Raw genomic sequence first — 57,653 nt, 5'->3', positions numbered from 1 at the left:
GTAGTTAGCGATGATGATCGGCTGGGCCTGCGCCCTGCGCAGACCGGCCATGAACGCGTCGAAGTCGGTATTCGGCGACACGTAGCCGCCGGGGGCCGTATGGTCCTTCCAGTGGTAGATGTAGGAGTAGGAGCGGCCGGGGTAGCGCATCATCCGCACCCCGGCGTCGCCGAGCAGGTCGTTCACCGCGTTGGTGCCGAGCTGGCTGTCCCAGATCGCGTGGTTGACGCCGATCGCGGTGTCCGGCACCGTCGCGAGCCCCGCTCGGGCGTTGATCACGACGGTGGCGTCCGGTGCGCCGGACGCGGTGATCGACACCGCGGGCAGGCAGGCCGCGACGAGCGCGGTCACCACGAGAAGTCTTCGGCTCGCCATGCGCATCACGTCCTAGTCAGGAGTCTGGGAGCGCTCCCAGAATCCTGACTGGCTCACCGGTGGTCAATGGACAACTGGTCCGGGCCCGATTTCGAGAGTCGAATCGAATCGAACGCGAGTCGTCACTTGGCGGCCTTCTGCGCCCCCTGCACGGCGGTCCGCCAAGCCTCGTCGGGGTTCTTGCCCTGTTCGACGGACTGCAGCGCCGGGGCGAACACGTTCTCCTGGAGCTGTCCGTCGGCCGGCCCCTTGTACTGCGCGGCCTTGACCTTCTGCGCCTGTGCGGCGAACAGCGCCCCCGCCTTGACGTCCCCGAAGTAGGTGTTGACCTGCTCCAGCAGCGCCCGGTTCTCCAGCGCGTCGACCTGGCTCGGGAACGTGCCCCTGGCCTGGAACGCCTTGATCTGCTGCGCCGGCGCGGTCAGCCAGGCCGCGAGCGCGGCGGCCTTGTCGGCGTTGCGGCTCTGCTTCGGCACAGTCAGGTAGGAGCCGCCCCAGTTGCCGCCGCCGTTCGGGAACGCGTCGGTCACGGCCCACTTGCCCGCGTTCTCCGGCCCCGCCTGGGTCTCGATGACGCCGAGCATCCACGACGGGCACGTCTTGGTGGCGAACCTGCCGAGCTTGAAGCCGGTGTTCCACTCGTTGCTGAACGCGACCAGCTTCGCCGACTGTCCCTTCGCCACGGCGTTCGTCACGGCGGTCCAGTCGCTCCTGATGTCCTGATTGGACTCGACGACGAGCTGGTCGGACCGGTCGAAGTAGCCGAGGTCGTGCTGGTTGTGCATGGCGTTGAAGATCTGTGCCGCGCCGTCGAACCACGCGACGCCGGAAACCTTGGCGACGAACTGGTCGCCGGCCGCGAAGTAGCTGTCCCACGTGGCGAACAGTCGCTTGACCTCCTCGGGGTCGGACGGCAGCCCGGCGCTCGCGAACAGGTCCTTGCGGTAGCACATGGCCAGCGGCCCGATGTCCGTGCCGTAGCCGATGAGTCTTCGGTCCTTGGTGGTCGCGGCGTCGGCCTTCCAGGTCAGCCAGCGGTCGGGCGTGACGTCCTTCGGACCGATCTCCTTGAGATCGTTGAACTGGCCGGACTTGGCCATGACCTGGCTCAGGTAACCCTCTTCGACCGCCTCGACGTCGGCGAGTCCCGATCCGGCGCCCAGCTTGGTGAAGAGGTTCTGGTGGTGCGGCGCGCCCTGGCCCGTCTTGCGTTGGGTGATCTTGACGTCCGGGTGGGCGGCTTCATATTCCTTGATCAACTCGTCATAGCCGAACTCGTTGAACGTGGCGATGGTCAGTTCGGTCCTGCCATCGGCTGCTTTGCCTGCACCGCAGGCGGTCACGGCGATCGTGGAGGCGACGGCGCAGACCAGCGCGGTGATCTGGCGGCGACGGAAACGCACCTGAGAACTCCTCTGGTCTCGGTGGAAGATTCTGGGAGCGCTCCCAGAAAATGGCGAGTCTGGAGTCGTGATCTAGAGGTGTCAAGCGGTTAGACCGTGGGTGACCAACCGACCACGGAGAGGTAGAGACGCCGGGGTGGTCGGCGGTGGTCAAGGAAAAACTTGGCCGACATGTGCCACACCGACAATCTTGACCGGCCGAAAAACGGCTCGTTAGTTTGATTGTCCTCAAGTCGAATTCCCTGATGGCACAACGGTTGCCGGGGCCTCGGAGGACTCAATGGTGATGACGGCGCCGGCTGCGGCACTGCTGTCGGTCCAGGGGTTGGTGAAGCGTTTTCCCGGCGTGACGGCCCTGCAGGGGGTGGACTTCGAGGTCCGTGCGGGCGAGGTGCACTGCCTGCTCGGGCAGAACGGCGCGGGCAAGTCGACGCTGATCAAGGTGCTGTCCGGCGCGCACCGTCCCGACGAGGGTGAGATCCGCTGGCGGGGCGAGGTCGTGTCGTTCGGCAACCCGACCGCTGCGATGCGCAGCGGGGTGGCCGCCATCTACCAGGAGCTGGATCTGGTGGCGGGTTTGTCGGTGGCCGACAACGTGTTCCTCGGTCACGAACTGTCCACAATGGGCTTCAGCAAACGGGCGGAGGCACGCCGCAGGACCCGCGCGCTGCTCGACCGGCTGGGGCACCGGGACATCTCGCCCGACCGCGACGTCGGCCGGTTGTCCGTGGCCCACCAGCAGGTCGTCAGCATGGCGCGGGCGCTGTCGCTGGACGGCCAGCTGCTGATCATGGACGAGCCGTCGGCCGTGCTGGACCCGGACGAGGTGCGGGTCCTGTTCGGGATCATCAGGGAGCTCACCGCCCAGGGGGTGGCGGTGATCTACATCTCGCATCGGCTGGCGGAGATCAGGGAGATCGGCGACCGGGTGACCGTCCTCAAGGACGGGCGCACCGTCGCGACGGGCCTGCCCGCACGTGAGGTGAAGACCTCGGAGCTGATCGGGTTGATGACCGGGCGCGTGCTGGACAACGTGTTCCCGCAACGGAATCCGGTCGACCCCGCCGCCGCGGAGGTGCTGGTGGTGCGCGGACTGGCCGACGGCGACCGCTTCGCCGGCGTGGACCTCACCGTCCGCGCCGGTGAGGTGGTCGGGCTCGCGGGCCTCGTCGGATCGGGCCGCTCGGAGATCCTGGAAACCGTCTACGGCGCCCGGAAATCGGCAGAGGGCACCGTCGAGGTCGACGGCAGGAGGCTGCGGCGGGGAAGCGTCGGCGCGGCCGTGCGCGCGGGGATGGGGTTGTGCCCGGAGGAGCGCAAGAGCCAGGGACTGCTGCTGGACCAGGCCGTGTACCGCAACATCACCGTCTCGTCGATGTCGTCGTTCGCCCGGTTCGGGTTCCTGGACGACCGCGCCGAACGCGCCCGCTCGACGAAGCTCACCGAGGCGCTGGACGTCCGGCCGGCCGGCGTCGACCGCGTGGTGCGCGGCCTGTCCGGCGGCAACCAGCAGAAGGTCGTGCTCGCGCGGTGGCTGCTGCGGGAGTGCCGGGTGCTGCTGCTGGACGAACCCACCCGCGGCGTGGACGTGGGCGCCCGCAGCGAGATCTACGAGCTCATCCGCGAACTGGCGGACTCCGGTGTCGCCGTGGTCGTCGTGTCCAGCGACGTCGAGGAGGTCCTGGGCCTGGCCGACCGGGTCCTGGTGGTGCGCGAGGGCCGCGTGGTCCACGACGGTCCGGCCGACGAGATCGACGAGTCCCGGGTTCTCGACCTGGTCATGGAAGGACACGCAGCATGAGCGAGGACACCGCCGCCGTGGCCGCGCAACCGAGAACTCCGGTCGTGCGGCAGTCCGGCGTCTCCGGCCTGCTCGGCTCCGCGGCCGGGCGCAACACCGGTCTCGTCGTCGCGCTGATCCTGTTGTGCGTCGGCGGTGTGGTCACCGCGGGCGACCGGTTCGCCGACGTCGACAACCTCCTCACCATCCTGCGGCTCGCGGCGGTGATCGGCGTCGTGAGCGTCGGCATGACGTTCGTGATCACCGGCGGCGGGATCGACCTGTCGGTGGGCGCGATCGTCGCGCTGTCCTCGGTGTGGGCCACCACCCTCGCCACCCAGGGGATCGCCAACGACACGCACTGGATCGTCATCGTGTTCACCGCGCTGGTGGTGGGCGGGGCGTGCGGGCTGATCAACGGAATGCTGATCGCCTACGGACGGGTCGTGGCGTTCATCGCGACCCTGGCGAGCCTCGCCGCCGCCCGCGGTCTCGCCGAGATCATCTCCAACCGCAAGACGCAGATCGTGAACGTGCCGGGCTTCGCCGCGTTCTTCGACGCATCGGTGCTGGGGGTACCGGTGCTCGTGGTGATCTTCGCGGTGGTCGCCGCCGCCGGGTGGGTGCTGCTCAACCGCACCACGTTCGGGCGCCGGACGTTCGCCGTCGGCGGCAACCCGGAGGCGGCGCGGCTGGCCGGCATCGACGTGCGGCGGCACACCGTCATGCTCTACACGCTGCTCGGCCTGTGCTGCGGGCTGGCCGCCGTCATGCTGATCGCCCGCACCACGACCGGCAGCGCCACCCACGGCGGCCTGTACGAGCTCGACGCGATCGCCGCGGTCGTGATCGGCGGCACGCTGCTGTCCGGCGGCCGCGGCACGATCGCGGGCACCGTCTTCGGCGTCCTGATCTTCACCACGCTGTCGAACGTCTTCACGCTCAACAACCTCTCCATCTCCGCCCAGGCCGTGGCGAAGGGCGCGATCATCGTGGTCGCCGTCCTCCTTCAGCAGCGGCTGGCCAGACGCAGCGGCGCCTGACGCCGCCATTCACGACCGCTGCCACCCGAGGAGAACCCATGCCGCTCAAGAGAATCGCCGTCTTCGCCGCCTTAACGCTCGCGCTCACCGCGTGCACGGGCAACACGCCGCAGAACCAGGGCGGCGGCAACCAGGGCGGCGGTGTGAAGGTCGCCAACGACGAACCGGGCAAGAAGGTCGTCATCGGCTTCTCCGCACCGGCCGCGGACCACGGCTGGATGGCCGCGATCACCAACGCCGCCAAGGCGGAGGCTGGCAAGTACTCCGACGTGGAGTTGCGCGTCGTCGAGGGCACCAACGACGTCAACCTGCAGATCAGCCAGGTCGAGACCTTCATCAACGACAAGGTGGACGCGATCGTCCTGCTGCCGTTCGACGGCGCGGCGCTCACCCCGGTCGCGCTCAAGGCGATGAAGGCCGGCATCACCGTGATCAACGTGGACCGCCAGTTCGACAGCCCGTTCGCCGCGCGGTCCACCGTGCTGGGCGACAACCACGGCATGGGCGTCTCCGCCGGCAACTACGTCTGCGAGCGGTTGAAGGGCAAGACGGGCGCCGTGGTCGCGGAGATCGCCGGCATCGACTCGCTGCCGCTGACCCAGGACCGCAGCAGGGGCTTCGCGCAGGCACTGCAGAGCTGCGGGCTGAAGGTCGGCAACCGCGTGGCGGCCGAGTTCACCGTGGAGAGCGGCGAGAGGGCCGCCGCGAACCTGCTGCAGGCCGCACCCAAGATCGACGCCATCTGGAACCACGACGACGACCAGGGCGTCGGTGTCGCCGCCGCCATCAAGAACTCCGGCCGCAGCGAGTTCTTCATGGTCGGTGGCGCGGGATCGGCCAACGTGATGCGGGAGATCAAGGCGGACAACGGTCCGCACAAGGCGACCGTCATCTACCCGTCCACCCAGGGCGCCGACGGCATCCGGCTCGCGCGGCTCGCGGTGCAGAACAAGAGCCTCGGCGACCTCGTCGAGGTGGAGGTCCCGCGTCAGGTCCAGCTCTACGCGCCGGTCGTGACGAAGGACAACGTCGACCGCTACCTGCCGACCGCCTTCGAGTCCTAGGAGAACTGGCCATGAACGGCGCTTTTGTGGACCTGAGGTCCACAAAAGCGCCGTTCATGGCCAGCGATAGCCGGGACAGGACTTCTGGTCAGCTGCTTAGGAGAACGCAACGTGACTGAACTTGGCATCGCGATGATCGGCCACGCCTTCATGGGAGCCGCGCACTCCCAGGCGTGGCGGGTCGCGCCGCACTTCTTCGACCTGCCGGTGCGGCCGGTGATGTCCGTGCTGGCCGGCCGGGACGCCGACCGCACCGCGGCCGCGGCCGAACGGCTGGGCTGGGTCGAGGCTGTGACCGACTGGAAGTCCGTGCTGGACCGTGACGACGTGCACGTGGTGGACATCTGCACGCCGGGTGACACGCACGCCGAGATCGCGGTCGCCGCCCTGGACGCGGGCAAGCACGTGCTGTGCGAGAAGCCGATGGCCAACAGTGTCGCCGAAGCGGTCGTCATGGCGGAGGCCGCCGAACGCGCCGCCCGGCGTGGTGTGCGCGCGATGGTGGGGTTCAGCTACCGGCGAGTGCCTGCCCTGGGCCTGGCCCGGGATCTGGTCGCCCAGGGCAGGCTGGGACGGATCCACCACGTGCGGGCCCAGTACCTCCAGGACTGGATCGTCGACCCGGCCGCGCCGCTGTCCTGGCGGCTGGACAAGGAGAAGGCGGGCTCGGGCGCACTGGGTGACATCGGCGCGCACATCGTCGACGCCACCCAGTTCATCCTCGGCGAGACGATCAGCGAGGTGATGGGGACGCTGGTGACGTTCGTGCCGGAGCGTCCGATGGCCTCCGCGCACTCCGGTCTGTCCGGTACCGCCGCCGCCGGACAGACCGGTCCTGTCACCGTCGACGACGCCGCGTTGTTCCTGGCGCGCTTCGACGGCGGCGCGCTCGGGTCGTTCGAGGCCACGCGGTTCGCCAACGGCCGCAAGAACGCGCTGCGCATCGAGATCAACGGCTCGGCGGGCAGCCTGGCCTTCGACTTCGAGGACATGAACGTGCTGCACTTCTTCGACGGCACCGAGGACTCCTCCGTCGCGGGGTTCCGCCGGATCGTGGTGACCGAGCCGGCACATCCGTACGTGGCCGCCTGGTGGCCCGCCGGGCACGGTCTGGGCTACGAGCACGCGTTCACCCACCAGGCCGTCGACTTCGTGCGGGCCGTGGCCGCGGGCACCGACCCGGCGCCGTCGTTCGCCGACGGGCTCCAGGTGCAGCGCGTCCTCGCCGCCGTCGAAGCGAGCGCGGCTTCCCGTACGTGGCACCAGGTTTAGGGAGGAGACCGAGATGGCACGCCCGATCACGTTGTTCACCGGCCAGTGGGCCGACCTGCCGTTCGAGGAGGTCGCCCGGCTGGCCTCCGGCTGGGGCTACGACGGCCTGGAGATCGCCTGCTGGGGCGACCACCTCGACCCGTGGCGGGCCGCGGAGGACGACGACTACGTCGCGGACCGGCTCGCGATCCTCGCCAAGCACGACCTGAAGGTGTGGGCGATCTCCAACCACCTCACCGGTCAGGCCGTCTGCGACGACCCGATCGACGAGCGGCACCAGGGGATTCTCTCGGCCCGCAACTGGGGTGACGGGGACCCCGAGGGCGTGCGGCGGAGGGCGGCGGAGGAGATGAAGGCGACCGCGCGGGCCGCGGCCAGGCTCGGCGTCGGCACCGTCGTGGGGTTCACCGGCTCGTCGATCTGGAAGACCGTCGCGATGTTCCCGCCGGCACCTCAGTCGATGATCGACGCGGGCTACCAGGACTTCGCCGACCGCTGGAACCCGATCCTGGACGTGTTCGACGAGGTCGGCGTCCGGTTCGCGCACGAGGTTCACCCGTCCGAGATCGCCTACGACTACTGGACGACCGTGCGCGCGCTGGAGGCGATCGGGCACCGGCCGGCGTTCGGCCTCAACTGGGACCCGTCGCACTTCGTCTGGCAGGACCTCGACCCGGTCGGGTTCATGTGGGACTTCCGCGACCGGATCTACCACGTCGACTGCAAGGACGCCCGGCGTCAGGTCGGCAACGGCCGCAACGGGCGGCTCGGCTCGCACCTGCCGTGGGCGGACCCGCGGCGCGGCTGGGACTTCGTCTCCACCGGACGCGGTGACGTGCCGTGGGAGCAGTCGTTCCGGATGCTCAACACCATCGGCTACGCCGGGCCGATCAGCGTCGAGTGGGAGGACGCCGGGATGGACCGGCTCGTCGGCGCGCCCGAGGCGCTGGAGTTCATCCGCCGCAACGCCTTCGACCCGCCGTCGGCCTCGTTCGACGCCGCGTTCAGCTCTGGCGGGTGACACGCCGTCTTTTCGTGCCGATGGGACAATCGTTCGATGGAGAGCACCTTGGGTGTCGAGGCTGGATCGCCGGCCGCAGTGCTGCACATGCTCATGGACGGCAGCCCCCGCACCCGAGCGGAGATCGTGGCCGCGACCGGTCTCGCCCGGTCCACCGTGCGGGCGAGACTGGACCTGCTCGTGGCCGCCGGGCTGGTGACGGGCAGCGGCACGGGGGAGTCCACCGGCGGCCGCCCGGCCGGCCGGTTCGGGTTCAACCCCGGCGCCCAGCACGTGCTGGCGGCCGAGGTGGGCGCCACCCACGCCACCGTCGCCGTGTCCGACCTGGGCTGCCGGTTGCTCGCCGTCGAACAGGTCGACCTCGACGTGGCGGACGGGCCGGCGGTGATCCTGCCGCTGCTGGTCACGACCTGGCGTTCGTTGCTCTCCGGCGTGGCCGCCGCCGAGATCGCCGGTGTGGGCATCGGCCTGCCGGGCCCGGTCGAGCACTCCACCGGCCGGCCGAACAACCCGCCGATCATGCCGGGCTGGGACGGGTTCGACGTGCCCGCGGCGATCGCGGCGGAGTTCGACGTGCCGGTGCTGGTCGACAACGAGGTCAACCTGGAGGCATTGGGCGAGCACACCGCCTCGCACCCGGACGTGCGGCACATGATCGTGGTGAAGGCGGCGACCGGCATCGGCGCCGGGCTGATCAGCAACGGCGTGCTGCACCGCGGCGCGGCGGGCGCGGCGGGGGACCTGGGGCACATCAGGGTGCCCGAGGGTGGCGGGGCGCTGTGCCGGTGCGGCAACACCGACTGCCTGGAGGCGGTCGCGGCCGGTCCCGCGCTGGCGGCGAAGCTGCGGGAGCTGGGACATCCCGCCGCGTCGACGGCGGACGTGGTGAACCTCGTCCGGGCCGGCAACCTCGAGGCCGGCCGGGTCGTGCGGCAGGCCGGTAGGGAGATCGGTGAGGTGCTCGCCGGGTGCGTGAGCATGTTCAACCCGTCGCTCGTGGTCATCGGCGGGCTGCTGGCGGAGGCGGGCGAGATGCTGCTGGCGGGTGTGCGCGAGTCGATCTACCGGCGCTCGCTGCCGCTGGCCACGGAGAACCTGCGGATCGTCGCGTCGGGTGCCGGTGAGACCGCCGGGGCGCTGGGCGCGGCGGCGATGGTGGTGCGGCACGTGCTGTCGCAGGAGGTGCTGGACGCACGGCTGGGCGAGGTCGCCGCCGGTGGTGAGGTGCTGGTGGGCGCTGAGTAATGGCGGCGTTCAGCCCTAAGACGCGTGTGTTTTGACAACAACACTGCGGACTTTTGATTGACAGCCGCCAATAGTCACGCCTACCGTCGTCGTATGGCTGTGACCCGCGTAACACCGGGGGTGGTCGCACACCCCGCTGGGCGGCTGAGTGCGATCACGGTGCCGCGCCCGAGAACCGTGCCCGTGGGCAAGGAGCCCACGGTGGCGACCCGGCGCCTGCTGCGGCTCATGCGCACCGGCGCGACCGACCGGGCGATCGCTCGCGAACTGGATGTCAGCCTGCGCACCCTGAACCGGCGCATCGCGCGCCTGCAGTCGTTGCTCGGCGTGCAGTCGCGGTTCCAGCTCGGCGTGCTCGCCGCCGAGCTGGAGTGGCTCGCGGTGGGCGAGTGACCGTCACCGTTCGGCCGGAGAAGAACCGGTCAGAAGATGATCTCGCAGTTGGACAGCGACTCGAACCGTGAGTCGCAGCGGTCGGCCGGACCGGCACCGCCGTCTCCGACGTCCAGACCGGACGGGTCGGTGAGCGTGTCGTTGCCCGCGTCACCGTTGACGATGTCGTTGCCGGCGCCGCCGTCGAGGTCGTCGACCCCCGCGCCGCCGTTGAGACGGTCGTTGCCGTTGCCGCCGCTGATCCGATCGGCGCCGTTCTGGCCGTTGAGCGTGTCGGCGCCTTCACCACCGCTGACGGAGTCGGCACCCGCGCCCGCGTTCACGGTGTCGTCGCCGGCGCCGGCCTCGATCGTGTCGGCGGCCGCGCCACCGCTGAGGGTGTCGTTGCCGGCCGCGCCGTCGAGACGGTCCGGCCCCTCGCCGCCGAGCAACGTGTCGTTGCCCGCTTCGCCGTTGAGGGTGTCGGCACCCGCTTCCCCGGCGGCCCAGTCGTTTCCGTTGCCACCGAAGAACTCGTCGGCGCCTGCGCCGAGGCAGGCCGTGTCGTTTCCGTTGAGACCGAACACGACGTCGTCGCCGCCGAGGGCGACGAACACATCCGGTCCGTTCGTGCCGAACAGCACGTCGTCGCCGTTCGTCCCGACCTGCGTCGCGGCCAGCCCGTTGCATGTTTGCGGTGGCTGCGCGGAGGCGGTACCGATCGGCCAGAGCACCAAACCCGCCGTCGCGAGGAGGGCGGACACCACTGATCTTCGACAGTTGCTCATGCCAGCAGTCTCTTGCCGCGCGGCATGGTTGCCCAAGTGGCCAAATCTCAGCGCGTGCGCCGAATCCACGTGCTGCCGAGGCTGGTGGCGAGCAGCACCGCACCCGCCACGAGCAGCAACAGGCCCCCGCCCACGGCGCCGTCGGTGAGGTCCCACACCATTTCCGGCACGACGATCGTCGTGGCCACCACGCCCGCCACGAGCAGAACCGTCGAGCGCACGGCGAAGTAGGTGGCGAAGCAGGCGAGCGCGAGGCAGGCGGTGAGCGCGTAGGCGACAGGTTCGTTCCCGGCCAACGGTTGCTGCGCACCGAAAAGGGCAGTCGCGGCACCGACGGCGAGCGCGAGCTGTGCGGGCTTCAGAACGTCCACAAGGGACAGGACCATGCCGGCGACGCCGAGTGCGAACAACGCGGCGCCGCCGGGCAGCGCGCTGTCCGGCATGAGCTCGCCGATCCAGGCGATCACCGCGACGATCGCCGCTGCCGCCAGGGTCAGGTAGCCCAGTGCCGTGGTGACCAGGACGTACGCGGCGACCGCCACGAGCAGGCCTGCCGTCGCACCCACCACGAACTCATGCGAGCCGGTGGCGGTGCCCGCGGTGAACGCGGAGGTGACGGCGGCGAGCGAGAAGAGCGTGCTCACCACCCGCCGGCGGCGGTGCGAGACGGTCCGCACGGCGAAAAATCCGCCCGCCACAACGAAGGCGGCGACGAGAAGCGCGACGGTGGCCCCACCGAGCACGCCGACCTTCGCCACCCTGCTCAGGGCCTCCCAGGACACCCCCAGCACCAGCGCGGCACCTCCGAGCACCAACCCGCCGCCGAGGTAGGCGGCGACTTCGGCGATGCGGTCGGGGACGCGGGGAGGAGCTCCGGTGTCCTCGAGCGCCGCGATCACGGCGCCTTCCTGCTCGGCCGACAGCACTCCGCGCGTCGTCAGCTCGTGCAGAGTCTCCTTTTGCCGTGCGGTCAGCGCCATGGCCACCACCCCTCGCCACGAATGTTCCCGCACAGGGCACGAACGTGCCAAGGAACACCGGATCCTGACGGCAGGAACGGCCCCTTACCTCGTGACGACGGCATGCCAGAGGGTGGCTGACATGACGAGGACACCGATCTTCGATGCGCTCGCCGAGGAATTCGACGTCACCGTGCGAAGTTCCGGCGAGATACCCGCACAGACCGGCCGGTCCGGCACCGACGAGGAGGAACGACCGCTGAGCGGACGGTTGGAGTGACGTCGGCAAGGGCAGCGGCGACGGCACGCGCGTACCCGAGGATCGTGACAACCTGCGTCCGGCGTGCCGCCGCCTGGTCGAGCGTGCCGGATGGAGTGGCGCCAAGCCAGAGGCTTCCGGCTCGGTTGCCCAGGTTGTGCATGAACTGCTGCTGGGACGGGTGCGGCGAGTTCTTGGCCGGGAAGATCTCGTCGCGGATGGGCAGGCCGTTGTCGGCGTTGATGGAGAGCACGTCCGAAGCGTCGCCGCCCAGGATCTCGGGGGTGGTGCTGATGGTCAGCGCGCGCTGGCCGTCGACCTCGGCCTCGCCGACGGTCACCTCCTTGATGGTCGCGAGCAGCTTCAACACACCCGCGCGGACCTCGACGTTGGCGGCACCGACGAACAGCGCGTACGTGGTGTTGCTCCACAGATGGTTGTTGATGAGGTTCTCCAGTTCCGTGCCCGTCGGCCGCGGCTTGGGCTCGGGAACCGGTTTGCCGGCCCTGCGGAACGTCTCCGCGACCTCCGCCCTGGCGTCCGCCCACGCCTTGTCCGCGTCGGCGGGGCTCATGCCGAGTCCCAGAGCGTTGCCGGCCGCGGTGATCATCGCGATCCTGGCCTTCTCCACGTCGCCGTTCGCGGCCTGGCGGGCCGCCGCCATCACCTTCGCGTCGAACGGCCGGGCCTGGTCGTCGTTCTTCGCCACCGACGCCGCCAGGGTCTGCGCCGAGTCTCCCTTGAAGATCTGGCCCGTGTCGGAGTAGACGGTGTAGTACACGTACGGCGAACCGTCCGGCGCGGTCTTCGTGCCGATGACCAGCGACGAGTCGCCCGGCAGCGCGGCGGCGGCCTTGACCTCGGAGGCCAGTTTCACGAGCGGTGACTCGACCACCGGCGGCGCCACCGCCTGGGGGGAGGGGCCGGCCGGGACGCTGCCGCCCGTCGTGCCCATCACCACGGCCGCCGCGACAGCCGCCGCGCCCACAGCGGCGACACTCGCCCTGGGCCAGGAAAACCAGCGCTTCGGCCGCACGACCGTGTTCACGGGTTCCGCCATCGCCGTCTGCAGCGCCGTACGAGCACGGTCGTACGCCTCAGGACTCGGGGACGGCACATCACTCAGCTTCTTCATCAGATCCATTTCATCCATGAGTCGTCTTCTCACGTCGTCGGGACTTGCAGCAGCGCGGCCACTTCCGGGGCCTCTCGCAACGCCTTGCGCGCCTGGTGCAACAGGCGGCGAGCCGTGCCGGCGGGGATGTCGAGCACCCGCCCGGCCTCCGCGACGGTCAGGTCCTCCCAGGCGACCAGGCCCAGGACTTCCCGTTCCTCCGGTTTGAGCCGGGCCAGAGCCCTGCGCAGCAACGCCTGCGTGTCCACGCGGGCGTCCACCGCCGGCCAGGGATCCCAGTCGTCCGCCACCCCGGTCAGGTCCGGCGCCGGCTCCTCGGCCGGCTCGGACCGCCAATGCCGCCGCAACCTGTTCAGCGCGACCCCGTACAACCAAGGTCTGGCTTCGGGATACGAACGGTCATAGGTCGCCCGGGACTCGTAGGCCGCCACCCAGACGTCGCCGAGCACGTCCTCGGCGGCCTGGCGTCCCACTCTGCGCGCGAGGTAGTTCCCGATCGCCGCCTCGTGACGACTGATCACTTCGACGAAGGCATCGGTGTCTCCGCGCAGCGATCGGCCGATCAGTTCCGCGTCTGACGACATGAAGCTCCTCGGGTTTCGCTTCGCCCTTGCACCCCGTCTTTGCCAACGCGCGGCGAAAGTGTTCAGGTTGCGCGAAACCCACTGCTCAGACCGACTCCGCTACTCGAACACCCCGTAGCCCGCGACGGCGTGCGCCCGGACGCCGTCCAGGTCGAGTTCCACGCCGATGCCGGGAGTGTCGGGAAGCGTGATGTAGCCGTCCTTGACGATGGAGCCGCTCCCATCCGGGGCGTGGACGTAGCTGTCCCACACCCCGCGCTCCTCCAGGGCGTGCCACTCCTGGACGAAGAAGTTGGGGATCGCCGCGCACTGATGCGACGTGGCCATCGTGCCGAGCGGCGTCGACACCAGGTGCGGCGCGAAGGGGATGTAGTGCAGCTCCGCGAGGTTGGCGATCTTCTTGGCCTCGGCGAGGCCCCCGCACTTCGGCACGTCCGGCTCGATCACGTCCACGGCGCCGCGTTCGAGCAGCTCGCGGAATCCCCAGCGCAGGTAGAGGTTCTCGCCCGCGCAGATCGGCGTGCGGGTCTGCGCGCGGACCCGCACCAGCGCGTCGATGTTCTCCGCCGGCAGCGGTTCCTCGAGCCACATCAGGCCGAACGGCTCGAGCTCCCACGAGATCCGGCACGCGCTCGGCACGTCGTAGCGGGCGTGCAGGTCGATGGCCAGATCGACGTCCGGTCCGATCGCTTCCCGGACGGCTGCCACGCGCTCGACCATCGACCGCAGTTCGGCGGCGTTGACCGTGTGGTTGAACGCGTCGAACTTGGCCGGGTGGTGCAGGTTGTCGATGTCGAACTTGATGGCGGTGAACCCCTCGGCGACGACCCGCTGGGCCCGGTCGACGCACCCCGCGACCGAGCCGGCCGGGTCGTCGCCGTCACCGCAGTCGGCGTAGAGGCGGATCCGGTCGCGGAACTTCCCGCCGAGCAGGCGGTACACGGGCTGGCCCGCGGCCTTGCCCGCGAGGTCCCACAGCGCGAGCTCGATCCCGGACAGGGCGATCACGAACACCCCGCCCTGCGGACCCGCGAAGACCTTGTTGCGGCGCAGCTTCTCCCAACATCGCTCGACGTTGCGCGGGTCCTCGCCGATCAGGAGGGGAGTCAGGGAATTGATCATTCCGACGACGGCGCCCGCGCCGGCATCGGGATTGGCCTCACCGAACCCGCTGAGGCCCTCGTCGGTGTCGATCCGGACCAGCGTGGCCTCACCGTGGTAGGCCACCACCGCCGTTGTGACGTTCACGATCCGCATAGCTCTCCCGCAGTCGGGTTGTGCCTGTGAACGGACTGTCGCTTCGTCCAACTTGTCCTATAAGCTGATGACATGCAAAGGGGACAAGAGTCTCGGGACGCTGTCAAGGTCCGGACTCTCCCTGTCCAGGTTGCGGCGCTGCTGACCCGCCGCATCGTCACCGGCGAGCTGGAGGACGGCCGCGCGCCGTCCGAGCTCGACATCGCCCAGGAGTTCGGGGTGTCCCGCGTGGTGGCGCGGGAGACGCTCAAGATCCTCGCCTCACTAGACATCGTCGACGTCGCGCAGGGCCGCCGCGTCGTCGTGCGTCCCCCCGCGGAGTGGGACTACCTGAGCCCGTTGCTGGTCGAGTGGCTGCCGACCGAGATCGTCGGCCAGCTGCTCCAGGAGCTGCACCAGATGCGGGTGCTGCTCGAACCCGAGCTGGCCGCGATGGCCGCGGCCGGCGTCACCGCCGAAAGCCTGGAGCGGCTCAAGAACGGGCTGGAACGGATGTCGGCGCTCGAGGCGGACCCCAACGCCTACCTCGAGGTCGACCACGAGTTCCACATGGAGATCTGCCGGGCGGCCGACAACCGCATCCTCGACCGGATCATGTACTCCGCCCGCTGGCTCGGCACGGCCAGCCGGCGCATCACCAACGAGGCGCCGGCCGCACTGCGCAAGGCCACCGCCGACCACACGGAGATCTACGAGGCCATCGTCGCGCGCGATCCGGACCGTGCCCGCGCGGCGATGCGCAAGCACCTCGCCAACAACTCCGCTCTCCTCGCGGAAAAGGAAAGACAGACCAAGCGGGCCACCCGGCGCCGTTAGCGCCTGCACTTCGCTCCGCCGTCTTCGCCGCATGAACGACCCGGCAGCGCGGCGCTCGCCTCGCTGTACCGCCGGCTGCAACGTCGCCCCGTCGGTCCGCGTCCGGTCGTCCGGACGCGAGAGGAGTGGTCATGGAAGAGAAAGTGGACTTGTCGAGACGCACCTTCCTCGGGATGAGCGCGCTGGGCGTGCTCGGTCTCGCGGGGTGCGGAGGAGGTGGCCCCGCCACGCCGCAGGTCGACGTCCAGGTGCCCCAGGCCCTGCTCGACCAGGCGGCCTCGCTGCGCGGCGGGTCGGTGGGGATGCTGTCGCAGAAGCTGTACGCCGAGGCAGCCAACAAGGCACTGGACAAGTCGCTGCAGGTCTTCGCGCAGGCGACCGGCACGACGGTCCGCAACGACCTGGTCTCCGGGGACGCCGGCGACATGGTGGCGAAGATGGACGCCGAGGTGAAGGCGGGCACCAGCCGCGACTTCGCGTTCGTGAGCGATCGGCGGTTCGTCGGCCAGCTCCACAACCTCGGCGCCCTCACCGACGTCACCGACGTGGTCGACGAGATGCGCAAGCTTTACGGCGATCCCGCGACGGAGGCGAACAACTACTGCGTGTTCGGCGGGCGCTGGTTCGCGATCCCGTACCACTTCATCGCGTCCGCGATGTACCTGCGCAAGGACTGGTACCAGGAGAAGGGGCTGCCGCTCAAACCCCACTACACGTGGGAAGAGCTGCGCGACAACGCGTTGGAGGTCTCCGACCCGGCGAAGAAGCGCTTCGGCTGGGGTCTCACGGTGAACCGCTCCGGCGACGCCAACGGTTTCATCGCGAACGTCATCAACACCTACGGCGGGGCGATGGCGGACAACACCGGCACGAAGGTGGTGTTCAACTCGCCGGAGACCGTCGCCGCCGTCACGTTCATCGGCGACATCTACACGAACCCGAAGTACACGCCGATGCTGCCGCCGGGGATCGGCAGCTGGACCGACTCGAGCAACAACGAGAACTGGCTGGCGCAGATCCTGGGGCTCACGCTCAACCAGTTCAGCGTCTACGCCGACTCGAAGACCAAGAACAACCCGGTCTACGCCAACACGCACGTGTTCAACGGCGCCACCGGACCGGCGATCGACAAACCGCTCGCGTTCGGCGAGTCCAACTCGTTCGTCGTGTTCAAGGGGGCCAAGAACCCCGACCTCGCCAAGCTGGTGGCGAAGTACATGGTCAGCGGAACCGCGCTGCTCGGTGTCGCGAAGGGAGCACCGTGCCTGGTCAACCCCTCGTGGGACAAGGTGTGGGACTCCGACCCGTATTACACCAACGGTGATCCCGCCTTCCCCGCGCTGCGGGAGCAGACCCGTACGCCGCTCCCGGTGGCCACCAAAACCGGCTTCAAGTTCCCCCAGGCCCCGAGCCCCGGCGAGCAGGCCGCCACCGCCGCCTACCTGCTGACCGACATGATGCAGTCGGTCGTCCAGGGCACGAAACCGGCCGACGCCGTCGCCGCGACGCACGCCCGGATCGTCCAGGTCTTCGAGCAGCAGGGCTACAAGCAGTGACGACGCTGCGCACGCGCCCGGTGCCGGTCCGTCCGGCGCCGGGCCGGTCGCCCTCGCTCACGCGGTCGCAGCGGCTGCTCGGACGGGACTGGCGCCTGGCCGCGGTGTTCATCGGGCCGACGCTGGTGCTGGTCGCCGGCCTGATCCTGTTCCCGATCGCCGACTCGATCTTCACCAGCACCACCGAACGCCACGGCGCGGAAACGGTCTTCGTCGGGCTCGACAACTACACCGCTCTCATCGACGACGCCGTGTTCCACAAGGGCGTCCTCAACTCGTTCGTCTTCACCGCGTACGCCGAGATCTTCAAGGTGACCCTCGGCCTCATCGCGGCGTTGATGCTGCACCACATGCGCCGCGGCCGCGCGATCGTCGCCGGCGTGATCCTGTTGCCGTGGGTGGTGCCGACAGTCGTCACGGCCTTCACCTGGCGGTCCCTGTTCGACCCGATCTTCGGCAGCGTCAACGTCCTGCTCACCGACTCCGGCATCGGGCCCGCGCTGGCCGCGATCAGGCTCGTCGACAAGTGGCCGGCGGAATGGCTGTCCGATCCGGCGCTCGCACTGCCCGCGGTCATCCTCGTCAACGTCTGGAAGGGCATCCCGTTCTTCGCGGTGACGTTCCTCGCCGGGCTCAAGGCGATCGACGGCGGCCTCTATGAAGCGGCCGTTGTGGACGGTGCGACGCCCTGGCAGCGCTTCCTGCACATCACGCTGCCGGGCCTGCGCCACGTCATGATCGTGACGGTGTTGCTGTCGTCGATCTGGACGTTCAACAACTTCGACCTGATCTGGCTGATGACCCAGGGCGGACCGGGGGACGCCACCGCCCCGTACGTGATGGTGGCCTACTCCAAGGCCATCCAGCAGCTGCAGCTGGGCGCGGGCGCCGCGGTCACGCTGGTGATGCTGCCGATCATCGGCATCCTCGTGGTGATCCTCGTGCGGATGATGCGCCGCGGCGACCTGCCGGGCGCGAGCGATCTGGGGCGCCGGCGGCTTACTCCGGCTCAGCGCGCGGCGCTGCCGTGGGTGATCGTCGCGGCGTCGGTGCTCGTGCTGGTCTGGGCGTCGCCGCACATCGTGTGGAAGGCCGCGTTCGTGCTGGGCGTGTTCGTGGTGCTCGCGGCCGCCGTCGGACGGGTCGTCTCCGTGCTCGCCGCGCGGGGCAACCGGCTGGCCGCACGGCTGGTCGGCGGCACCGGCAGCGGGATCGCGCTCCTGGGCCTGCTGGGCTTCGTGCTCGCGCCGCTCTACTGGATGACGGTCACGGCCTTCAAGTCCGACGACCAGATCGTCGCGCGCACCGACGACCTCTGGCCGACGCCGTGGACCACCGAGCAGTTCACCAACCTGTTCACCGGCAGAGCGTTCGGCACCTGGTACGTCAACACGATCCTGGTGTCGCTGGCGTCCACCGTGATCGCCCTGGTGTGCGCGGCGCTGGCGGGCTATGCGTTGGCACGGCTGAAGTTCCGGGGTTCGGAGAGTTTCACGGTGACGATCCTGCTCACCTACGTGATGCCGGGCGCGCTGCTGTTCATCCCGCTGTACCAGATGATGAGCGGGATCGGGCTCAACGACTCGTTGTGGTCACTCGTGCTCGCCTATCCCACGTTCACCCTGCCGTTCGCGACGTGGCTGCTCGTCGGCTACTTCAAGTCGATCCCGGCCGACCTCGAGGAGGCCGCGCTGGTCGACGGCTGCACGCGGTTCGGGGCGTTCCTGCGGATCGTGCTGCCGCTGGCCAAGCCGGGCCTGCTCGCGGTCGCGCTGTTCACGCTCACCAACGCGTGGAACGAGTTCCTGTTCGCGTTCGTGTTCATCACCAAGGACGACTACAAGACGCTGCCCGTCGGCATGCAGTCGATGATCTTCGGCGACGTCGTGCCGCAGGGGCAGCTGGCCGCGGCCTCACTGCTGATCAGCATCCCGGTCGTGGTCATGTACGCGTTCGGGCAACGATTCCTGACCGAGGGCCTCACGGCCGGCGCCGTGAAGGGATGACCTCGGTGATCACGGAGGAACACGTCGCGACGGCGTCCCGGCCGAGCGACCTGCGCATCACGGACCTGCGGGTGGCCAAGGTCGCCGGGGTGCCGTTCCGCTCGTCGATCATCAGGATCGACACGAACCAGGGGCTGGCCGGCTACGGGGAGGTGCGCGACCAGGCCAGCGCCACCTACGCGCTCGTGCTCAAGAGCCGGCTCGTGGGGGAGAACCCCTGCAACGTCGACAAGATCTTCCGCAAGATCAAGCAGTTCGGCCACCACGGCAGGCAGGGCGGCGGGGTCTCCGGCGTCGAGATGGCGCTGATGGACCTCGCAGGCAAGGCGTACGGGGTGCCCGCGTACGCGCTGATCGGTGGCCGCTTCCGCGACGAGATCCGTTGCTACGCCGACACACCGTCGCTGCCGGATCCGCACGCGATGGGCGCCCGGCTGCTGGAGCGCAGGCAGCGCGGGTTCACGATGCTGAAGATGGACGTCGGCGTCGACCTGCTGTGGGACGTGCCGGGGGCGCTGATCGCGCCGCCGGGTGCCCGCGCGGACCTGACGACGATGCACCCGTTCACCGGCATCCAGGTCACCGCGAAGGGCGTCGACCACCTGGCGTCCTATGTGGACACCGTCCGTTCGGTCGTGGGCTACGACATCGCGCTCGCGGCCGACCACTTCGGTCACATCGCGCTCGACTCCTGCATCCGGATCGGCCGCGCGCTGGAGCCGTTCACGCTGGCGTGGATCGAGGACCTGATCCCGTGGCAGCTGACCGACCAGTGGCGTCAGCTCACCACGTCCGTCGCCGTCCCGACGTGCACGGGGGAGGACATCTACCTGCTCGACGGCTTCCGGCCGCTGCTCGACGCCGGCGCCATCCGGGTCGTGCACCCCGACCCGGCGACGGCGGGCGGGATCGCGGAGACCAAGCGGCTCGGCGACTACGCGCAGGAACGGGGAATCCCGATGGCGCTGCACCTGGCGGCGTCACCGATCGCGACGATGGCGTGCGTGCACCTGGCCGCCGCGACGGAGAACTTCCTCGCACTCGAACACCACGCGGCCGAGGTCGAGTTCTGGAGCGACCTGGTCACCGACCTGCCCCGCCCGCTGATCCAGCGCGGCCACATCACGGTCCCGGACACGCCGGGACTGGGATTCGGCGACATCGACGAGGAGTTGCTGCGCCGCCACCTCGACCCGCGTGATCCGGTGTTCTTCGCCGAGACGACGCACTGGGACGCCGAGTCGAGCCACGACCGGCTGTGGAGCTGATCAGGTGCGGCCCTGCTCGGCGCGCCACTTCTCGTACTCGGGCCGGGCCTCGTCCGACAGCGGGTAGTAGCGCCGCAGGTCGCCACCCTCGGCCAGCCGCAGGCGGGAGAACTCCTCCCACTCCGCGTGTTCCTGGGCGACGGCCACCAGAGCGGGCGCGAGCTTCACCGGAACGACGACCGCCCCGTCATCGTCGGCGACGACGATGTCGCCCGGCTCGACGAGCGTGCCGCCGCACGCCACCGGCACGTTGACCGCGACCGGGACGATGCCGGTCTGGGCGTGGAAGTTCGGTGTGGCGCCCCGGATCCACAGCCCGAGGCCGAGCCGCTTGGCCTCGCCGACGTCGCGCAGACACCCGTCGATCACCACACCGGCGCCGCCGCGGCCCTTGAAGTAGGTCAGCATCATCTCGCCGAACACGCCGCTGCTCATGTCACCACGCGCGTCGACGACGATCATGTCGCCGGCCTGGGCGTGGTACATGACGTGCCGGTGCAACTGTTTCTCCGGCTCGGCGTACTCGTCGACGGGGTAGAGGTCCTCCCGCTTCGGCAGGAACTGCAGCGTCAACGCCGGCCCGGCCACGCGCACGCCGGGCGTCACCGAGACCGGGCCGCTGATGAACGCGCTGCGGATGCCCATCCGGCTGAGCTCGGCGCTGGCCGTCGCACTGCCGATGGCCGCGAGGGCCGCACTGAGTTCGGCCGGCGGGCGAACGATGTCGTGCGTCTCGACCACGTCGGTAGCTCCCTCGGTCGATGTGACTCCGGTTCGAGCCTAGTCCCGTCCGGCGAACGGTGGAGCAACTCGTCCGCTTGAACGAAGTGCCGGCCACGGTGGCGGTCGAGCAGATCGGCACCTCGCCGATCAGTCCTCAGTGGACTGATCAGTCCATCGGCCGGACGCCGAGGAATCCTGGCGCGGTCAGTCGGAGATGCGGCGGATCACGCTGATCGGGCCGATCGAGTCGATGTCGGCGATCTTCACCGGCACTCCCTCGGTCGACGCGTGCACGGCGCGCACACTGTCCACCGCCATGGCCACGTGGGACTGGCCGGAGTAGTAGACGATGATGTCGCCGGGCCTGACCTCGCCGCGGCTGACCGCGCGTCCCGCCTTGGCCTGGTCGTAGCTGGTGCGACCGATGGACACGTTCGCGGAGCGGTAGGCGGCCTGGATGAGCGAGGAGCAGTCCCAGGCGTCCGGGCCGTTGGCGCCGTGGACGTACCTGTCGCCGCGCTGGTCGAGTGCGAACCGCAGGGCCTTGCCCGCGGTTCCCGGCGGGGCCTGGATCGCCGACATGTCGCCGGCGTTCTTCAGGGAGTTCCTGGTCGAAGCGCTGAGCGAGTCGTACTGGGTGCGGGCCTCGTCCCTCTGCTTCTGCAGTTCGGCGCTCTTCTGGTCGATCTCGGCGAGCAGCTTCCGCGACGCCGCGGTCGCCTCGTCGGCCGTCTTGGCGGTGGCGTCCGCGGCGTTGACGGCGTCGGTGAGCTTCCGCAGCGCCTCGGCGTTGTCGGCGGCGAGGATGTTGAGGGCCGACAGGCGGTTGAGGAAGTCCTGCTGCGAGTCGCTCACCAGCAACGCGGAGAGCTGGTTGAAGCGCGCGCCGGAGTAGGTGACCTCGGTGAGGAGGTCCACCTGGCCGCGCAGGGACTCCGCGGCCTTCCGCGCGGTGGTCAGGTCGCCCTTCGCCTTGTCCAGCTCACCCTGCTTGGCGGCCAGGTCGCCCTGCGCCTTCAGCTTGTCCTGGTTGACCTGGGCGGCCTTCTCGGACAGCTCGTTGTACTTCGCGAGCGCGTCGGCGGCGGAAGGCTGGGCGTTGCCCGGCGTCGTGGGGAGCACGGCCGCGACGACTGCCGCCGTCGTGACGAACGCTCCGCGCACGGCGCGGCGTGAGGGGTGCGACAGCACGTCGCGGTCTCCTTTTTCGTGTGCCCGGCGCACTCAGACGGTGATGTTCCGATCGTTGAGCCAGGTGAGCGGGTTGATTTTCTGGCCACTCGGGTTCCAGACCTCGAAGTGGAGGTGGGGGCCGGTGGACTGGCCGCGGTTGCCCATGCGGGCGATCTGCTGACCGGCCTGGACCCGCTGGCCCGCGCGGACGCTGTAGCTGTCGACGTGGCCGTAGACGGTGATGGTGCCGTCAGCGTGCTCGAGGCGGACCCATTGGCCGAAGCCGGAGATCGGGCCCGCGTCCTTCACGACGCCGTCGGCGGCGGCGAGGATCGGGGTGCCGACGGGGCCGGCGATGTCGATGCCGAGGTGCAGCTTGCCCCAGCGGCCGCCGTAGCCGGAGGTGAACTCGCCTACGGCGGGGCGGGCGAACTTCGGGCGCTTGTGCTCGGCCTCCGCCGCCTCGTGCCTCGTCGTGAGCTGCTGGCTGCGCAGGATCTTGGCGGCTTCCGCGGCACCTTCCGGCGCCGTCCTCCGCGAGACGGTGAGGACCTGCGCGGTGTCGCCACCCACGCCGTCGAAGGTGGCGGCGCCGTCCGAATGGTTCGTGAGCTGGACTGCCTGCAGGGTGTGGCCCGCACCTGCCGTGGAGAACGCGCCCACGGCGACCGCGGCGACGACGATGCGTCCACGCAGAGCTGACGGCGGCGGGGGGAGCCGGTGCGAGGTGACCGTTCGCATGGCCACCAAGATCGAGACACCGTGTTAAGAACTCGAGTAGATGATGTTCAGGTTCCTTCGCGGGGCAGCCGGACCGTGAACGTCGTGCCCTCTCCCACCTCGCTCGCCGCCGTGATCGTTCCCCGGTGCGCGATGACGTAGTGCTTCGCGATCGCCAGGCCGAGGCCACGTCCGCCGGTGACGCGAGCGCGGGAGCGGTCGGCCCGCCAGAGCCGGTCGAACACGTGCGGCAGGTCCTCCGCCGCGATGCCGTGCCCGGTGTCGGACACGGTGAGCACGACCTCGTCGCCGTCGAGACGGCCGCTGACCACGACTCGTCCGTCCGCAGGGGTGTGCTGCACCGCGTTGACCACGAGGTTGCGCACCACCTGCCGCAGCCGCACCGGGTCCGCGGTCAACCGCAGCTCCTCCCCGGCGGGCACGTCGAGGACGACCTGGTGCGCGGCGGCGACCCCGGCCAGCAGTTCCGCGGCGTCCACCGGTTCCGGGCGCAGGCTGAGCGCACCCGCGTCGGCGGCGGCCAGCTCCTGCAGGTCCTCGACCAGCTGCTGCAACACCAGCGTCTCCTGCAGCAGCAGGTCCAGCAGGTCGGCGTCCAGATCCGCGACGCCCTCCTGTGCGGCGACCACCCACCCGCGCATCGTGCCCAACGGCGTGCGCAGCTCGTGCGACAGGTCGTTGACCATGTTCTTGCGCAACGTCTCCGCTCGCGCGAGGTGCTCGGACATGTCGTTGAACGCCGCCGCGACCTCGGCGACCTCCCAGCGCGCCGTGACCTCCGCGCGCGCCGACAGGTCGCCCGCGCGCATCCGCCGAGCCGCCTCCGTGAGCACGGTCAGCGGCCGCAACACCCTCCCTGCCAACAGAAAGCTCACGGCGATCGCGAACACCAGCACCAGCGCCGCGGCCAGCGCGATCTGCGCGACCCCGGCGGCGGGCAGGCCCACCACGGTGTACCGGACCGCCGGTTGCGCGACGAACAGGAACGCGGCCGGTGCCACGTACGAGGTGAGCAGCGCGCGCCGGGCAGAGGACAGGCATTTCTCGTGCGCCGGCAGCGTGTTCGGGCCTGCCACCAGCGTCGGCACGCCGTCCAGGCCGAGGTACGCCGGGTTGTATCGCACTCCGCTGCCGGTTTGGCACTCCAGCAAGTGCTTGTTCATCTGTTGGAGCGCACTTTGTTCCCTGTCACTGTTCAGCCTCAGCGATGTGCACCCGTGCGTGAACGGCCAGGAGTACGAGCGCCCGGTCGCGCTCGTCCGGATTTCGGCCGCGACCCCCTGACGACGGGCGCAGGCGACGTCGTCCTCGGCTGCCGCTCGTGACGCCCGCTGTTCCTCAGCGGTGAGCAGGAACGGGCCCACAGCGCGTGGATCGATGCGGTCCTGCGGAGTGTCCGGCCTCAGCTCGAGGTCGACGTTGAGCGGATCGACCACCGCGGCCGGCCGACCGGCACCCTGCAGGTCGTCCGCGCCGGCCGTGCCGCCGATGAGGGTCCGCGTGGTCGTGGTGAGCTGGATGTGCAAGCCGGTCTCGCGACTGAGGTCCTCGATCAGTGGCGTGATGCCGGACCAGTTCGGGTGGGCGACCCCGTACCCGAGCACGGCGTCGTAGACGCGGGCCAGTCCTGACTGCTCACGACCTTGCTCGGCCCGCAACGTCCGCGTCGTGCTCTGCACCGACAGCCACGCCGTCGCCGCGATCGAACACGCCGACACCAGCACCGTGCCCGCCAGCAACAGCAGCCGCAGCCGGCGAGGTCTACTGGTCACGATCGCTCTGGTCCGCGATCTTGTACCCGATCCCGTAGACGGTCAGCAGGTACGCCGGGGAAGCCGGGTCGGCCTCGATCTTGCGCCGGAGGTTGCGCACGTGCACGTCGATCGTGCGCTCGGTGATGAACCCGTCCAGCCCGTAGCCGTCCTCGAGCAGCTGTGCCCGGCTGAACACCCGCCCCGGCTCGGCGGCCAGCACCGCGAGGATGCGGAACTCGGCCGGCGTGCAGGCGACCAGCCGGCCGGCGACGCGCACCTCGTGCCGCATCGGCTCCAGTTCCAGGTCACCGACTCGCAGTACGCGCCGCGCCGCTGTGCCCTTCGCACCGGAACGGCGCAACAACGCCCGTACCCGCGCCATCAGCTCACGGGGGTCGTACGGCTTGGCGAGGTAGTCATCAGCGCCGAGATCGAACCCGAGCAGCTTGTCGTCGGCGTCCGCTCGTGCGCTGATCACCAGTACCGGCAGGTCCGCGTCCTCGGCCCGGACCACGCGGCAGACGTCCCATCCGTCCACGCCCGGCAGCATCAGGTCCAGCACCAGCAGGTCCGGGCGACGGCCGCGGATCTCGTCGAGCGCCGTGCGTCCGTCGCCGACCAGCAGAAACGTGTGGTTCTCCCGAGCGAGGAAGCGCCCGATCAGCTCCGCCTGTCTCGGTTCGTCTTCGGCCACCAGGACGTAGGCGCACATGGCGGCCATGATGCCAGCCGGTCGTGCTCCCGCTGGCAGCGCCAGTGGGAGCACGACATCGACGAGGTCAGCTCCAGGGAGACGCGGTGAGCCAACTGGTGTCCTGGGCCCACGAGGTCGTGGAGTCCCAGGCGTTCGAGCCGCCGTTGCCGGCGACGTAGGCGGTGAAGTTGTAGTGGCGGAGGTACTTCGTCGGGAAGTTGGCGGACTGGAAGGAGTTGCCGGCCCCGCTGTTGCCCGCGGTCCGGCAGAAGGTGGCGTCCTTCGCGAACGCGGTGCCGCCGTCGTCGGCGTTCAGGTAGAGCTGGTAGTTGAAGTGGCGCAGGAACTGACCGGGGCGGTCGGCGGACTCGAAGGACAGGCAGGAGGTGTTGGCCAGCCCGGCGCGGACGATCCAGGTGGCGTCGGCTTTGACGGTGGCCGAACTGGAGGAGTTGACGGAGGAGATGACGACCTTGGTGTCGGCGTCGTTGTGGCGGAGGTAGTGCGAGGTGCAGCAGGGCGCGGTGGTGGCCTGCAGGGAGATCCGGGAGCCGGGGGTCAGTGAGCCGGTGCTGGTCGAGCCGCTGCTGTAGCCGGCGGCGGTGATGTTGGCCTGCACGGCGTTCTCGGTGGCGTCCGAGGGGTAGCCCGCGGTCATGACGCCTTCGTAGAAGGTGCCGCGGCCGGTGTTGCTGTTGTCGCCGCCGATGCCGAGGATGATCGCGCCCTGCTTCTTCATCGGGTTGTAGCCGGGGGCGTTCGGGCGCACGCCGTTGTAGAAGGTGGACAGGTTGCCCGACTGGGCGTTGCCGCCGCGGATGGCCCACTGGTTCGGGCCGCCCTTGAGGGTGGCGGTCACGAACCGGTGGCCGATGCTCGGGTCGCCCGCGTTGAACCCGCGGTTGACGCCGGAGAACAGGCCGTTCTCCAGATCGGCCATGACCCATGGACCGTTGCCGCTGCCCCAGCCCCAGCCCTTGCTGTTGCCGAAGTACAGGGCCTCCATGGTGCCGTTGCCGTCGTCGTTGCCGGTCGTCTCGGCGTTGCCGTAGTCGAAGCAGCAGCCGCCGTTGTAGTTCGTGCCGTCGAAGATCGCGTACATGCCCTCCGGCTGGTCACCGGTCGCGATGCCGTTCGTGTTGTTGTTGCGGTAACCGGTGCCGGGAGCCACGTAGACGCCGTACGCCTTGTGGCCGCCGACCGTGATGGGCGCCTCGAAAGCGTTGGCCAGGTTGTCGTTGCCGCCCTCAGCCGGCCCTGGCCAGTAGCCCCTGAGTGCCTGGGTGAGCTTGTTGCCCTTGCCGGACTGGTCGTAGATGACGGTGATGACGCAGCTGGTGTCGGCGCAGAAGGAATCCTGCACAGCGGCGTCGGCGTACCCGCCGGCGCTCAGCAGGCCGACGTCCCTGATCGCGTTGTCCGAGGCGCGTTTCACTTGGTACAGCGGGCCGTTGTAGCTCCCGTACAGGGCGCGGGTCGTGCTATGCGCTGCCACGCAAGGGGTGTTGCCCGCGGCGTAGATGTCGCACGGTCCCTGGGTCGCGGCCTGCGAGGTGGTGGCCGTGGCGGCGAGCACGCCGGCGGCGAGCGCGGCGGCGGCACCCGCCGCGAGGAGCGCACGTGTGGCGCGGCGCGGTGGCTTGATCATGAGCAACTCCTTCACTGTGAGAGTCAGGTGGTCACGCGGAAGGTGGCGTCGCCGCGGGCGGTCGCGGTGGTGATCGGGTCGAGCCTCAACTGGTAGGCGTAGTGCCGGATGTAGTGGTCGGGATGGTTGTACGACTGGAAGGAGCTCCACGACGACGACGCCAGGCCGGCGACTTGGCGGAACGTCGCGTCGGCGGCGAACTGCGTGGTGCCGTCGTAGGGCGCGAGCACGAAGTCGTAGTTGACGTGCCGCAGGTAGTAGCCGGGGTAGTTGACGGACTGGATCGACACGGCCGAGGAGTCGGCCAGGCCGGGCATGATCCGGAACTGGGAGTCCTGCAGCGGGCTGACGTTCGGGTCGATGCGCACGTCGAAGTTGGCGTGGCGGACGAAGCGGTCCTGGAAGTTGAACGACTGCAGGCGGTTGACGGGCCTGCTGACGCCGTACTTGCCCAGCACGCGGCTCTGCTCGGCGGCGGTGAGGCTCATGATCCCGCCGTGGCGCTTGCGGTTGGTGCCGAGCGAGTAGTCCGACACGGTCCGGAAGTTGCCGGTGCTGCCGAGGTTGGTCGACGTGATCGGCATGTACCCGCGGCCGGTGGCGAACTGGTCGAGCCACAGCATCCACTCGGTTTTGCCGTTGACCGGCATCCACATCGGACCCTCGACGACGTTGCCGCCGGTGGCGCCGTTGGAGATGCCCATGTGGGACAGGTCGCCGATCCTGGTCCACGAGCCGAGGATCGAGTTGCTGCCCTCGATGGTGATCTGCCCGTCGGCGGAGGCGCGGTAGTAGCGGAAGCCGCCGACGCTGGTGGGGGACTCGACGATCTGGGTGTCGATGACGCCCTGGGTGCCCGGGCGGTCGATGTAGACGGCCGGAGCGGTGACCGTGCGGAAGTCACGGGTCCGCGTGTAGTAGACGCGGTGCTTCTTGACGCCGTTGAGGCTCGCGTTCGTCGCCCAGTAGATGACGTAGTCGCCGGAGGCCGGGTCGAAGATCGCCTCGGGCGCCCACGCGTCGCCCGCACCGGGGACGGCGCCTGCCACGTTCAGCAGCCGGGGCTCCGACCAGTTCACCAGGTCCGTGGACTCCCACACGACCAGCGAGGTGCTGCCGCGGTTGGCCGCGTCGCTCCACGACGTGCCGCTCGCGATGCGCAGGTCGGTCGCGATGATCCAGTACTTGTCGCCGTTGGGGGAGCGGACGATCGCGGGGTCGCGCACACCCTTGGTGCCCACAGTGGACAGCAGGACGGGAGCGCCGTCGTTCAGGTCGCTCCAGTGCAGGCCGTCCGTGCTGTGCGCGAAGTAGAGCTGTTCTCCGATCGCGCTCTCGCCGGTGAAGTGCGCCATCAGATAGCCGGTGAACGGGTCGGCGGCCGAGGCCCGGTCCACCGCGACGAGGACTTGGGCGGTGAGCAGCAGCAACGCCGCGACCAGGGCGGCACCCAGGCGTGACAGGGTTCGTTGCACGGTTTTTCCTCCTGCGATCACAGGGTGGGGACGATCGGGGCGATGGTGCCGTCGGCGTTGAACGTCATGCGGTCGACGGTGACCTCGCGGTTGGTGCCGTTGCCGCCGGGCACGGCGAAACGGTGATAGGCGATGTGCCAGGTGTCGGTACCGGGCAACTGGACCACTGAGTGGTGGCCGGTCCCCTTGATGCCGAGATCGAGGCGCTTCTGCAGCACGACACCGCGTTTGGTCCACGGTCCGAGCGGCGAGGAGCCGGTCGCGTAGGCGACCTGGTAGTTCTCGTCACGGGTGTCGTTCTCGGACCACATGAAGTAGTACGTGCCGTTGCGCTTGAACACGAACGACCCCTCGCGGAAGCCCGACGTGGTGATCGTGCGCACCGCCGCCGGGTCGAACGACACCATGTCGGCGTTCAGCGGGACGACGTGCGCGGCGCCGTTGCCCCAGTACAGATAGGACTGTCCATTGTCGTCGGTGAACACCATCGGATCGATGGCCTGACCGGGATGGGCGCCCGCCCGGATCAGCGGCTTGCCCAGGGCGTCGCGGAACGGTCCGGTGGGGGAGTCGGACACGGCGACACCGAGATGCTTGGCCGTGTCGCCGGAGGCCGCGCCACCGCTGAAGTACAGGTAGTAACGGCCGTTCTTGGCGACGACCGCCGGCGCCCACGCCGAGTTGTCCGCCCACGACACGTCCGGCCCGTGATCGAGGATCACGCCGTGGTCGGTCCAGTTGACCATGTCGCTCGAGGAGAACGCCTTGTAGTAGGGGGCGGACCAGCTCGCGTAGCCGTCGGTCGTCGGGTACAGGTAGTACCGGCCGTTGAAGAACGTGATGTGCGGATCGGCGAACAGGCCGGGGATCACCGGTCCCTTGCTGGTCTTCGGGGTCCACGGACTGGTGAGCCGGAACGAGCTGTCGGCGCGGAACCGCGCGGTGTCCTGGTAGGTCTCCACCCACAGTTCGAAGTCGCGGTGCCGCAGCCGCCGGTCCGGGAAGTTGAACGACACCAACGACATCGAGCCCGCCACCGAACCGTCGGCAGGACAGAACGTCGCGTCCCCGCGGAATTCCGGTGTGCCTGTGTTGGCCTCCAGTCGCACGCGCAGGTCCCGGTGGCGCAGGAACATTCCGTTGGCGGCCTGGAACGAGTAGCACGACGGCGACGCCAGGCCGTTGACGACGGTGAACGTGGCGTCCGACTTGGTCTGCGCCGAGCTGCCGGAGGTCACGGGGTCGAGCCGGCCCAGGTAGTCGGCGTGCCGGAGGAAACGGCCGGGGTAGTTCACCGACTCGAGCGACCGCGCGCCGGTGGGCAACGTGGCCGCGGACGCCGGTGGTGTGGGCAGGGTGAGAGTCGAGGCGACGACGAGGGAGGACACCGCGAGCAGATGCGCTCGTCGGTTCATGATGTGCTCCGATCTTCGTTGAGCGGGGCGTGGAGAGGTGCCGGCGTGTCACCACCGGCTGCGCGGTCGCGTGCGGGCGACGGCGTGGCTCGACTGCGGGGGGACTGCGGAAGGGGCCGCTAACGTCTACTGCCGAGGCAGGGTTCGGTTCTGGTGACGGTGCCACTCGCTGATGCCATGTCTGCGCACTCCCTGCGTCCTTGCAGTGCAGCCTTGGTTCGTAGGCGGATCCCGCGAGGGCCAGAAATTGTTAGCGTTAACATTTTCTGGCTGAGGTAGATGAGAACATGACGGCAACTTTCACGTCAATGGGTCGTGCTCACGCGTGGGCGCTTGCCGGTCGCCGGCGGCGAAGCTTCGCCGTGGTGTCGTGATCCCGTGGAATCGGCAGCCGAGACGTGATTCGTCCGCTTCGGTGCAGTCGTCGGGTCTCGATTGGTGAGCCTCGGTGGCGGGCTGTCGCCGTCGCCATGGCCAGCCCGAACCGCCCCGACCTGGCCTGTTAGCGCTAACAGGATTAACGCGTTTCAGCGGGCACTTCTCGGAATCGGACTGTTGACAAGGCGTCAACGCGGAGGTTACCTATACGCCACACCGCGATCGGACGACGGTCTGCCGTACTGATCGAATTGTTAGCGATAACATTCGTTCGATCGTGGTGAGAACCGGTGCGACCCCGACGGAGAGGTTGTCCACAATGCGATGCTCTGCCGTGCCGCGCACCGAGCCGTTCACCGGGCTGTTGTCCCGGTGAGCACGCAGGCGGTCGCCACCTCACTGTCGTGTCCGCACAGGTGATGCGCGCGCCCCTCGCGTCGACCGTCCGACGCTGACCCTCACGACGACGAGCCCCACAGGTGTGCCCGCGGCTGCTCGTGCAGCGGCGGCAGTCGATCCAGGAGCATCATGTCTTCTTCCGCCATGAACCGCCGCAGGCTGCTGCAGGCCGCGGGCGTCGCCGCCCTCGCGACCGCCGTGCCCGCGCTGGTCCCCTCGCTGACGCCAGTTGCCGGGGCCGCGCTGGTACCGCCGGTGCGCGACGACATCGGCGCGTCGGCGTTCTCGTTCGACCTGGGCCAGGTCCGGCTGACGGCGAGCCGGTGGCTGGACAACCAGGACCGGACGCTGGAGTACCTGCGGTTCATCGACGTGGATCGGCTGCTCTACAACTTCCGCGCCAACCACCGGCTGTCGACCAACGGAGCGGTGGCGTGTGGTGGCTGGGAGGCCCCGAACTTCGATTTCCGGACCCACAGCAACGGGCACTTCCTCAGCGCGTGGGCCAACGCCTGGGCGGTGCTCGGTGACACCACCTGCCGGGACAGGGCGAACCAGATGGTCGCGGAGTTGGCCAAGTGCCAGGCGAACAACGCCGCGGCGGGGTTCAACACCGGGTACCTGTCCGGGTTCCCCGAGTCGGACTTCGACCTGCTGGAGGGAGGCAGGCCCAAGGGTGTGCCGTACTACTGCCTGCACAAGACGTTGGCGGGTCTGCTGGACGTGTGGCGCTACATCGGCAACACCGAGGCGCGCGACGTGCTGCTGCGGTTCGCGGGCTGGGTGGACTGGCGCACCGCCCGGCTGACCACCGCCCAGATGCAGGCCACGCTGCAGACGGAGTTCGGTGGCATGAACGCCGTTCTCACCGACCTGTACCAGCAGACGGGCGACTCCCGGTGGCTGATCGTCGCGCAACGGTTCGACCACGCCGTGGTGTTCGATCCACTGGCCGCCAACCAGGACCGGCTGAACGGCCTGCACGCCAACACGCAGGTGCCCAAGTGGGTTGGCGCGGCGCGTGAGTACAAGGCCACCGGTACCACCCGCTACCACGACATCGCCCGCAACGCGTGGGACATCACCGTCGGCGCGCACACCTACGTGATCGGGGGCAACAGCCAGGCCGAGCACTTCCGCGCGCCGAACGCCATCGCCGGCTTCCTGGCCAAGGACGCCGCGGAAGCGTGCAACACCTACAACATGCTCAAGCTGACCAGGGAACTGTGGTTGCTCGACCCGGACAAGTCGTCCTACTTCGACTTCTACGAACGCGCGTTGCTCAACCACCTGCTGGGCCAGCAGGACCCCGGCAGCAGCCACGGCCACGTCTGCTACTTCACCGCGCTCAATCCCGGCGGCCGCAGGGGAGTAGTGGGTCCCGCGGTGGGAGGCGGCAGTTTCAGCACCGACTACGGCACTTTCTGGTGCTGCCAGGGCACCGCGCTGGAGGTCAACACCCGCCTGGCCGACTCCATCTACTTCCACAACGGCACCACGCTGACCGTGAACCTCTACACGGCCTCGGTGCTCAACTGGGCGTCCCGCGGGATCACCGTCACCCAGACCACGAACTTCCCGGTGAGCGACACCACCACCCTGACCGTGACGGGCAACGCGAGCGGCTCGTGGACCATGCGCCTGCGCATCCCCGCGTGGACGAGCGGCGCGACCGTCAGCGTCAACGGCGTTGCCCAGAACATCACCGCCACACCAGGCACTTACGCGAGCCTGACCCGTTCGTGGGCCACAGGCGACACCGTCACCGTGCGGCTGCCGATGCGGGTGGTCCTGCAACCCGCCAACGACAACCCCGAAGTCGCCGCGATCACCTACGGCCCCGTGGTGCTGGCCGGCAACTACGGCGACACCGTGTTCAGCACGCTCCCGTCTCTCAACCCCGCATCCATCATCCGCACCAGCACCTCGGCGTTGACGTTCACCGCTTCGGCCGACGGGGCGACGGTCGGCCTCGGCCCGTTCTACAACGCCCACGGGTTCAACTACACCGTCTACTGGAACACGGGGAACAGTTCCAACGCGGGCTACCGGCTGTTCAACGCCGCCAGCGGCCTGGTGCTCGGCGTCCGCACCATGTCCACTTCGGACGGCGCGGACGCCCTGCAATGGGGTGACAACGGCACCGCCGACCACAACTGGCAGCTGGTGCCCGACGGTACCGCGGTCCGGCTGCGCAACCTCAACAGCGGCAAGGTCCTGGGCGTGGACCAGATGTCCACAGCGGACAACGCCCGTGTCCTGCAGTGGGCGGACAACGGCACCGCCGACCACCGCTGGACGATCGTCGACAACGGCGACGGCACCCACAAGCTCCGCAACGCCAACAGCTCCAAGATGCTGGGCATCCTCAACGGGTCCACCGCTCAGGGCGCCCAGGCGGTCCAGGACCCGGACAACGGCGGTGCGGACAACAACTGGCGGTTCGTGCCCACCGGCGCCCGGCGCGTCCAGAACCTGGGCAGCGGTCTCCTCCTCGGGGTGCAGAACATGTCCACTTCGGACGGTGGCCTGGTGATCCAGTGGGACGACAACGGCACCGCCGACCACCTGTGGACCGCCGTGCTCGACCCCGACGGCTACTTCCGCCTGCGCAACAGCAACAGCGGCAAGGTCCTCGGCGTCGAGGGCGCGGCCACCGGCAACGGCGCCCGCGTCCAGCAGTGGGCCGACAACGGCGCTGTCGACCACAAGTGGCGCCTGCGTTACGGCACGGGCGGCTACTTCCGCATCCAGTGCGCCAACGGCGGCCGGGTCCTCGGCATCAGCGGCGCGTCCACCACCAGGGGCGCGCAAGTGGTGATCTGGGACGACAACGGCACCAACGACCACCTGTGGCGCTTCGTCTGATCCCGTAGACGCCGGCGGACCGGGCTCAGGCCCGGTTCGCCGACCGCCTGCGCAGCAGGAACACGAGGACCACGAGTACGGCGAGCACACCGGCCGCGGAAAGCCACCACCACGGCCAGAAGCTCGACAGGACCGCGGCCGGCGATGAGGTGGCGTCCTGCCCTGTCGCAACGGAATCGCCCGTCAGCGCAACGTCGTTGCCGTCACCGCCGCGGTAGGTGAGGTGAAGCCCACCGACCGCGGCGCCCTCGGGCAGGCCGTCGAAGGTGCCGCTGATCTGGCCGGTGCCTTGGTTGTCGATGATGACGCCAGGTCCGTGCGCGGCGTCTGGCTCGAAGGTGCCCGCGAGTGTCACCGCGCCGGTGACGCTCATCCGGGTCGCGCTCAGCCGCGCCCCGGGCCGTTGGGTGTAGGCGCCGCGCACGGTCAGTCCGTCGGCGGCGACCTTTCCGGCGTTGTCCAGCAAGCCCTCCACGGTGCCGGTGGCCCGCAACGTGCCCGAGGGCTCCACGGTGAGCTGCCGCGCCTGGACGGACCCGGTCAGCGCGACCGTTCCCTCCCGGACGGACCAGGGGACGTCCGGCGTCGTGTGCGAACCGGTGAGGGTGAGCGTTTCGGGGCCGGTCTTGGTGACGCCGCCGGCCGCGGTGATGGTGCCGCCGAACGTCGTGGCGGTCGCGGCGTGGACGGTGAGGGCACGGCCGGCCGTCACCGTGCTGCCCTGGACACCGGAGAGGTTGTTGATCGTCTGGTCACCGGCCTTGGTGAGGTCCAGCGTCGCCCCGGTCGCCGGCAGGTCGACCGCCGCGCTCGCGGCGAGGGTGCCGCCGGTGACCGCGAGCGTGCCCGCCCGCACCGTCGTCCTGCCGGTGTAGGTGAGGCCACCGGTCAGGGTGGTGACGGCCGGACCGGCCTGCGTCACCGAACCCGTGCCGCTGATCCGGGCGAGCTCGACGCCTTGGGTGGCGTTCTGCGTGATCAGCTCGCCGTTGTCGACGATCTTGCCGGTGCGCAGCAGCGAGCTGTCGCCCTGCGGGCTGCCGTCGCCCAGCCGCAGCGAGGCGCCGGCACCGATCGTCGTGTCACCGTCGTAGTTCTGCGGCGCGGTGAAGGTGACCGCGTTGCCGGGGGTCGGCGCGATGACGACACCGCCGCGACCCACGTCCGCCATCGTGTCGTGGTACTTGCCGCCCGAGATGGGCGCGTCCAGGGTGACCGGACCGTTGTAGTCGAACGTCAGCATGCTGCGGGTGCCGTTGCCCTCCGCGTGCATGTTGATGTAGACGGTGTTCTCGTTGCCAGGCAGGAAGAAGCGGTTGTTCGTGCCGTCGCCCCAGGTCACCGTGGCGCCTTCGATGTTGATACCGCGCTTGTTGTCGCGGTGCGGCACGGTGGCGAAGTTCCTGGCCGGGTCGCTGAGCGCGGGGTCGGTGTCCGATCCGTTGTCCGACCAGCTGTACACGCCCGACATCCGCACCACGCCGGAGCCCCAGGTGTGGAAGTTGATGTCGTTGCCGTAGTACTGCGAGTAGATGTCGGCGGCGTCGGTGATCACCTCCTTGTCCGGCGCGTTGTGGATGAACGAGCCCTGGTTGACCACCTTGCGCACGTGCGGCAGGGCGGTCAGGTAGTGCAGGCTGCCGTAGTCCGCGCCCGTGCCGACGTAGAGCGTGCCCGTGAACGGGTGCGTGCCCGGCAGATCGATGCCGGGCCAGGTGCCCCTCCGTTGCTTGACGAGGCCGGACCCGCTGATGACACCCAGGTTCAGCCGCCGGCGCAGCGCCAGGTCCAGGGCGCCGTCGACCTGGTGGTTGAGCGTGTTCAGCGCCAGTTCGGGCACCTGGGTGACATGTGCGATGGAGCCGTCGGCGCCCGACCCGTCGCCGTACTGGAGGGTCGCGCCGCGTTGCACGATCACGGCGGGCGGGTCGGGGTTCTCGATCCTGTTGACCGGGTGGTTGCCGCCCGCGGTGACGACCTTCTGCCGGCGGCGGCCGCTCGGCAGCGCGAAGTCGCTGTTCTTGACCAGCACCAGGGTGCCGGTCCCGCCGACGGTGAAGGTTCCCTCGCCGGTGATCACACCCGTGTAGGTGGTGACGCCACCGGGCAGTCGCACGACAGCGTCCCCGCTGAGCGTCACGTTCCGGTTCGCCCGGATGTCGGCGGTGACGTCTCTGCCACCGGGTTGCGCGACCGCACTCGGTGAACAGAGGGCGGCGAGGAGAACCGCGGTCACCACTGCCGAAACCGAGCAGCCGTCATGCCGTGCGCGCACGTGGGGGACTCCGTTGTTAGCGTTCACATTCAAAGCGCGGTCAGTTTTCGTGGCCTCCGCGGCGGTGTCAAGGCGGCTCACCTTCGTCCCGAGCTGCCACTTGCGCATCGCTGAACGCATGTTCAATACTCTGAACATGCGTTCAGCCTCTGACCTCAGTGCGCGAGCTCGCATCCGGGACGCGGCACTGGCGCGCTTCGGCGTCGACGGCGTCGACGGCGTCGCGGGCAGCTCCGTGCGGCCGGTTGGTCGGCGGGGATCCGGCCGAGACCGCCATGGCCGTACGTGGCGCACGAGCCGGACTGGAGATGCTCACCGGCGGGCTGTTCACCGACGACCGCTGGCTCAGGGCGTTCACGGCGGTGGACGGGCGTTGATCGTCACACATGGGGATATGGAAGAGATCGGGGAGCATCCACAATGGATCTGAAGGAAGCGGTGGCCAAGGCGTTCCGGATGGACGAGGAAGCCTGGCGGCGGCACGCGAACCCGTGGAGCGTGTGGACGCGGTTCGCCGCGATTCCGTTGATGCTGCTGGCGATCTGGAGCCGCACGTGGATCGGCTGGTGGTGCCTGGTGCCGATCGCGGCCGTGGTCGCGTGGCTGTTCGTGAACCCTTCGGCGTTCCCGCCGGTCGAGCCGCGCGGCTGGGTCGCCCGGGGCATCTACGGCGAGCACGAGTGGGTGCGCGACAAGTCGCTGGTGCCGCCGCATCACCTTGTCGTGCTGAGGATTCTGGTGGTGCTCGGCCTCGCCGGGGTCGGCCTCATGGTCTGGGGACTGGTGCGGCTCGACGTGTGGCCGACGATCTTCGGGACGACGTTGCTGGTCGTGCCGCAGCTGTGGCGGATCGACCGCTTCGGCTGGCTGTGGGAACGGGCCGAGCGGCGCGACGGGGTGATCACGGGTTAGCGTCGCGCTGTTCCGCAGCACTGAGCGCCTGGCCAGAACTCCTGTCCGGAACATCCGTGCCAGCTGGTGCCGAGTGGCGTCTGCAAGGACTGTGGATGAATGGCCTTGTTGGTAGTAGCAAAGTGCCTGTTGATGTTGAGTTGGTGGTACTTGCAGACGCCATCGGGGCCGGACACGACTTCCGGCGGGCTGCTTAGATCGCGAGGTGGACGTGGTTGCGGTGGGCGGCCCAGGTCGTGGCGCCCCAGAACGACGACGGCACCTTCTTGCCGCCCTTGACCGAGGCTCCCGGGTTGTGGATCAGCTCCGCCAGATCGCCCAGGTGGGTGCGCAGGGCCCAGTCGCAGAATCTGCGCATCGCCTGCTCCGTACCCGAGATGTCGGCGGCGCGATGGCTGTAGTGGTACGAGCCGGGCGCATGCACCCGATGGACAGGACCCCACCGGCTCGGCGCGCCGGGTGCGTCGCATTCGGCCACGCGCAGGCCGAAGTGGTTCTCCGCGAACAGGCAGGCTCGAACGAGGAGTGACAGCGCCGCCGCCTCCGCGGACAGCGTGTCACCGCTCGGATCCTGCGGAAGTTCGTGCCTGCTGTCCGCGTCGCCGACGCTCAGGGAGAACTCGTCCAGCTTCAGGCCGTCGTCGTGCATTGGTGCCTCCTGGGGATCGTGGAGGAGGTCTCGTGCACTACACGTCGTTGGCCTGTTCGGTCGCGTTACCGGGTGCGAACCTGTGGCAAACGGCTCAGCCCGGCACCTCGTCCAGGTATGCCTGGGCCTGCAGCGTGAACAGCTCGGCGTACCCGGCCCTGGCGGCCATCAGCTCCTCGTGCGTCCCGTATTCGGCGACCTTTCCGTGCTCCAGCAACAAGATCCGCTCGGCCTGCCGCACGGTGGAGAACCGGTGCGAGATGTACAGGGTCGTCCGGCCTTCCGACAGCTCCCGCAGTCGTGAGAACAGGTCGTGCTCGGCCCGTGCGTCGAGCGCCGAGGTCGGTTCGTCGAGCACGAGGATCGGCGCCTCCCGCTGGAACGCCCTGGCCAGCGCGATCTTCTGCCACTCACCGCCCGACAGGCTGACGCCCTGGTCGAACCAGCGGCCGAGCGGGCTGTCGTAACGCTGGGGGAGTCGTTCGATCCGCTCGTCCGCACCGGCGCGGCGGGCCGAGTCCTCGATGTGCGGGCGGTCTTCGAGCCGCGCCAGGTCGCCGAGGCCGATGTTCTCCGCGGCTGTGCCCTGGTACGTCACGTAGTCCTGGAACATCGCGCTGATCCGTGTGCGCAGGTCGACCGGGTCGTACTCGCGGATGTCGACGCCGTCGAGCAGGATGCGGCCGGCGGTCGGGTCGTAGAGCCGGCAGAGGAGCTTGAACAACGTCGACTTGCCCGCGCCGTTGCGGCCCACCACCGCCACCGTCTCGCCGGGCCGGATCTCGAAACTCACGTCGTCCAGCGCGGGCTCCTCGGCGCCGGGGTAGCTGAAGGTCACCGAGTCGAACTCGATGTGACCCTCCACTGTGGACGGCATCGGTCGTGGTGCCGCCGGCGCGGTGATCTCCGGCTTCGTGTCCAGGAACCGGTACAGCGTGTCGAGGTAGAGGTTGTTCTCGTACATCCCGGAAAACGCCGTGAACAGCCCGGACACCGACGTCTGCACGGACGCCGCCGCGGCCGTGTACAGCGCCAGGTCGCCCAGCGTGAGCCGGCCGCCGACCGCTTCCAGCGCGATGTACAACGTGATCGCCGAACCCGCGAGCGTGCTCAGCAGCCCCCAGGAGGTCGAGCTGATGTTGCGATTGATCGTCAGCTTCCGCTGCCGCTCGTAGGAGACGGTGCCGAGCCGGCGGAACCGGTCGACGAAGTACGGGCCGAGCCCGAACAGCTTCGTCTCCTTGGCGTAGGTGTCCGTCGTGACCAAAGAGGACAGGTAGTCCATCCGGCGCTTGATCGGCGACATCATGAAGGTCAGCCAGAACGCGCGCGAGCCGTACCTCGACTGCGAGATGAACGCCGGGATCGGCGCCACCAGCGCGACCAGGGCCAGCAGCGGGCTGATCGAGACGAGCAACGCGACCATGCTGCCGAACGTGATCAGTGTCCGCACGAGCCCCAGCGCGGAGTTCATCATCGACAACGGCCGCGTCGGCGCTTCCTGTGCGGCCTGACGCAGCATGTCGTAGGACGTCGAGCCCTCGAAGTACGCGAGGTGCAGTTCGCTGGCGTGCGCCATCACCCGGTGGCGGATGGTCAGTGTCATGCGTTCCTGCAGCAGCGACTGCGCGATCGACGTCAGCGCGCTGCTGATCGCGGACGCGGCGAGCACGCCGAACTGGAATAAGGCGATGTTCGCGATGTCACGCGTGGTGCCGGTGTGCTGGATCGCCGCGACGACGGAGTCCAACAGCAGCTTCGCGATGTACGCGGTCACGGTCGGCAGGAGCCCCGACAGCAGCGTGATCAGCGCCAGGAGGATCGTGAGGATCGGGCTGGCCTGCCACGTCAGTTTCGCGACCTTCGGCAGACCGCGGACGGTGCCCGCCACGGACGTCCTCGCGCGCTTCAGCCGGGAGCGCAGGTCCTTCGGTTCGTCGTCCGGCTTCGGTTCGGGAATGTCGACCGGTCCGGTGAGCCCGCTCTCCGGCACCGTCGAGGCGCGGCGCCGGCGGCCGCGCCGGCCCAGCATGAACTCGATGCCGCCCCCGCCGCCCGGCATCATCCGGCCTCCACGGCGCCGTGCAGGAAGAAGTCGACCACCTGGCGCGTGGTGGGCGCGTCGTCCGACGCCATCCGGCGGCCGCCGAACAACAAGGTCAGGAAGAGGCCGGCGAGCTGCTCGGGCGGCAGCCGCAGCCGATCCTGCTCCGGCGTGAACAGGTCGACCATCGCGGCACGAATGGCGGCCATCGACTCACGCCGCCCGCCCTTGTTCTTCTGGCGCTGTTCGGGGTCGCGGTGCTTGATCCGGCCGGACGCGTGCAGCGCGCCCATCAGCGCGCCCATCCGCTCGAGGTGCGCGCCGAGTGCTTCGGCGGCTTCGACGAGCCGGTCCGCCAGCGGTTGGTCGACGGGGATCTCGGCGATCGCGTCGAGCACGTGATCGGGCCTCAGCGCCTCGGCCGTGCAGGCGTCGAACAGCTCGTCCTTGTCCTTGAACGCGCGGAAGATCGTGCCCTCGCCGATGCCGGCGGCGCGGGCGATCTGGCTGCTCGTCACGTTCGCGCCGTGCTCGATCAGGAGGGGCAGCACGGCGTGCACGATCATGGCGCGCCGGTCCTCGGCGCTCATGCCCGGCGCTCTTCGCCGGGTTTCTGATGCTGGTGTCATGCGCCCATAGTGCGGAGTGAGCGCTCACTCCGTCAAGTGAGTATGCCGGTAGCCCGTGGTCGAGCCCCGTGGATGAAGGGACCCTTCATCGACCTGAGGTGGATGAAGGGTCCCTTCATCCACAACCGGGAGCACAACCAAGCCGCGACAACCTACTAGCGATCCAGCCTGCCGGGCTCTCCCGCGTCGCTGCGGCGCACCAGCCAGGCCTCGGTGATGTGGGTGAACATGGCCTCGGCGGCACCGGCCGGGTCGTGCGCCGCGATGCGTTCGCAGATGGCGCGGTGGCCCTGGTTCGAGGCCGCGCACAGCCGGCGGTCGGTGCGGCCCGTGTAGCGGGCGGTGTTGAAGACCTGACTCTCCAGCGCGCGCACCACGCCTCTGGCGATCCGGTTGCCGGACGCCCGCATGATCGTGTCGTGGAACGCGTGGTCGTGCTTCCGGTACGCGACGGGATCGCCCACCACCTGGTCCATGAGATCGACGAGAGCGCGCAGCTCCTCGACCGTCGCCTCGTCGGCGGTGCGTGCGGCGACCTCGGCCATGTCCGACTCGAGCAGCCGGCGGGTGACCACGAGGTCGTCCAGCACGCCCAGCGTCTCGTCCTCGGCGACCACCGCCCCCAGCACGACCTCGTCGAGCATGTTCCACGTCGACTGCGGGGTGACCATCGTGCCCGCGCCCTGGCGCACCTGGACCAGACCCTTCTCCTGCAGGACCTTCACGGCTTCGCGGATCACGGTCCGGCTCACCGAGAACGACTCGCACAGCGCGGGCTCGGGCGGCAGCGAGGTGCCGGGCGGATGATCACCGCGCACGATGCGCCCCACGAGCTCGGTGGTGACCGCGCCGGCCAGGTTCATCGGCCGGTGCACCCAGCTCGGGGCTGTGGGCGCACTCCTGATCGGCCGCTGGCCTGATGCCGTCATTCTTCCTCCGCGTTGATTGCGTGACGTCGAGTCTAACCTCAATCGGGCATTGACGTAATACGTCATACGACTTACGTTCAGCTCACTTCGTCCGGGCCCTCGCCGCCCGGCCACCGTCTCGGGAAGTGAGCAGCGATGAAGCAGCGCACCCTGTGTTCCGCGGTCCTGGTGGTGGGACTGACGCTGACAGCCGGTTGTGGCAGCGCCTCCGGTCCGGGCTCGTCGTCCGGTGGTTCCGGCGACAAGCTCGTGGTCTGGGACTGGAAGTCGGGCGACCCGAAGGCGGCGGGCTATGTGCAGAAGGCGAAGGACGACTTCGCGAAGAAGCATCCCGGCGTGAACGTCGAGTTCGTGGCTCAGCCGTTCGACCAGTACTACACGTTGCTCGGCGCGGCCATCCAGTCCGGCAAGGGGCCGGACGTCATGCTGTTCAACGGCGGCGGCCAGATTCGCGACCGCTCGGACGCGCTCGCCCCGCTGGACTCCTATGTGGCCGACGACCGGCAGCGGCTGGCCGGTTGGGACGCGTTCACCAAGGCGGGCAAGGTCTACGCCGAGCCGGTGACGCTGCAGGGGCACCCGATCTACTACAACAAGGACCTCTACCAGAAGGCCGGTCTCAACCCCGACGCGCCCGCGAAGACGTGGGACGACTTCGTGAAGAACTGCGGTGCCGTCACCCAGAAGACCGGGGCGAAGTGCTTCGCGCTGGGCAACAAGGAGGGCATCGGCATCCAGTTCTGGTTGTCCGCCTTGGGTTCCGCTGTGCTGACTCCGCAGGAGTACGACGACTGGATCGCGGGGAAGCGGAACTGGTCCTCGGCGAACGTCAAGAAGATCTTCGAGCTCTGGAAGCAGGCCGGTGACTCCGGGCTCAACACCGACGGCGCCAACTCCACCGCGATGTTCAACGACGCGTTCGCGGCCTTCAACTCGGGCAAGGCGGCCAACGTCATCGGCCTGATGTCCGATGTGGGGCACTGGAAGGACTTCGCCGAGTTCCTCACCGCGGAGAAGGTCGGCGTCACGCAGGCGCCCGTGATCAATCCCGCGGCGAAGCCGAGTCTGCCGTTCGACGGCGGCATCGGCTACGCGGTGGCGAAGTGGACCAAGGACCCGAAGCTGGCGGCGGATCTCGTGCGATCGCTGACGTCCACCGAGGCACTCAAGGCGTTCTACCTCGACGGTGGCGCGATCGCGTCCGACACCACGATCGACACCTCCGCCGGTGGCCCGGCCGTCAAGACCATCGTCTCGGAGGTCAAGACCGGCAAGCCCGCCCTGCACGTCGCCCTGGGGTCCAAGACGATCGACCTCATGGGGCGCCTCTCCCAGCAGTTGCTCAGCGGCTCGATCACGGTGGACGAGGTGCTGCAGCAGCTGGCCGCCTCCGACAAGACCGGCTGATCGACGTGGCCGCACAGTCCTTGTCCACTGTGGACGCGGCGCCCACCGCGTCCACAGTGGAGGCCGCCGGTGTCACGTCGCCACGGCGCAACCGCGGGGGATCACGGGCCGAGCGGTTCGCGCCCCTGGTACTGCTGGCGCCGGCCATCCTGATCATCGCGGGGCTGCGGCTGTGGCCGCTGGTGCTCGGGATCAACTTCTCCTTCACCGGCGACGGCGACCGCGACGGCATGATGGTCGGTTTCGACAACTACCTGACGCTGCTGGGTGATCCGCTCTTCCGCACCGCGTTGCGCAACGTGGGCCTGCTCGTGGTGCTGTTGCCGGTCGCGGTGGCGATCCCCGGTCTGCTCGCGACGTTCATCTACCTGAAAGTGCCGGGGCACCGCGTCTACCGCGGCGTCTACTTCTTTCCCGCCGTGCTGTCGCCGGTGATCGTCGGCGCGATCTTCAACCTGCTGCTGGCGTTCGACGGTCCGCTCAACGCGGTGCTCGCCGGTGTGGGCATCGGGCCGGTGGACTGGCTCGGCGATCCCGATGTGGCGATCTTCGCGGTCGTCGGGGTGCACGTCTGGGCGACGTTCGGCATGGCGCTCGTGGTCTTCCTGGCCGGGTTCGCGACCCTCGACGCGTCGTTGCTGGACGCCGCGAAGGTGGACGGCGCGTCGTTCGCGCAGACCGTCCGGCACGTGATCGTCCCCGGCCTGTCGCGGACCATCCAGTTCGTCTTCGTGACGACCATGATCGGCATGCTGACGTCGATGTTCGGCCTGCTGTACGTGATGACCAGCGGCGGGCCGGAGGGGTCGACCTACCTGCCCGAGTACTACGTCTGGATCCAGCAGGGACAGATGAACCAGCCCGCGCTCGCCTCCGCGGCGTCCACGGCGCTGTTCCTGATCATGCTCGTGGTGGGACTGGCCCAGATCGGCATCCTGCGACGCACGGGCAAGGAGGACTGATGTCCAGGTCGACCAGATGGGTCGTCGCGGTCCCGATGGCCGCGCTCGCACTGGCCACGATCTACCCGCTGGTGTTCACCACCAACGTCGCCATGAAGACCCGGCGCGAGTACGTCCTCGACCGGTTCTCCCTGGCCGACTCGCTGAGCCTGGACAACGTCGTCAAGGCGTGGACGACCGTCGGGATGTCCCGCTATTTCCTCAATTCGGTGATCGTCGTGGCGTTCTCGGTGGCGCTGCTGCTGTTGTTCGGGTCGATGGCGGGTTTCGCGTTGGCCCGGTTGAAGTTCCGCGGTTCGTCCACGCTCTTCCTGGGCGTTCTCGCCGCGTTGTTCATCCCGTTCCAGGTGATCATGGTGCCGCTGGCGCGGATCATGGCGGACACCGGTCTCGTCGACACCTACCCGGGACTGGTGCTCGCCTACGTGGCGCAGTTCCTGCCGTTCACGATCTTCCTGCTGACCAGCTACTACTCGACCGTGCCACCGGACATCGTCGACGCCGCGCGCATCGACGGGAACACGGTCTACGGGGTCTACTGGCGGATCATGCTCCCGATCGGGACGCCCGCGCTGTTGTCCGTCGGTGTGCTCAACGCGCTGTTCTGCTGGAACGACGTGCTCATCTCGTTGCTGATGATGCCGTCCGCGGAGCACCGCACGCTCATGGTCGGCGTGACGTCGTTGCGCGGCCAGTACTCCGACGACATTCCGACGTTCGCGTCCGGTGTGCTGATCGCCGCGATCCCGGTCCTGGTCGTCTACCTGTTCCTGCAACGCCAGATCGCCGACGGTGTCACCGCCGGGTCCACGAAGGGCTGACATGCGCATCACCGGTCTGCGGACCCTCACCACGGTTCAGAACTGGGGCCGCCCGGTCGGCGACGCCAACGGTGTCTACGCCGACGGTCTCGTCCGGGTCCCACTAGTCGTCGTGGAGACCGACTCCGGCATCAGCGGCGTCGGGCTCGGCCCGCACGTGGAGGTCGAAAGCATCTTCGCCGCGATCGAGGGCGAGGATCCGCGGGCCGTCTCGGCGCTCTACGACCGGATGCTGCGCCGGACGTTCAAGGCGGGCCACGCCGGCGCGGTGTTCGGCACGATCGGCGCCATCGACACCGCGTTGTGGGACATCAAGGCCCAGGCCGCGGGAGAACCGTTGTGGCGGTTGCTCGGCGGCCGCGACCGCCGCGTGCCCGCCTATGCCTCGGCGCTGGACATCGCGCTGGACGACACGGAGTTCGTCGCGGTGTACCAGGCCTACGCCGACCTCGGCCTGCGCGCGGCGAAGATCAAGGGCGGTCTCGACGTCGAGCACGACCGGTACCGCCTCAGCCTGGTCCGCGACGTCCTGGCCAAGTCCTGCCGCGGCGCGCGGCCGAGCCTGATGCTCGACGTCAACGAGACCTGGACCCGCAAGCAGGCGGTCCGGTACGTGAGCGAACTCGAACGCACCCTCGACCTCACCTGGATCGAGGAACCGGTCCGGCGCTGGGACGTGGAAGGCCACGCGGCGGTCGGCCGCGGCATCCGCGCCTCGGTCGCCACCGGCGAGAACCTCACCGGCCTCGAACAACACCGGGCGCTCATCGCCGCCGGGGCAGTGGACATCGTGCAGACGGCCGCCGTCTGGGGCATCACCCACTTCCTGCGCGTCGCCACCCTCGCGCACGCGCACGACCTGCCGGTCAGCCCCATCGGCACGACACCGGCCGGTCTGCTGCACGCTGCGACGTCAGTGCCCAACCACCTGGTGAGCGAACTGCAGGATCTGCGGCCACCGCTGGGCGTCTCGGTGGACCTGCGCGTCGAGGGCGGCGCCTACGTCCTCGGCGACAGTCCCGGCCTGGGTGTACGCATCGACGAGGAGACGATCGCCGCGTCGAGCCACCTGCTGCCCGATCCGCTGGCCGGCGGTTCGCACATCCGGCCCGAACGCGCCGGGCGCCGCCTGCACGCGATCGAGGCGGGCAGCGAGCCCGAGAACGCCGTGCTCAACGCGTGACCACCTGCCCGAACGCTGCCGAGGAGAAGCACATGACCGACACCCAGCGCTACGGCATGGTGATCCGCCTACGGCCGGAACGACGTGAGGAATACCTGCGGCTGCACGCCGATGTGTGGCCCGCCGTCGAGCAAACGCTGCTCGACGCGAACATCCGCAACTTCAGCATCTTCCTGCACGGCGACCTGCTCTTCGGCTACTACGAGTACATCGGCGACGACCACGACGCCGACCAGACCCGGATCGCCGCCGATCCCGAGACGCAGCGCTGGTGGACGTTCACGGACCCGTGCCAGGAGTCGCTGGCCCCGGCCGGGTCCGGTCACTGGTGGGCGCCGATGCGGGAGGTGTGGCACCTGAACGACCCGCAGCCTCCGCTACTGGACCGCTGAGCGGCGCCAGCGCTGGTTCGCGCCGCCGTTGCACGTCCACTGGATGAGCTTGGTCCCGCTCACCTTGCTCAACGACGGGACGTCGAGGCACTTGCCGCTGACGCGGTTGACGAGTGACACGGTCGTCGCGTCGGCGTCCCGGACGGTCCACTGCTGGTTGTCGCTGTTGTCGCACGGCGACTGGACCACGTTCGTGCCGTCCACTGTGGAACCGCCGGGCACGTCCAGGCACGAGCCGGAGGCCCGGTTGACGACCTCGACGTGACCGCTCGTCCTGGTGCGGAGCTGCCAGTGCTGGGACTGGGCGGCCGACGGGGTCGCCTGCTGCACGGCGGATCCCGAGGTGTCGAGCCGCAGATCGCTGTGCTGCGCGGTGAACGTCGCGAACGGGCCCACCCCGCCGGATGTCTGGGTGACCGTGCGGATCGTGCCGTCGGCGTTGTAGTAGAGGCGGTCCATCACGACAGACCGCTTGTACTCACCGCCGCCCGCGCGGGCGTTCTTGTGATAGGCGATGTACGACTGGCCTTGGTACTCGAAGATCGAGTGGTGGTTCGTGCTGACGTTGACGTAGTCGAGGATCACGCCGCGGTAGGTGAACGGGCCCAGCGGGGACGTGCCGGTGGCGTAGTGGATCTGTCCCGGCCAGCCGGTCGAGTACGAGAAGTAGTAGGTGCCGCCGACCTTGTGCAGGTGCGGTGCCTCGCCGTACTGGGTCGAGCCGGTCAGGCGGACGTCCTCGATGGGCCCGGTCGTGGACGTCATGTCCGCGCCCAGTCGCACCACCTTCGGCGTGCGGGTGCCGAAGTACAGGTAGGACGAGCCGTCGGTGTCGGTGAAGATCATCGGGTCGATCGGTTCGGCACCGACGTTGGTGTCGCGGGCCTTGTCGATCAGGGCGCTGCCCCTGGCGTCGGTGAAGGGCCCCTGCGGTGACGACGAGACGGCGACACCGATCTTGGTCCGGTCCACCGGCAGGTAGAGGTAGAAGCGCCCGTTCCCGGCCGCCGCACCGGGAGCCCAGGCGTACTGGCTCGCCCAGGAGAAGCCGCCCCGGATCGAGAAGATGTCACCGTGGTCGGTCCAGTCGACCAGGTTCGACGACGAGTAGGACCGCCACGAGTTCGAGTCCCAGTAGGTGCCGCTGTTCGTCTGGTCGTCGGTGACGTAGAGGTGCACCCGCCCGTTGAACACGTGCGCGGACGGATCCGCGACGAAGCGGTCGGGGATGATCGGGTTGGCGGCGCTGGCCGGCTGGGCACCGCTCACCAGAGCGGCACCGACGAGCGTGCACAGGGCGAGCAGGGTTCGTCCGCGGCGGTTGTGTCCACTGTGGATCGTCCTTTTCACTGACTGATCAGTCCATTCCGCGCGATGCGCAGTCGTGAGTGTGTTTTCAGGCCAGTGGCGCGGTCACGGTGAACGAGGCGTCGTTGGCGAACGCCGCGTCGGACGTGCGCCAGTCGACGCGCATCTCGAAGCCGTAGTGGCGCAGGAAGCGGCCGGGGTGGGAGTAGGACTCGAACGACGTGCTGCCGCCGCCCGCGAGGCCGGCGCGACCGCAGAACGTGGCGTCGCGGGCGAACACCGGGTCGCCGGTGTTGGTGTCCAGCCGGATGCGGAAGTCGTAGTGCCGCAGGTAGCGGTCGGGGAAGTTCACCGACCGCAGCGAGTAGCAGCCGGCGTTCGCGAGGCCTGCCACGACGGTGAAGGTCGCGTCCTGACGGGCGGACGCGCTGCTGGAGGAGCTCACCTGCTCGACGTAGGCCAGGTTGTCGCGATGCCGGAGGTAGCGGTCGGGGTAGTTGACCGAACGCAGCGACCGGTTGCCCGTCGCGACCGCGATGCCGTCACCGGAATCCTCGCGCAGCACCGTGAAGTGCCGGGCGGTGCCGGACAGGCCGGCCAGCTCCGTCTTGGCACCGAAGGTGTTCAGGTTCGCGCCGTCGGCGTAGAAGTAGCGCTTCTGGCCGTACTGGTCGAAGTAGATCCGCCACCGCCCGTCGGGCAGCCGCACGACCGCGGGTCCTTCGAGCCCGGAGCCCCAGCCCGCCCAGTTGCCGGTGCCGACGAACGTCCACGGCCCGTTCAGCGACGTGGCCGTGGCGTGCTCGATGTACTTGGTGGTCTCGTTCTTGAGGAAGTTGTGGTACGTCCCGCCGTCCTTGACCACGAAGCTGTCGATGTAGTTGGCCGGGATGCCGAGCGCGACCGGGCTCGTCCACGCGGACAGGTCCGCGTTCGTCGCGGTGATCCGGTACGGGCGGAACTGTCCCGCCGTCCCGGCCGTGGACGCGGAGAAGATCACGTGCACGCTGCCGTCGGAGTCCTTGAACCACTCCGGTGCCCACGTGCTGCCGGTGGCGCCGTTGAGGCCGACCCGGACGTTGCGCAGGAACGTCCAGTTCACGTAGTCGGTGCTGCGGGCGAAACCGATCGTGTCGCCAGTCCAGTTCGTCGTGTAGACGATGTAGTAGTAGCCGTCCGTGTGCCGGATGACGCTGGGATCGCGGATGAGACCGGACGGTGGCGTGTAGGCGTTGGCCCTGACCTGGGTGAAGCTGGTCGCGTTCGGGGAGTCGTAGACGTACATGTTCGACTCGCTGCTGTTGGTGAACGCGGTCATCAGGTAGTGCGGTACGGGCCCGGCGGCCGACGCGACCGGCTGGGTGGCGGCGGCGGCTGTCACGACCGTGAGCGCGGTGGTGACGGCGACCAGCAGGGACGAACGCATGAACCGGCTCCTAGCGACAGTGGGAGGCACCGGATGGTGAGCGCTAACACTATGTGGCCAGGGCCGGGCTCTTGGCAATGGTCATGTCTTGACTGGCCTGCAGCGGAGCTGGTGAAAGTGGTCGTCAGTGATCACATTAGCGTTAACAACTGGAGCCTCGGCGATTCGATCAATTCGATCCTGTCGCGTCCAGGGGCAGCAGGACCCGGAACCGCGTGTCGCCCGGCACCGACTCCACCCGGATGGCGCCGTGGTGCTTGTTGACCACGATCCGCCACGAGATCTCCAGCCCGAGTCCGGTGCCCTCGCCGACCGGCTTGGTGGTGAAGAACGGTTCGAAGATCCGGCTTTTCACCTCCGCCGGGATGCCGGGGCCGGTGTCGCCGATCTCCACGACGAGATGCCTGTCCTGCCGGAAGGTCCGCACGGTCAGCGTTCCCGAACCGTTCATCGCGCTCAGGGCGTTGTCGATCATGTTCGTCCACACCTGGTTGAGCTCGCCGGCGTACGCGGAGATGCGGGGGAGTGTGCGGTCGTACTCCTTGACGACCTGGACGTCCGCGAGCTTGCCGCCGAACATGACCAGGGTGGAGTCGAGCAGCTCGTGCACGTCGACCACCTGGAACGGGGCGCGGTCCATCTGCGAGTACTGCTTGGCCGCACCGACCAAAGTGGACACTCGGGTGGTGGCGTCCTCGATCTCGTTCATCAGCATCTCGGTCTCGACCGTGTACCTGAGCCAGTGCACGGCGGATCCGGTGACGGCCGCCGGGCACGACGTGAGCGAGCTTTCCAGCCACTCGACGTCCAGCCCGGCCGCGACCAGGACGGGCGCGACGTCCCAGCCGCCGCCGATGTCGTGGTCGTCGAGCCAGTCTGCGACCTCGTCCTCGGCGTCGCTGGCCTCCAGCGGGCTGAGCTTCGGCGCCTTGGCGACTCGTTCGACCGCCTTCTCCTGCAGCTTGACCAGGGCCGGCAGCACGGACGGGTCGATCGCTCCTTGTGCCAGCAAAGCGAGTTTGTGCCGCATTCCCGCGACCCGTTCGCGCAACGCCGCGGTGGCCCGCACGGCGGCCGCGGCCGGGTTGTTGAGTTCGTGGGTGAGGCCCGCGGACAGTGCGCCGAGCGCGGTGAGCCGTTCGTGCTGGCCCACCGTCGCCTGGGTGTTGCGCATGCCCCAGAACAGGCCCTCCAGCAGGTGCATCGCCATCGGGAACCACGTGCGGATCATCGGCCCGAACTCGTCGGCGTCGAACTGCAGCATCGACGTGGCGGTGATCGACTCGACGGTCATCTGGTAGGTCGGCTGGTCGAGCTCCAGGTAGGCCTGGGTGGCGCCGAAGTACGAGCCGCGCAGGTTGCTGCGGCTCACCTCGATCCGCTGGCCGCCGATGGTGCGGCAGAGGGCGACTGTTCCTTCGAGCAGCACGAAGAAGCACGTCGCGGGCTCGCCTTCGGTGAGCACGGGCGTGCCTGCCTCGCGGGTCTCGATGTGGCCGTGTCCGGCCAGCCAGTCCAGCTGTTCCTGGTCGAGCTTCTCGAACAGGAAGAGCTCGCGCAGTTCCGCCGCGGTGAGCCTGTCCATCACGACCTCTCCAGGTAACGGTGGACCAGGGTGACCGCCATGGCGCCCTCACCGACCGCGGACGCGACCCGCTTGACCGAGTCCGCCCGGACGTCGCCCGCCACGAACACACCGGGCACGTTCGTCTCCAGGTGGTACGGCGCCCGCGCGAGGTCCCAGCCAGGGGGTGAGCCGCCGAGGTCGGGCCCGGCGAGGAGGAAGCCGTGCTCGTCCCGTTCCAGCGTGCCGTCCAGCCAGTCGGTGCGCGGGGCGGCGCCGATGAACGCGAACAACCAACTCGCCTCGACGGATGTCGTCTCGCCGGTCTTGTTGTGCAGCAACGTCAGCGTTTCGAGGTGATCTTCACCGGTGCCGCCGCAGACCTCGGTGTGCGTGCGCACCTCGACGTTCGGGATCGCGGAGAGCTGGTCGATCAGGTACCGCGACATCGACTGCTCCAGCGAGTCGCCTCTCACCAGGATCACCACCTTGCGCGCGTGCCCGGAGAAGTAGACGGCGGCCTGACCAGCGGAGTTCGCGCCGCCGACCAGGTAGACGTCCTGGCCGGCGCAGTTCGGGCCTTCGGTGGTCGAGGCGCCGTAGTACACGCCCCGCCCGGTGAGCTCGCCCAGTCCGGGCGCGTCGAGCAACCGGTACGACACACCGGTGGCGAGGATGACGGTGTGGGCGGCCAGTTCGGTGCCGTCGCCGAACCTCACGATGCGCGCGGCTCCCCGGCGTTCGAGCGCGACGACGTCGCGAGTGGTGAGCAGCTCGACGCCGAACTTGACCGCCTGCCGGCGGGCCCGTTCGGTCAACTGCCCGCCGGACACCCCGTCGGGGAAGCCCAGGTAGTTCTCGATGCGGCTGCTGGTGCCGGCCTGGCCACCCGTCGCGATCCGTTCGACCAGGACGGTCCTCAGTCCCTCCGACCCGCCGTACACCGCGGCACCGAGCCCCGCGGGCCCGCCGCCCACGACGATCAGGTCGTAGAACTCGGCTGACGGCTGGGTGCTCAGGCCCACTTCGGCGGCGAGCTCCGCGTCGGACGGGTCGACCAGGGCCCTGCCCTGAGCCGTGACCACGACCGGCAGCGTCGTTCCGTCCTGATGCGCCGCGGTGAGCAGGCAGCGTGCCTCCGGCTCGTCGAGCGCGTGCCAGCGGAACGGAACGTTGTTGCGTGCCAGGAAGTCACGCACCTCGTACGAACGCGGCGACCAGCGGTGGCCGATCACCCGCACCCGCTGCGGTGGCTGCCGGTCGCTCACCGCCCACGCGCGCAGCTGCTCGTCGAGCACCGGATAGAGGTTCTGTTCCGGCGGATCCCACGGCTTGAGCAGGTAGTGGTCGAGGTCCACGACGTTGATCGCCTGGATCGCGGCGTCGGTGTCCGCGTACGCCGTGAGCAGCACCCGGCGCGCCTGGGGGAACACGTCCATGGCCTGTTCGAGGAACTCGATGCCGCTCATCTGCGGCATCCGGTAGTCGGCGAGCAGCGCCGCGACCTCCTCGCCGCGCAGCTTGATCTCGTGCAGTGCCTCGAGCGCCTGGGGCCCGGACTCCGCCCGCACCACGCGGTAGTGCTCGCCGTACATCCGGCGCAGGTCGCGCGCCACCGCCCGAGACACGGCCGGATCGTCGTCCACCGTGAGAATCGAAGGCCGCGCGACGCGACCGGCAGTCGTCATGCGCCCAGTCAAACACCAGAACTTGTCGATGGCAGCAATCGAGGTACCGTCGGGCCGTGACCACTACCTGCGCACACGTCGCCGAGCTGGGTCCCGAACCCGCACCCTCCACGCCGCAGGGGTGTGAGGACTGTCTGGCCGTCGGAGGCAGGTGGGTGCACCTGCGCCTGTGCCTCGCTTGCGGCAAGGTCGGCTGCTGCGACTCGTCGCCCGCGAAGCACGCCTCGAAGCACTTCGCCGACGAGGGGCACCCGATCATGCGGTCGTTCGAGCCGGGGGAGAACTGGCGCTGGTGCTTCGTGGACGACGCGATCGTGTAGGCCTTCGAGCTCTACTCGTTCCCCGGGTTCTCGGGCGACGGATCGACGAGCTGGAGAATCCAGGCGCTCCAGGCCGTGTCGGCGCGGTGTTCGGACAGTTCGAGCGCGGTGGAGATGGTCTGGATCAGGCCCGTGGCGAAGAACGTGCGCACCTGCAAGCCGTCCGCGCCCGTCAGCCGGGCGATCGAACTCATGAGCTGCAAATGCCGTCGTCGTACCGCCTCTCGCACGTCCGCGTCGGCCGCCGCCGCGAAACCCTGCAGCATCACGAGGCCGAGGGTGTGCTCACGTCGCAGGAGCTTCCGGTAAGCGTCACCCAGCGCGGCCAGGGTCGGTTCCGCGCGTTCGAACGCGGCCTCGATCTTGTCGAACGTGACGTCGACGACGTCGAGGAACAGCTGCTTCTTGGAGCCGAAGATCTGCACGATGCGCGGGTGCGAGATGCCGGCCTGCCCGGCGATGACCTCCAGGCGCCCGCCCGCCAGGCCGTTGGCGGCGAACTCGGCGATGGCCGCTTCGATGATCACCGCCCGGCGGGCCGCGGCGGGCATGCGCACGGGCGCGTTCCCGCTCACCCCTTGACGGCCTTGCCACAGATCTGGCGCTCCACGAACTTGTTGTCGTAGAGGCATCGGTAGGCGTTGATCAATCCGTCCTCGCCCAGTTCGAGTCGATCGTCACCGTGGAACTCGACGCGCTGGCCGGTATCGCTGTGAGTGCCGACGAAATGCCACGCCACCACCACCGCACGCCGGGTCACGTCGGCGTAGCAGCCGACGCGCGTGAACGCGTAGTCCGGAAAAGTCCGGCCCATCCCCGCGACGAAATCGCGGATCGAGTCCGGGCCGTACGCGGTCGCGCGCAGCGCCGGTTCGTCGTAGACGAGGTCCTCCGCGCACATTGCCGCCACCGCGTCGGCATCGTGCTCGTTCCAGGCCTTCGCCCACCGGCCGCAGAACTCCTCGACCGCGTCGATGTCGGTGGCAGCCACCTCAGCCATGATCACCATGCTGCTAACTTACAGGTAAGTAAGAAGTTGCGCCAGGGGCCGGGCGCCGCTGCCCCCTCGTCGCGTTCGACCACGCCGTCGAAGGGCGAAGTATTTCGACGCACGCGAGTTCGTGATGTGGGGCTAAATAATTCGACGCCGTTTTAGCATTCGACAATGCGTGATGCGAAACATTTGCCGCGTCTTGACGACATGGAGACCATCCTTCACAGTCTGAATGCAGGCGGTCTTTATGTCCGTATTGCTGGCGTTGACGTATTCGCTGTCGTTCAGAAGTGCGCTCGACGAAGAGGAGCACGCCCATGTTCGGTTCAGACCATCATCCGCCCACCTCGGTCCCACGAGGCCGTAGGCGTCGCGCGGCGGGCCTCGCCGCCGCGGTCGTCGTGCTGCTCGGCGGGATGGTCGCGGCGTTCAGCGCGGCCCCGGTGTCGGCGGCGACCGTCGACACCAGCGCCTGGTACGTGCTCGTGAACCGCAACAGCGGCAAGGCCTTGGACGTCTACAACTCCGCCACGAACGACGGCGCGCGGATCACCCAGTGGGCGCGCAACGACGGCAACCAGCAGCAGTGGCAGTTCGTCGATTCCGGCGGCGGCTACTACCGGCTGAAGTCACGGCTGTCGAGCAAGGTTCTCGACGTCTACAACTTCTCCACCGCGGACGGCGGCAACATCGTCCAGTGGTCCGACGGCAACGGCACCAACCAGCAGTTCCGTCTCGCCGACTCCGACGGTGGCCACGTGCGCCTGATCAACCGCAACAGCAACAAGGCGGTCGAGGTCCAGGGCGCCTCCACCGCCGACGGCGGCAACGTCGTCCAGTACAGCGACTGGGGCGGCACGAACCAGCAGTGGCAGCTCGTCCGCGTCGGCGGCGGAACGGGTCCGACCACCACGACGAGCAACCCGCCGGGCACGTGCTCGCTGCCGTCGACGTACCGCTGGTCGTCGACCGGCTCGCTGGCCAACCCGAAGCAGGGATGGGTCTCGCTCAAGGACTTCACCCACGTCATGTACAACGGCAAGCACCTGGTCTACGCGACGACGCACGACACGGGCACGCGGTGGGGTTCGATGAACTTCGGGACGTTCACGAACTGGTCCGAGATGGCCTCCGCCCCGCAGAACGGGATGAACTCCGGCACCGTCGCGCCCACGCTGTTCTACTTCGCGCCGAAGAACATCTGGGTGCTCACCTACCAGTGGGGCGGGACCGCCTTCAGCTACCGGACGTCGAGCGACCCGACCAACGCGAACGGCTGGTCGGCACAGCAGACGCTCTTCACCGGCAGCATTCCCGGCTCCGGCACGGGCCCCATCGACCAGACGCTGATCGGCGACAGCCAGAACATGTACCTGTTCTTCGCCGGTGACAACGGCAAGATCTACCGCGCCAGCATGCCGATCGGGAACTTCCCCGGCAACTTCGGCTCGTCGTACACGACCATCATGAGCGACACGCAGGCCAACCTGTTCGAAGCCGTCGAGGTCTACAAGGTCCAGGGCCAGAACCAGTACCTCATGATCGTCGAGGCGATGGGCCGCAACGGGCGCTTCTTCCGCTCGTTCACGTCCAGCAGCCTGAACGGTTCGTGGACTCCGCAGGCCGCCACCGAGAGCAACCCGTTCGCCGGCAAGGCCAACAGCGGCGCCACCTGGACCAACGACATCAGCCACGGCGACCTGATCCGCAGCAACCCCGACCAGACCAAGACCATCGACCCCTGCAACCTCCAGCTCCTCTACCAGGGCCGCGACCCCAACTCCGGTGGTGACTACGGTCTGCTGCCGTATCGGCCAGGACTGCTGACGCTGCAACGCTGAGCGGATGACGTGCGGGGCGTGCGCTGGTTCGTGAAGCGCACGCCCCGCTACAGCCAGTTGTGGCGCTGGTAGGTCGGCGGCAGGACACCGAAACCGAAGTAGTCGGTGGCGGGCAGGCTGTCGAGGAACTGGCGAGTCGAGTCGGCGAGCGGTTCCTCGTCGAAGCCGTCGAGCCGGACGACCCGGTCCGCACCGGCGGCGAGATCGGCGGCGTGCCAGCCGCACATGTCCCTGTTGTCGCTGCGGGCGAACACGATGACGTCGGCGGTCGGTGCCAGGTCGTCCTCGTCGTCCTCGTCGATCAGGTCCTCGATGAGCTCCCGATGCGTGCACATGTGCTGCGGCGCCTCGAAGTGCAGGAAGCCGCCGAACGTGCCGACTCCCGACCGCAGGTAGAGCTCGGCCAACGCGTCCGGCAGCGGCACCCCGTGCTGCTCCGCGAACACCGCGACATCAGCCGCTGTGACTACGCCACCGGTTCCGGACATCGACACCCCAGGCCACATGGCGCGCCAGCCTATCCCGGCGCGGGTCGCGGAAACGACAGGTCTGGCTTCGGTACGCTCGGACCGCCTGACGAAGGGACACGGGTGGACGACTCGCCGAAGATCGGTAGGCGTGCTCGCGCGCTGCTGGCCGCCGCGAAGGCGTTCCGCGACGAGGCGGCGGGGGTGCGCGCGGAACCGGATCGGCTGCTCGCGCTCGCCGCCGGCAAGTACCAGGCGGTCCGCGACTCGCTGGTGGCCGACCAGCTTCGCGCCATGCCGGTGGACAAGCTCCGCGACACGAAGGCGAACCTGCGGCTGAGCAAGCTGAAGGCAGCCGGCTACCGGACCGTCGCCGACGTCGCCACCGCGCGTCCGGAACAGCTCGACGGCGTGCCAGGAGTCGGCAGGCAGTCCGCCGAGCAGATCGTGCGGGTCGCCCGTGCCGTCGTCGACGGCGTCGCGCGTGACACGACCGTCCGGCTGAACCCCGACCGCGCTGACCGCGCCCAGACCGAGTTGCTGCAGCTGATGTCCAAGCTGCGCAGGGCGAACCACCTCGTCGGTCCGCTGCGCGAGCCGCTCGGCGACGTGCTGGGCAGGGTCGACGCCGACGTGCGCGCCGCGTCCCGGGCCCGCAGCCGGGTGTGGATGTTCTTCTCGTTGCGGAAGAAACGCCAGGCCGCCATCGACTCGCTCGGCCGGCTCGAGGCCCTGCTGGCCAGTCGCGACGTGGCGGCGTTGCGCGCGGTGGGCAAGCAGCTGCGCGTGCCGGACCTGGATCACCGCGCGCTGTGGCGCGACTACGAGCTCGACGCGGCCGCCTACAACACGCTCCTCGCCGACCTCGCCGGTGCGGACGCGATACCGGATCGCAGTGCCGCCAAGGGTTTCGTCCCTGCCGACATCGAGCACGAGGTCGACGCGACCACACTGGACACCAGCCTGCTGAAGGTGTCGCTGCGTGGCTACCAGGTGTTCGGGGCCAAGTTCGCGCTGGCCCGCAAACGCGTCATCATCGGCGACGAGATGGGCCTGGGCAAGACGATCGAGGCCATCGCGGTGATGGCGAGCCTCGCCGCCGGCGGGCGGCGCGGGTTCCTGGTGGTGTGCCCGGCGAGCGTCGTCGTCAACTGGGTCAACGAGATCGCGAGGCACAGCGACCTCGTGCCGCACCGGATGCACGGCGCGGGCCGCGACGGTGCGGTCGGCCAGTGGCTGGCGCAGGGCGGTGTCGGCGTGACGACGTTCGGCACGTTGCCGAAACTGGTGCTGCCGAAGAGGTTCCGCCCGGCGCTGGTCGTGGTCGACGAGGCGCATTACGTGAAGAACCCGGACACGCAACGCTCGCAGGCGGTCAACACGATCGTGCAGCGCGCGGAGCGGGCGGTGCTCCTCACCGGAACGCCGATGGAGAACCGCGTCGAGGAGTTCCGCAACCTGGTCGCCTATCTCCAGCCGGGCGTCGCGGCCCGCACGGGCACCATCGACGCCGTGGTGGGAGCGAAGGCCTTCCGCCGCGTCGTCGCACCGGTGTACCTGCGGCGCAACCAGGAGGACGTGCTGGGGGAGTTGCCGGAACTGCTGGAGATGGAGGACTGGGTCGAGTTCGGCAAGCAGGACCGCCGCGCGTACCTCGACGCGGTGCGCGAGGGCAACCTGATGGCCATGCGCCGCGCCGCCTACACGCCCGGCACACCCCGCGGTTCGGCGAAGCTGGAGCGGCTGCTGGAGATCATCGAGGAGTCGCGGGACAACGGCTGGAAGGTCGTGGTGTTCTCGTACTTCCACGACGTGCTGGACGCGGTCGCGGAACACGTCGAGGTCTTCGGCCCCCTGACCGGCGCGACCTCAGCGCAGGGCCGCCAACAACTGGTGGACGCCTTCACCGCGTGCGAGGACCACGCCGTGCTGCTGGCCCAGATCGAGGCGGGCGGCGTGGGCCTCAACATCCAGGCCGCGTCCGTGGTGATCATCGCCGAGCCGCAGTGGAAGCCGAGCACGGAGGACCAGGCGATCGCCCGTTGTCACCGGATGGGCCAGGTCCGCAAGGTCCACGTGCACCGGTTGCTGGTCAAGGACAGTGTGGACGCGCGCGTGCAGGAGATCCGCGACCACAAGACCCTGCTGTTCGACCACTACGCGCGCGAAAGCGATACGAAGCACTCACACGCGAGCGCGCTGGATTCAGCGGTGTCGGTGGAGCAGCGAGTGGTGCAGGCCGAACAGCAGCGCCTTGGGCTCTAGTAGTGCTTTGTCGGGTCCGGAGGGACGGACTTCCGCGACAGCGGGCACAGGCGACCCCGGTGGTCGCGCTCTCACGAGCTGCACCTGTAAGTTGGTTGTAGTTACG

At 68.9% G+C, this 57,653-nt stretch carries 48 protein-coding genes and 1 pseudogene; 22 read left to right on the top strand and 27 right to left on the bottom strand.

Annotated elements, in window-relative coordinates; translation table 11 throughout:
* Both B0F77_RS22850 and B0F77_RS22845 read right to left on the bottom strand, forming a co-directional pair.
* Positions 1 to 375, bottom strand: a pseudogene (locus B0F77_RS22850) (alpha-L-arabinofuranosidase); the annotation flags it as partial.
* A 122-nt stretch (positions 376 to 497) separates the two neighbouring features.
* Positions 498 to 1,778, bottom strand: a complete 1,281-nt coding sequence (locus B0F77_RS22845; RefSeq protein WP_086664990.1) for an ABC transporter substrate-binding protein — start codon at positions 1,776 to 1,778, stop codon at positions 498 to 500.
* A gap of 286 nt (positions 1,779 to 2,064) precedes the next feature.
* On the opposite strand from B0F77_RS22845, the gene B0F77_RS22840 reads away from it, so the two are divergent.
* From B0F77_RS22840 to B0F77_RS22810, 7 genes are all read left to right on the top strand, one after another.
* A complete protein-coding gene (locus B0F77_RS22840; RefSeq protein WP_211293939.1) occupies positions 2,065 to 3,579 on the top strand; it encodes a sugar ABC transporter ATP-binding protein in 1,515 nt (504 codons plus the stop codon).
* Positions 3,576 to 4,601, top strand: a complete 1,026-nt coding sequence (locus B0F77_RS22835) for an ABC transporter permease (protein WP_086664988.1) — start codon at positions 3,576 to 3,578, stop codon at positions 4,599 to 4,601. Before B0F77_RS22840 ends, B0F77_RS22835 begins: the two co-directional genes overlap by 4 nt.
* A 38-nt stretch (positions 4,602 to 4,639) precedes the next feature.
* Complete coding sequence (locus B0F77_RS22830; RefSeq protein ID WP_086664987.1) at positions 4,640 to 5,665, top strand: substrate-binding domain-containing protein; 1,026 nt, start codon at positions 4,640 to 4,642, stop codon at positions 5,663 to 5,665.
* Between the two features lie 132 nt (positions 5,666 to 5,797).
* Positions 5,798 to 6,937, top strand: coding sequence for a Gfo/Idh/MocA family protein (locus tag B0F77_RS22825; RefSeq protein ID WP_211293940.1), 1,140 nt, complete (start codon positions 5,798 to 5,800; stop codon positions 6,935 to 6,937).
* 13 nt (positions 6,938 to 6,950) lie between these two features.
* Positions 6,951 to 7,958: a sugar phosphate isomerase/epimerase family protein gene (locus B0F77_RS22820; RefSeq protein WP_086664985.1), complete on the top strand. Its 1,008-nt coding sequence runs from the start codon at positions 6,951 to 6,953 to the stop codon at positions 7,956 to 7,958.
* 36 nt (positions 7,959 to 7,994) lie between these two features.
* Complete coding sequence (locus B0F77_RS22815) at positions 7,995 to 9,203, top strand: ROK family transcriptional regulator (RefSeq protein WP_086664984.1); 1,209 nt, start codon at positions 7,995 to 7,997, stop codon at positions 9,201 to 9,203.
* A gap of 93 nt (positions 9,204 to 9,296) precedes the next feature.
* The gene (locus B0F77_RS22810; RefSeq protein WP_086664983.1) at positions 9,297 to 9,596 is read left to right on the top strand and encodes a LuxR C-terminal-related transcriptional regulator; all 300 of its coding nucleotides are present in this window, start codon (positions 9,297 to 9,299) and stop codon (positions 9,594 to 9,596) included.
* Between the two features lie 29 nt (positions 9,597 to 9,625).
* Here the strand turns inward: B0F77_RS22810 and B0F77_RS22805 are convergent, their stop codons facing one another.
* The 5 genes from B0F77_RS22805 to B0F77_RS22785 form a co-directional block, all read right to left on the bottom strand.
* The gene (locus tag B0F77_RS22805; protein WP_086664982.1) at positions 9,626 to 10,363 is read right to left on the bottom strand and encodes a calcium-binding protein; all 738 of its coding nucleotides are present in this window, start codon (positions 10,361 to 10,363) and stop codon (positions 9,626 to 9,628) included.
* A 47-nt stretch (positions 10,364 to 10,410) separates the two neighbouring features.
* Positions 10,411 to 11,343, bottom strand: a complete 933-nt coding sequence (locus B0F77_RS22800; protein ID WP_143466860.1) for a hypothetical protein — start codon at positions 11,341 to 11,343, stop codon at positions 10,411 to 10,413.
* 167 nt (positions 11,344 to 11,510) lie between these two features.
* The gene (locus tag B0F77_RS22795; RefSeq protein WP_245848556.1) at positions 11,511 to 12,716 is read right to left on the bottom strand and encodes a hypothetical protein; all 1,206 of its coding nucleotides are present in this window, start codon (positions 12,714 to 12,716) and stop codon (positions 11,511 to 11,513) included.
* A gap of 29 nt (positions 12,717 to 12,745) precedes the next feature.
* A complete protein-coding gene (locus tag B0F77_RS22790; RefSeq protein ID WP_086664980.1) occupies positions 12,746 to 13,300 on the bottom strand; it encodes an RNA polymerase sigma factor in 555 nt (184 codons plus the stop codon).
* Positions 13,301 to 13,399: 99 nt separating this feature from the next.
* Positions 13,400 to 14,557: a mandelate racemase/muconate lactonizing enzyme family protein gene (locus B0F77_RS22785; RefSeq protein WP_086664979.1), complete on the bottom strand. Its 1,158-nt coding sequence runs from the start codon at positions 14,555 to 14,557 to the stop codon at positions 13,400 to 13,402.
* A gap of 72 nt (positions 14,558 to 14,629) precedes the next feature.
* On the opposite strand from B0F77_RS22785, the gene B0F77_RS22780 reads away from it, so the two are divergent.
* From B0F77_RS22780 to B0F77_RS22765, 4 genes are all read left to right on the top strand, one after another.
* A complete protein-coding gene (locus B0F77_RS22780; protein WP_086664978.1) occupies positions 14,630 to 15,373 on the top strand; it encodes a FadR/GntR family transcriptional regulator in 744 nt (247 codons plus the stop codon).
* 131 nt (positions 15,374 to 15,504) lie between these two features.
* Positions 15,505 to 16,929 (top strand): extracellular solute-binding protein, encoded by a 1,425-nt coding sequence (locus B0F77_RS22775; protein WP_086664977.1) that lies wholly within the window; start codon positions 15,505 to 15,507, stop codon positions 16,927 to 16,929.
* Positions 16,926 to 18,935 carry an ABC transporter permease gene (locus tag B0F77_RS22770; protein WP_086664976.1) on the top strand — a complete coding sequence of 670 codons (2,010 nt, stop codon included), beginning with the start codon at positions 16,926 to 16,928 and terminating at the stop codon, positions 18,933 to 18,935. Before B0F77_RS22775 ends, B0F77_RS22770 begins: the two co-directional genes overlap by 4 nt.
* Before the next feature lie 5 nt (positions 18,936 to 18,940).
* Complete coding sequence (locus tag B0F77_RS22765; protein WP_211293938.1) at positions 18,941 to 20,203, top strand: mandelate racemase/muconate lactonizing enzyme family protein; 1,263 nt, start codon at positions 18,941 to 18,943, stop codon at positions 20,201 to 20,203.
* Here B0F77_RS22765 and B0F77_RS22760 read toward each other — a convergent pair whose 3' ends face one another.
* The 8 genes from B0F77_RS22760 to B0F77_RS22725 all read right to left on the bottom strand — a co-directional run bounded on the left by B0F77_RS22760 (position 20,204) and on the right by B0F77_RS22725 (position 29,826).
* Positions 20,204 to 20,944 carry a ribonuclease activity regulator RraA gene (locus B0F77_RS22760; protein ID WP_086664974.1) on the bottom strand — a complete coding sequence of 247 codons (741 nt, stop codon included), beginning with the start codon at positions 20,942 to 20,944 and terminating at the stop codon, positions 20,204 to 20,206.
* 186 nt (positions 20,945 to 21,130) lie between these two features.
* Complete coding sequence (locus tag B0F77_RS22755; protein ID WP_086664973.1) at positions 21,131 to 22,117, bottom strand: C40 family peptidase; 987 nt, start codon at positions 22,115 to 22,117, stop codon at positions 21,131 to 21,133.
* A 33-nt stretch (positions 22,118 to 22,150) separates the two neighbouring features.
* Positions 22,151 to 22,840 carry a M23 family metallopeptidase gene (locus B0F77_RS22750; RefSeq protein ID WP_086664972.1) on the bottom strand — a complete coding sequence of 230 codons (690 nt, stop codon included), beginning with the start codon at positions 22,838 to 22,840 and terminating at the stop codon, positions 22,151 to 22,153.
* A gap of 47 nt (positions 22,841 to 22,887) precedes the next feature.
* The gene (locus B0F77_RS22745) at positions 22,888 to 24,612 is read right to left on the bottom strand and encodes a sensor histidine kinase (protein WP_086664971.1); all 1,725 of its coding nucleotides are present in this window, start codon (positions 24,610 to 24,612) and stop codon (positions 22,888 to 22,890) included.
* Positions 24,602 to 25,306: a response regulator transcription factor gene (locus B0F77_RS22740; RefSeq protein ID WP_086665005.1), complete on the bottom strand. Its 705-nt coding sequence runs from the start codon at positions 25,304 to 25,306 to the stop codon at positions 24,602 to 24,604. The genes B0F77_RS22745 and B0F77_RS22740 overlap by 11 nt, the downstream gene beginning before the upstream one ends.
* Before the next feature lie 67 nt (positions 25,307 to 25,373).
* Positions 25,374 to 26,936 carry an alpha-L-arabinofuranosidase B gene (locus B0F77_RS22735; RefSeq protein ID WP_086665004.1) on the bottom strand — a complete coding sequence of 521 codons (1,563 nt, stop codon included), beginning with the start codon at positions 26,934 to 26,936 and terminating at the stop codon, positions 25,374 to 25,376.
* Positions 26,937 to 26,959: 23 nt separating this feature from the next.
* A complete protein-coding gene (locus B0F77_RS22730; RefSeq protein WP_086664970.1) occupies positions 26,960 to 28,411 on the bottom strand; it encodes a glycoside hydrolase family 43 protein in 1,452 nt (483 codons plus the stop codon).
* Positions 28,412 to 28,428: 17 nt separating this feature from the next.
* Positions 28,429 to 29,826, bottom strand: a complete 1,398-nt coding sequence (locus tag B0F77_RS22725) for a family 43 glycosylhydrolase (protein ID WP_086664969.1) — start codon at positions 29,824 to 29,826, stop codon at positions 28,429 to 28,431.
* Between the two features lie 906 nt (positions 29,827 to 30,732).
* Here B0F77_RS22725 and B0F77_RS22720 point away from each other — a divergent pair.
* Complete coding sequence (locus tag B0F77_RS22720; RefSeq protein ID WP_086664968.1) at positions 30,733 to 33,471, top strand: beta-L-arabinofuranosidase domain-containing protein; 2,739 nt, start codon at positions 30,733 to 30,735, stop codon at positions 33,469 to 33,471.
* A 25-nt stretch (positions 33,472 to 33,496) separates the two neighbouring features.
* Here the strand turns inward: B0F77_RS22720 and B0F77_RS22715 are convergent, their stop codons facing one another.
* Positions 33,497 to 35,746 carry a hypothetical protein gene (locus tag B0F77_RS22715; RefSeq protein WP_245848554.1) on the bottom strand — a complete coding sequence of 750 codons (2,250 nt, stop codon included), beginning with the start codon at positions 35,744 to 35,746 and terminating at the stop codon, positions 33,497 to 33,499.
* Positions 35,747 to 35,904: 158 nt separating this feature from the next.
* On the opposite strand from B0F77_RS22715, the gene B0F77_RS49090 reads away from it, so the two are divergent.
* Entirely contained in the window at positions 35,905 to 36,123 is a 219-nt protein-coding gene (locus B0F77_RS49090) for a hypothetical protein (protein ID WP_211293937.1), read from the top strand.
* A gap of 43 nt (positions 36,124 to 36,166) precedes the next feature.
* Entirely contained in the window at positions 36,167 to 36,658 is a 492-nt protein-coding gene (locus B0F77_RS22705; protein WP_086664967.1) for a DUF6653 family protein, read from the top strand.
* A 193-nt stretch (positions 36,659 to 36,851) separates the two neighbouring features.
* On the opposite strand, the gene B0F77_RS22700 is transcribed toward B0F77_RS22705, so the two are convergent.
* The 4 genes from B0F77_RS22700 to B0F77_RS22685 form a co-directional block, all read right to left on the bottom strand.
* Entirely contained in the window at positions 36,852 to 37,307 is a 456-nt protein-coding gene (locus B0F77_RS22700) for a hypothetical protein (protein WP_086664966.1), read from the bottom strand.
* 94 nt (positions 37,308 to 37,401) lie between these two features.
* Positions 37,402 to 39,348, bottom strand: a complete 1,947-nt coding sequence (locus B0F77_RS22695) for an ABC transporter ATP-binding protein (RefSeq protein ID WP_086665002.1) — start codon at positions 39,346 to 39,348, stop codon at positions 37,402 to 37,404.
* A 20-nt stretch (positions 39,349 to 39,368) separates the two neighbouring features.
* Positions 39,369 to 39,941: a TetR/AcrR family transcriptional regulator gene (locus B0F77_RS22690; RefSeq protein ID WP_086664965.1), complete on the bottom strand. Its 573-nt coding sequence runs from the start codon at positions 39,939 to 39,941 to the stop codon at positions 39,369 to 39,371.
* Positions 39,942 to 40,135: 194 nt separating this feature from the next.
* Positions 40,136 to 40,909 (bottom strand): FadR/GntR family transcriptional regulator, encoded by a 774-nt coding sequence (locus B0F77_RS22685; RefSeq protein WP_086664964.1) that lies wholly within the window; start codon positions 40,907 to 40,909, stop codon positions 40,136 to 40,138.
* 135 nt (positions 40,910 to 41,044) lie between these two features.
* On the opposite strand from B0F77_RS22685, the gene B0F77_RS22680 reads away from it, so the two are divergent.
* The 5 genes from B0F77_RS22680 to B0F77_RS22660 are packed head-to-tail and all read left to right on the top strand — an operon-like array spanning position 41,045 to position 45,674.
* Positions 41,045 to 42,316 (top strand): ABC transporter substrate-binding protein, encoded by a 1,272-nt coding sequence (locus B0F77_RS22680; RefSeq protein WP_086664963.1) that lies wholly within the window; start codon positions 41,045 to 41,047, stop codon positions 42,314 to 42,316.
* Positions 42,317 to 42,321: 5 nt separating this feature from the next.
* On the top strand, positions 42,322 to 43,278 hold the full coding sequence (locus tag B0F77_RS22675) for a carbohydrate ABC transporter permease (RefSeq protein WP_245848550.1): 957 nt from the start codon (positions 42,322 to 42,324) through the stop codon (positions 43,276 to 43,278).
* Entirely contained in the window at positions 43,278 to 44,099 is an 822-nt protein-coding gene (locus tag B0F77_RS22670) for a carbohydrate ABC transporter permease (protein WP_086664962.1), read from the top strand. The genes B0F77_RS22675 and B0F77_RS22670 overlap by 1 nt, the downstream gene beginning before the upstream one ends.
* A gap of 1 nt (position 44,100) precedes the next feature.
* A complete protein-coding gene (locus B0F77_RS22665; protein ID WP_086664961.1) occupies positions 44,101 to 45,282 on the top strand; it encodes a mandelate racemase/muconate lactonizing enzyme family protein in 1,182 nt (393 codons plus the stop codon).
* A gap of 32 nt (positions 45,283 to 45,314) precedes the next feature.
* Positions 45,315 to 45,674, top strand: coding sequence for an L-rhamnose mutarotase (locus B0F77_RS22660; RefSeq protein WP_086665000.1), 360 nt, complete (start codon positions 45,315 to 45,317; stop codon positions 45,672 to 45,674).
* On the opposite strand, the gene B0F77_RS48035 is transcribed toward B0F77_RS22660, so the two are convergent.
* From B0F77_RS48035 to B0F77_RS22640, 4 genes are all read right to left on the bottom strand, one after another.
* Positions 45,660 to 47,024 carry an RICIN domain-containing protein gene (locus B0F77_RS48035; RefSeq protein WP_158102793.1) on the bottom strand — a complete coding sequence of 455 codons (1,365 nt, stop codon included), beginning with the start codon at positions 47,022 to 47,024 and terminating at the stop codon, positions 45,660 to 45,662. The two genes, B0F77_RS22660 and B0F77_RS48035, sit on opposite strands and share 15 nt — an antisense overlap.
* A gap of 46 nt (positions 47,025 to 47,070) precedes the next feature.
* Positions 47,071 to 48,408 (bottom strand): glycoside hydrolase family 43 protein, encoded by a 1,338-nt coding sequence (locus B0F77_RS22650; RefSeq protein WP_086664960.1) that lies wholly within the window; start codon positions 48,406 to 48,408, stop codon positions 47,071 to 47,073.
* Positions 48,409 to 48,577: 169 nt separating this feature from the next.
* A complete protein-coding gene (locus tag B0F77_RS22645; protein ID WP_086664959.1) occupies positions 48,578 to 49,993 on the bottom strand; it encodes an ATP-binding protein in 1,416 nt (471 codons plus the stop codon).
* Positions 49,993 to 51,660, bottom strand: a complete 1,668-nt coding sequence (locus tag B0F77_RS22640; RefSeq protein ID WP_086664958.1) for an NAD(P)/FAD-dependent oxidoreductase — start codon at positions 51,658 to 51,660, stop codon at positions 49,993 to 49,995. Before B0F77_RS22640 ends, B0F77_RS22645 begins: the two co-directional genes overlap by 1 nt.
* 56 nt (positions 51,661 to 51,716) lie before the next feature.
* Between B0F77_RS22640 and B0F77_RS22635 the strand changes: the two genes are divergently transcribed.
* The gene (locus B0F77_RS22635; protein WP_086664957.1) at positions 51,717 to 51,980 is read left to right on the top strand and encodes a ubiquitin carboxyl-terminal hydrolase 14; all 264 of its coding nucleotides are present in this window, start codon (positions 51,717 to 51,719) and stop codon (positions 51,978 to 51,980) included.
* Between the two features lie 11 nt (positions 51,981 to 51,991).
* On the opposite strand, the gene B0F77_RS22630 is transcribed toward B0F77_RS22635, so the two are convergent.
* The gene (locus B0F77_RS22630; protein ID WP_245848548.1) at positions 51,992 to 52,555 is read right to left on the bottom strand and encodes a TetR/AcrR family transcriptional regulator; all 564 of its coding nucleotides are present in this window, start codon (positions 52,553 to 52,555) and stop codon (positions 51,992 to 51,994) included.
* Positions 52,552 to 52,980: a nuclear transport factor 2 family protein gene (locus B0F77_RS22625; protein ID WP_086664999.1), complete on the bottom strand. Its 429-nt coding sequence runs from the start codon at positions 52,978 to 52,980 to the stop codon at positions 52,552 to 52,554. Before B0F77_RS22625 ends, B0F77_RS22630 begins: the two co-directional genes overlap by 4 nt.
* A 311-nt stretch (positions 52,981 to 53,291) precedes the next feature.
* Here B0F77_RS22625 and B0F77_RS22620 point away from each other — a divergent pair, with 311 nt between their 5' ends.
* Positions 53,292 to 54,815: a non-reducing end alpha-L-arabinofuranosidase family hydrolase gene (locus B0F77_RS22620; protein WP_143466859.1), complete on the top strand. Its 1,524-nt coding sequence runs from the start codon at positions 53,292 to 53,294 to the stop codon at positions 54,813 to 54,815.
* Positions 54,816 to 54,862: 47 nt separating this feature from the next.
* Here the strand turns inward: B0F77_RS22620 and B0F77_RS47250 are convergent, their stop codons facing one another.
* The gene (locus B0F77_RS47250) at positions 54,863 to 55,321 is read right to left on the bottom strand and encodes an SMI1/KNR4 family protein (RefSeq protein ID WP_143466858.1); all 459 of its coding nucleotides are present in this window, start codon (positions 55,319 to 55,321) and stop codon (positions 54,863 to 54,865) included.
* A gap of 84 nt (positions 55,322 to 55,405) precedes the next feature.
* On the opposite strand from B0F77_RS47250, the gene B0F77_RS22610 reads away from it, so the two are divergent.
* On the top strand, positions 55,406 to 57,547 hold the full coding sequence (locus B0F77_RS22610) for a DEAD/DEAH box helicase (protein ID WP_143466857.1): 2,142 nt from the start codon (positions 55,406 to 55,408) through the stop codon (positions 57,545 to 57,547).
* Positions 57,548 to 57,653 lie beyond the last annotated feature (106 nt).

This window comes from Lentzea kentuckyensis (genome assembly GCF_002150765.1).
In the GTDB taxonomy this organism is placed as follows: domain Bacteria; phylum Actinomycetota; class Actinomycetes; order Mycobacteriales; family Pseudonocardiaceae; genus Lentzea; species Lentzea kentuckyensis.
The sequence above is the reverse complement of the archived record's forward strand: the minus strand, read 5'-3'. Positions and strand labels throughout refer to the sequence as shown.

What these genes read in the sequence shown, in the direction of transcription:
- B0F77_RS22840 (WP_211293939.1), top strand. Translation starts at nt 2,065, where the DNA reads ATGACGGCGCCGGCTGCGGCACTGCTGTCGGTCCAGGGGTTGGTGAAG.
- B0F77_RS22835 (WP_086664988.1), top strand. Translation starts at nt 3,576, where the DNA reads ATGAGCGAGGACACCGCCGCCGTGGCCGCGCAACCGAGAACTCCGGTC.
- B0F77_RS22830 (WP_086664987.1), top strand. Translation starts at nt 4,640, where the DNA reads ATGCCGCTCAAGAGAATCGCCGTCTTCGCCGCCTTAACGCTCGCGCTC.
- B0F77_RS22825 (WP_211293940.1), top strand. Translation starts at nt 5,798, where the DNA reads ATGATCGGCCACGCCTTCATGGGAGCCGCGCACTCCCAGGCGTGGCGG.
- B0F77_RS22820 (WP_086664985.1), top strand. Translation starts at nt 6,951, where the DNA reads ATGGCACGCCCGATCACGTTGTTCACCGGCCAGTGGGCCGACCTGCCG.
- B0F77_RS22815 (WP_086664984.1), top strand. Translation starts at nt 7,995, where the DNA reads ATGGAGAGCACCTTGGGTGTCGAGGCTGGATCGCCGGCCGCAGTGCTG.
- B0F77_RS22810 (WP_086664983.1), top strand. Translation starts at nt 9,297, where the DNA reads ATGGCTGTGACCCGCGTAACACCGGGGGTGGTCGCACACCCCGCTGGG.
- B0F77_RS22805 (WP_086664982.1), bottom strand. Translation starts at nt 10,363, where the DNA reads ATGAGCAACTGTCGAAGATCAGTGGTGTCCGCCCTCCTCGCGACGGCG.
- B0F77_RS22800 (WP_143466860.1), bottom strand. Translation starts at nt 11,343, where the DNA reads ATGGCGCTGACCGCACGGCAAAAGGAGACTCTGCACGAGCTGACGACG.
- B0F77_RS22795 (WP_245848556.1), bottom strand. Translation starts at nt 12,716, where the DNA reads ATGAAGAAGCTGAGTGATGTGCCGTCCCCGAGTCCTGAGGCGTACGAC.
- B0F77_RS22790 (WP_086664980.1), bottom strand. Translation starts at nt 13,300, where the DNA reads ATGTCGTCAGACGCGGAACTGATCGGCCGATCGCTGCGCGGAGACACC.
- B0F77_RS22785 (WP_086664979.1), bottom strand. Translation starts at nt 14,557, where the DNA reads ATGCGGATCGTGAACGTCACAACGGCGGTGGTGGCCTACCACGGTGAG.
- B0F77_RS22780 (WP_086664978.1), top strand. Translation starts at nt 14,630, where the DNA reads ATGCAAAGGGGACAAGAGTCTCGGGACGCTGTCAAGGTCCGGACTCTC.
- B0F77_RS22775 (WP_086664977.1), top strand. Translation starts at nt 15,505, where the DNA reads ATGGAAGAGAAAGTGGACTTGTCGAGACGCACCTTCCTCGGGATGAGC.
- B0F77_RS22750 (WP_086664972.1), bottom strand. Translation starts at nt 22,840, where the DNA reads ATGCGAACGGTCACCTCGCACCGGCTCCCCCCGCCGCCGTCAGCTCTG.
- B0F77_RS22740 (WP_086665005.1), bottom strand. Translation starts at nt 25,306, where the DNA reads ATGTGCGCCTACGTCCTGGTGGCCGAAGACGAACCGAGACAGGCGGAG.
- B0F77_RS22735 (WP_086665004.1), bottom strand. Translation starts at nt 26,936, where the DNA reads ATGATCAAGCCACCGCGCCGCGCCACACGTGCGCTCCTCGCGGCGGGT.
- B0F77_RS22725 (WP_086664969.1), bottom strand. Translation starts at nt 29,826, where the DNA reads ATGAACCGACGAGCGCATCTGCTCGCGGTGTCCTCCCTCGTCGTCGCC.
- B0F77_RS22720 (WP_086664968.1), top strand. Translation starts at nt 30,733, where the DNA reads ATGTCTTCTTCCGCCATGAACCGCCGCAGGCTGCTGCAGGCCGCGGGC.
- B0F77_RS22705 (WP_086664967.1), top strand. Translation starts at nt 36,167, where the DNA reads ATGGATCTGAAGGAAGCGGTGGCCAAGGCGTTCCGGATGGACGAGGAA.
- B0F77_RS22700 (WP_086664966.1), bottom strand. Translation starts at nt 37,307, where the DNA reads ATGCACGACGACGGCCTGAAGCTGGACGAGTTCTCCCTGAGCGTCGGC.
- B0F77_RS22690 (WP_086664965.1), bottom strand. Translation starts at nt 39,941, where the DNA reads ATGAGCGCCGAGGACCGGCGCGCCATGATCGTGCACGCCGTGCTGCCC.
- B0F77_RS22685 (WP_086664964.1), bottom strand. Translation starts at nt 40,909, where the DNA reads ATGACGGCATCAGGCCAGCGGCCGATCAGGAGTGCGCCCACAGCCCCG.
- B0F77_RS22680 (WP_086664963.1), top strand. Translation starts at nt 41,045, where the DNA reads ATGAAGCAGCGCACCCTGTGTTCCGCGGTCCTGGTGGTGGGACTGACG.
- B0F77_RS22670 (WP_086664962.1), top strand. Translation starts at nt 43,278, where the DNA reads ATGTCCAGGTCGACCAGATGGGTCGTCGCGGTCCCGATGGCCGCGCTC.
- B0F77_RS22665 (WP_086664961.1), top strand. Translation starts at nt 44,101, where the DNA reads ATGCGCATCACCGGTCTGCGGACCCTCACCACGGTTCAGAACTGGGGC.
- B0F77_RS22660 (WP_086665000.1), top strand. Translation starts at nt 45,315, where the DNA reads ATGACCGACACCCAGCGCTACGGCATGGTGATCCGCCTACGGCCGGAA.
- B0F77_RS22650 (WP_086664960.1), bottom strand. Translation starts at nt 48,408, where the DNA reads ATGCGTTCGTCCCTGCTGGTCGCCGTCACCACCGCGCTCACGGTCGTG.
- B0F77_RS22645 (WP_086664959.1), bottom strand. Translation starts at nt 49,993, where the DNA reads ATGGACAGGCTCACCGCGGCGGAACTGCGCGAGCTCTTCCTGTTCGAG.
- B0F77_RS22640 (WP_086664958.1), bottom strand. Translation starts at nt 51,660, where the DNA reads ATGACGACTGCCGGTCGCGTCGCGCGGCCTTCGATTCTCACGGTGGAC.
- B0F77_RS22625 (WP_086664999.1), bottom strand. Translation starts at nt 52,980, where the DNA reads ATGGCTGAGGTGGCTGCCACCGACATCGACGCGGTCGAGGAGTTCTGC.
- B0F77_RS22620 (WP_143466859.1), top strand. Translation starts at nt 53,292, where the DNA reads ATGTTCGGTTCAGACCATCATCCGCCCACCTCGGTCCCACGAGGCCGT.
- B0F77_RS47250 (WP_143466858.1), bottom strand. Translation starts at nt 55,321, where the DNA reads ATGTGGCCTGGGGTGTCGATGTCCGGAACCGGTGGCGTAGTCACAGCG.